The organism is Caulobacter sp. GW821-FHT11A05 (assembly GCF_058809015.1).
The window spans coordinates 57,672-114,566 of record NZ_JBXASF010000006.1 but is presented as its reverse complement, the minus strand read 5'-3'; the positions used below and the strand labels follow the sequence as shown (position 1 = coordinate 114,566).

Annotated in this window: 48 protein-coding genes (2 of these 48 running past the window's edge); 19 read left to right on the top strand and 29 right to left on the bottom strand. The window is 68.7% G+C overall.

Annotation, left to right across the window (positions count from 1 at the left end):
• A protein-coding gene (locus AC1RSK_RS10745; RefSeq protein ID WP_492907516.1) for a peptidoglycan-binding domain-containing protein crosses the window boundary here: on the bottom strand, window positions 1-899 show its 5' portion. Its footprint begins 238 nt before the window's first position; only the first 899 of its 1,137 coding nucleotides appear in the window; its start codon is at window positions 897-899; the stop codon falls past the left edge of the window.
• Between the two features lie 210 nt (window positions 900-1,109).
• The gene (locus tag AC1RSK_RS10740) at window positions 1,110-2,357 is read right to left on the bottom strand and encodes a tyrosinase family protein (RefSeq protein ID WP_492907515.1); all 1,248 of its coding nucleotides are present in this window, start codon (window positions 2,355-2,357) and stop codon (window positions 1,110-1,112) included.
• 255 nt (window positions 2,358-2,612) lie between these two features.
• Between AC1RSK_RS10740 and AC1RSK_RS10735 the strand changes: the two genes are divergently transcribed.
• On the top strand, window positions 2,613-4,445 hold the full coding sequence (locus AC1RSK_RS10735; RefSeq protein ID WP_492907514.1) for a DUF885 domain-containing protein: 1,833 nt from the start codon (window positions 2,613-2,615) through the stop codon (window positions 4,443-4,445).
• Window positions 4,446-4,963: 518 nt separating this feature from the next.
• Here the strand turns inward: AC1RSK_RS10735 and AC1RSK_RS10730 are convergent.
• On the bottom strand, window positions 4,964-6,124 hold the full coding sequence (locus tag AC1RSK_RS10730; RefSeq protein ID WP_492907513.1) for a thiolase family protein: 1,161 nt from the start codon (window positions 6,122-6,124) through the stop codon (window positions 4,964-4,966).
• Between the two features lie 10 nt (window positions 6,125-6,134).
• Window positions 6,135-6,932: an SDR family NAD(P)-dependent oxidoreductase gene (locus AC1RSK_RS10725; RefSeq protein WP_492907512.1), complete on the bottom strand. Its 798-nt coding sequence runs from the start codon at window positions 6,930-6,932 to the stop codon at window positions 6,135-6,137.
• A gap of 156 nt (window positions 6,933-7,088) precedes the next feature.
• On the opposite strand from AC1RSK_RS10725, the gene AC1RSK_RS10720 reads away from it, so the two are divergent.
• The 5 genes from AC1RSK_RS10720 to AC1RSK_RS10700 all read left to right on the top strand — a co-directional run bounded on the left by AC1RSK_RS10720 (window position 7,089) and on the right by AC1RSK_RS10700 (window position 11,285).
• Window positions 7,089-7,706 (top strand): response regulator transcription factor, encoded by a 618-nt coding sequence (locus tag AC1RSK_RS10720; protein WP_492907511.1) that lies wholly within the window; start codon window positions 7,089-7,091, stop codon window positions 7,704-7,706.
• Window positions 7,707-7,803: 97 nt separating this feature from the next.
• Window positions 7,804-8,169, top strand: a complete 366-nt coding sequence (locus AC1RSK_RS10715; protein WP_492907510.1) for a response regulator transcription factor — start codon at window positions 7,804-7,806, stop codon at window positions 8,167-8,169.
• A gap of 26 nt (window positions 8,170-8,195) precedes the next feature.
• Window positions 8,196-9,404, top strand: coding sequence for a sensor histidine kinase (locus AC1RSK_RS10710; protein WP_492907509.1), 1,209 nt, complete (start codon window positions 8,196-8,198; stop codon window positions 9,402-9,404).
• A 269-nt stretch (window positions 9,405-9,673) separates the two neighbouring features.
• A complete protein-coding gene (locus tag AC1RSK_RS10705) occupies window positions 9,674-10,483 on the top strand; it encodes an alpha/beta hydrolase (RefSeq protein WP_492907508.1) in 810 nt (269 codons plus the stop codon).
• A gap of 31 nt (window positions 10,484-10,514) precedes the next feature.
• On the top strand, window positions 10,515-11,285 hold the full coding sequence (locus AC1RSK_RS10700) for an alpha/beta hydrolase (RefSeq protein WP_492907507.1): 771 nt from the start codon (window positions 10,515-10,517) through the stop codon (window positions 11,283-11,285).
• Here the strand turns inward: AC1RSK_RS10700 and AC1RSK_RS10695 are convergent.
• From AC1RSK_RS10695 to AC1RSK_RS10670, 6 genes are all read right to left on the bottom strand, one after another.
• Window positions 11,282-12,370, bottom strand: a complete 1,089-nt coding sequence (locus tag AC1RSK_RS10695; RefSeq protein WP_492907506.1) for an HAAS signaling domain-containing protein — start codon at window positions 12,368-12,370, stop codon at window positions 11,282-11,284. The two genes, AC1RSK_RS10700 and AC1RSK_RS10695, sit on opposite strands and share 4 nt — an antisense overlap.
• Window positions 12,371-12,402: 32 nt before the next feature.
• Entirely contained in the window at window positions 12,403-12,729 is a 327-nt protein-coding gene (locus AC1RSK_RS10690; RefSeq protein ID WP_492907505.1) for a PadR family transcriptional regulator, read from the bottom strand.
• A 103-nt stretch (window positions 12,730-12,832) separates the two neighbouring features.
• Entirely contained in the window at window positions 12,833-15,913 is a 3,081-nt protein-coding gene (locus AC1RSK_RS10685) for a hypothetical protein (protein WP_492907504.1), read from the bottom strand.
• 76 nt (window positions 15,914-15,989) lie between these two features.
• Window positions 15,990-17,798, bottom strand: a complete 1,809-nt coding sequence (locus tag AC1RSK_RS10680; protein WP_492907503.1) for a flavin-containing monooxygenase — start codon at window positions 17,796-17,798, stop codon at window positions 15,990-15,992.
• Between the two features lie 57 nt (window positions 17,799-17,855).
• A complete protein-coding gene (locus tag AC1RSK_RS10675; protein ID WP_492907502.1) occupies window positions 17,856-18,722 on the bottom strand; it encodes an SDR family NAD(P)-dependent oxidoreductase in 867 nt (288 codons plus the stop codon).
• Between the two features lie 119 nt (window positions 18,723-18,841).
• The gene (locus tag AC1RSK_RS10670) at window positions 18,842-20,074 is read right to left on the bottom strand and encodes a TetR/AcrR family transcriptional regulator (RefSeq protein ID WP_492907501.1); all 1,233 of its coding nucleotides are present in this window, start codon (window positions 20,072-20,074) and stop codon (window positions 18,842-18,844) included.
• A gap of 131 nt (window positions 20,075-20,205) precedes the next feature.
• On the opposite strand from AC1RSK_RS10670, the gene AC1RSK_RS10665 reads away from it, so the two are divergent.
• Window positions 20,206-22,110, top strand: a complete 1,905-nt coding sequence (locus tag AC1RSK_RS10665) for a CocE/NonD family hydrolase (protein ID WP_492907500.1) — start codon at window positions 20,206-20,208, stop codon at window positions 22,108-22,110.
• Here AC1RSK_RS10665 and AC1RSK_RS10660 read toward each other — a convergent pair.
• Together AC1RSK_RS10660 and AC1RSK_RS10655 are read right to left on the bottom strand one after the other, a co-directional pair.
• Window positions 22,088-23,473: an MBL fold metallo-hydrolase gene (locus AC1RSK_RS10660; RefSeq protein WP_492907499.1), complete on the bottom strand. Its 1,386-nt coding sequence runs from the start codon at window positions 23,471-23,473 to the stop codon at window positions 22,088-22,090. The two genes, AC1RSK_RS10665 and AC1RSK_RS10660, sit on opposite strands and share 23 nt — an antisense overlap.
• A gap of 1 nt (window position 23,474) precedes the next feature.
• Window positions 23,475-25,226, bottom strand: coding sequence for a hypothetical protein (locus AC1RSK_RS10655; protein WP_492907498.1), 1,752 nt, complete (start codon window positions 25,224-25,226; stop codon window positions 23,475-23,477).
• Between the two features lie 111 nt (window positions 25,227-25,337).
• Between AC1RSK_RS10655 and AC1RSK_RS10650 the strand changes: the two genes are divergently transcribed.
• Window positions 25,338-25,937: a DUF1353 domain-containing protein gene (locus AC1RSK_RS10650; RefSeq protein ID WP_492907497.1), complete on the top strand. Its 600-nt coding sequence runs from the start codon at window positions 25,338-25,340 to the stop codon at window positions 25,935-25,937.
• A gap of 6 nt (window positions 25,938-25,943) precedes the next feature.
• Here AC1RSK_RS10650 and AC1RSK_RS10645 read toward each other — a convergent pair whose 3' ends face one another.
• Window positions 25,944-27,551, bottom strand: a complete 1,608-nt coding sequence (locus AC1RSK_RS10645; RefSeq protein WP_492907496.1) for a GMC family oxidoreductase — start codon at window positions 27,549-27,551, stop codon at window positions 25,944-25,946.
• A 106-nt stretch (window positions 27,552-27,657) separates the two neighbouring features.
• Here AC1RSK_RS10645 and AC1RSK_RS10640 point away from each other — a divergent pair, with 106 nt between their 5' ends.
• From AC1RSK_RS10640 to AC1RSK_RS10600, 9 genes are all read left to right on the top strand, one after another.
• Entirely contained in the window at window positions 27,658-28,830 is a 1,173-nt protein-coding gene (locus tag AC1RSK_RS10640; protein ID WP_492907495.1) for an acyl-CoA dehydrogenase family protein, read from the top strand.
• Between the two features lie 116 nt (window positions 28,831-28,946).
• Window positions 28,947-29,726: an SDR family NAD(P)-dependent oxidoreductase gene (locus AC1RSK_RS10635; RefSeq protein ID WP_492907494.1), complete on the top strand. Its 780-nt coding sequence runs from the start codon at window positions 28,947-28,949 to the stop codon at window positions 29,724-29,726.
• Between the two features lie 72 nt (window positions 29,727-29,798).
• Window positions 29,799-30,950, top strand: a complete 1,152-nt coding sequence (locus AC1RSK_RS10630; RefSeq protein WP_492907493.1) for an acyl-CoA dehydrogenase family protein — start codon at window positions 29,799-29,801, stop codon at window positions 30,948-30,950.
• Window positions 30,951-31,379: 429 nt separating this feature from the next.
• Complete coding sequence (locus AC1RSK_RS10625) at window positions 31,380-33,629, top strand: TonB-dependent receptor (protein ID WP_492907491.1); 2,250 nt, start codon at window positions 31,380-31,382, stop codon at window positions 33,627-33,629.
• Complete coding sequence (locus tag AC1RSK_RS10620; protein ID WP_492907490.1) at window positions 33,630-34,955, top strand: spinster family MFS transporter; 1,326 nt, start codon at window positions 33,630-33,632, stop codon at window positions 34,953-34,955.
• Between the two features lie 260 nt (window positions 34,956-35,215).
• Window positions 35,216-37,129 (top strand): carboxylesterase/lipase family protein, encoded by a 1,914-nt coding sequence (locus AC1RSK_RS10615; RefSeq protein ID WP_492907488.1) that lies wholly within the window; start codon window positions 35,216-35,218, stop codon window positions 37,127-37,129.
• Window positions 37,126-38,718 carry an AMP-binding protein gene (locus tag AC1RSK_RS10610; RefSeq protein ID WP_492907487.1) on the top strand — a complete coding sequence of 531 codons (1,593 nt, stop codon included), beginning with the start codon at window positions 37,126-37,128 and terminating at the stop codon, window positions 38,716-38,718. The genes AC1RSK_RS10615 and AC1RSK_RS10610 overlap by 4 nt, the downstream gene beginning before the upstream one ends.
• A gap of 92 nt (window positions 38,719-38,810) precedes the next feature.
• Window positions 38,811-39,434, top strand: a complete 624-nt coding sequence (locus AC1RSK_RS10605; RefSeq protein ID WP_492907651.1) for a TetR/AcrR family transcriptional regulator — start codon at window positions 38,811-38,813, stop codon at window positions 39,432-39,434.
• A gap of 296 nt (window positions 39,435-39,730) precedes the next feature.
• Entirely contained in the window at window positions 39,731-40,549 is an 819-nt protein-coding gene (locus AC1RSK_RS10600; RefSeq protein WP_492907486.1) for a phytanoyl-CoA dioxygenase family protein, read from the top strand.
• Here AC1RSK_RS10600 and AC1RSK_RS10595 read toward each other — a convergent pair.
• The gene (locus tag AC1RSK_RS10595; protein WP_492907485.1) at window positions 40,546-41,739 is read right to left on the bottom strand and encodes a carbohydrate porin; all 1,194 of its coding nucleotides are present in this window, start codon (window positions 41,737-41,739) and stop codon (window positions 40,546-40,548) included. The two genes, AC1RSK_RS10600 and AC1RSK_RS10595, sit on opposite strands and share 4 nt — an antisense overlap.
• A 319-nt stretch (window positions 41,740-42,058) precedes the next feature.
• On the opposite strand from AC1RSK_RS10595, the gene AC1RSK_RS10590 reads away from it, so the two are divergent.
• Window positions 42,059-43,975, top strand: coding sequence for a methyl-accepting chemotaxis protein (locus AC1RSK_RS10590; RefSeq protein ID WP_492907484.1), 1,917 nt, complete (start codon window positions 42,059-42,061; stop codon window positions 43,973-43,975).
• 53 nt (window positions 43,976-44,028) lie between these two features.
• Here the strand turns inward: AC1RSK_RS10590 and AC1RSK_RS10585 are convergent, their stop codons facing one another.
• From AC1RSK_RS10585 to AC1RSK_RS10520, 14 genes are all read right to left on the bottom strand, one after another.
• Window positions 44,029-44,499 (bottom strand): hypothetical protein, encoded by a 471-nt coding sequence (locus AC1RSK_RS10585; RefSeq protein WP_492907483.1) that lies wholly within the window; start codon window positions 44,497-44,499, stop codon window positions 44,029-44,031.
• Entirely contained in the window at window positions 44,496-45,107 is a 612-nt protein-coding gene (locus tag AC1RSK_RS10580; protein WP_492907482.1) for a response regulator, read from the bottom strand. Before AC1RSK_RS10580 ends, AC1RSK_RS10585 begins: the two co-directional genes overlap by 4 nt.
• Before the next feature lie 3 nt (window positions 45,108-45,110).
• Window positions 45,111-45,497, bottom strand: coding sequence for a DUF8776 family protein (locus AC1RSK_RS10575; RefSeq protein ID WP_492907481.1), 387 nt, complete (start codon window positions 45,495-45,497; stop codon window positions 45,111-45,113).
• Window positions 45,497-46,066, bottom strand: coding sequence for a chemotaxis protein CheD (locus AC1RSK_RS10570; RefSeq protein ID WP_492907480.1), 570 nt, complete (start codon window positions 46,064-46,066; stop codon window positions 45,497-45,499). Before AC1RSK_RS10570 ends, AC1RSK_RS10575 begins: the two co-directional genes overlap by 1 nt.
• A complete protein-coding gene (locus tag AC1RSK_RS10565) occupies window positions 46,063-46,452 on the bottom strand; it encodes a response regulator (RefSeq protein WP_492907479.1) in 390 nt (129 codons plus the stop codon). Before AC1RSK_RS10565 ends, AC1RSK_RS10570 begins: the two co-directional genes overlap by 4 nt.
• A 7-nt stretch (window positions 46,453-46,459) precedes the next feature.
• Window positions 46,460-47,497 carry a protein-glutamate methylesterase/protein-glutamine glutaminase gene (locus AC1RSK_RS10560; protein WP_492907478.1) on the bottom strand — a complete coding sequence of 346 codons (1,038 nt, stop codon included), beginning with the start codon at window positions 47,495-47,497 and terminating at the stop codon, window positions 46,460-46,462.
• Window positions 47,494-48,369 (bottom strand): CheR family methyltransferase, encoded by an 876-nt coding sequence (locus AC1RSK_RS10555; protein ID WP_492907477.1) that lies wholly within the window; start codon window positions 48,367-48,369, stop codon window positions 47,494-47,496. Before AC1RSK_RS10555 ends, AC1RSK_RS10560 begins: the two co-directional genes overlap by 4 nt.
• A gap of 5 nt (window positions 48,370-48,374) precedes the next feature.
• Window positions 48,375-48,839, bottom strand: coding sequence for a chemotaxis protein CheW (locus AC1RSK_RS10550; protein ID WP_492907475.1), 465 nt, complete (start codon window positions 48,837-48,839; stop codon window positions 48,375-48,377).
• 5 nt (window positions 48,840-48,844) lie between these two features.
• Window positions 48,845-51,250 carry a chemotaxis protein CheA gene (locus AC1RSK_RS10545; RefSeq protein WP_492907474.1) on the bottom strand — a complete coding sequence of 802 codons (2,406 nt, stop codon included), beginning with the start codon at window positions 51,248-51,250 and terminating at the stop codon, window positions 48,845-48,847.
• A complete protein-coding gene (locus tag AC1RSK_RS10540; RefSeq protein WP_492907473.1) occupies window positions 51,250-51,615 on the bottom strand; it encodes a response regulator in 366 nt (121 codons plus the stop codon). The genes AC1RSK_RS10545 and AC1RSK_RS10540 overlap by 1 nt, the downstream gene beginning before the upstream one ends.
• On the bottom strand, window positions 51,612-51,887 hold the full coding sequence (locus tag AC1RSK_RS10535; RefSeq protein ID WP_492907472.1) for an STAS domain-containing protein: 276 nt from the start codon (window positions 51,885-51,887) through the stop codon (window positions 51,612-51,614). Before AC1RSK_RS10535 ends, AC1RSK_RS10540 begins: the two co-directional genes overlap by 4 nt.
• Before the next feature lie 2 nt (window positions 51,888-51,889).
• Window positions 51,890-52,015, bottom strand: a complete 126-nt coding sequence (locus AC1RSK_RS10530) for a hypothetical protein (protein ID WP_492907471.1) — start codon at window positions 52,013-52,015, stop codon at window positions 51,890-51,892.
• A 275-nt stretch (window positions 52,016-52,290) separates the two neighbouring features.
• Window positions 52,291-53,145 carry an alpha/beta fold hydrolase gene (locus AC1RSK_RS10525; RefSeq protein ID WP_492907470.1) on the bottom strand — a complete coding sequence of 285 codons (855 nt, stop codon included), beginning with the start codon at window positions 53,143-53,145 and terminating at the stop codon, window positions 52,291-52,293.
• Between the two features lie 15 nt (window positions 53,146-53,160).
• Window positions 53,161-55,440, bottom strand: a complete 2,280-nt coding sequence (locus AC1RSK_RS10520; RefSeq protein WP_492907469.1) for a TonB-dependent receptor — start codon at window positions 55,438-55,440, stop codon at window positions 53,161-53,163.
• 197 nt (window positions 55,441-55,637) lie between these two features.
• Here AC1RSK_RS10520 and AC1RSK_RS10515 point away from each other — a divergent pair, with 197 nt between their 5' ends.
• Window positions 55,638-56,318, top strand: coding sequence for a TetR/AcrR family transcriptional regulator (locus AC1RSK_RS10515; RefSeq protein WP_492907468.1), 681 nt, complete (start codon window positions 55,638-55,640; stop codon window positions 56,316-56,318).
• Here the strand turns inward: AC1RSK_RS10515 and AC1RSK_RS10510 are convergent.
• Window positions 56,315-56,895: the final stretch of a type II secretion system F family protein gene (locus AC1RSK_RS10510; RefSeq protein WP_492907467.1), read on the bottom strand. The gene runs 619 nt beyond the window's last position; only the last 581 of its 1,200 coding nucleotides appear in the window; its start codon lies off the right edge, out of view; its stop codon occupies window positions 56,315-56,317. The genes AC1RSK_RS10515 and AC1RSK_RS10510 overlap by 4 nt on opposite strands.

Genomic DNA, 56,895 nt, shown 5'->3' with positions numbered 1-56,895 from the left:
TACATTCCGGCCGGGGCGGCGGGCCCCGAGCAGCTGTCGACGCAATCCTTGCCGTAGCCGCCGCCGGCCGGCGGCGGGGGAGGCGGCGGAGGCGTCGAATAGCTGGCCTTGTCGGCGCAGATGATCTCGCGCCACTGGAAGCTGGTGTCGGTCACCATCCGCGACTTGGTCACCGTCTTGTAGGTGGCCGGGATGGTGTAGGTCTCGACCCGCTCCTGGGTGATCACCACGCGGACACGGACCGAGCGATACTCGGCCGGGATGACGCGCTTTTCGACCCGGGCGGCCTGGTCGATGACCTGGCGGGTGACCACCTGGGTCTCGGCCGGGACCTGGATCTGCACCGTGCGTTCCGGGGTGCGCAGCACCTGGCGGGTGACGGTGGAATACTCGGCCGGCACCTCGACCAGACAGAGCACCTCGCCGGTCGACAACACCTTGTAGTGGTTGGGATCGGTCGGCTGCTGAGCCTTGGGTACGCCGCGGCGCCACTCATAGTGGGCCTCGCGAACCAGAACCCGCTCGGTGATGGTCTCATAGGTGGCCGGCACGGTTTCGGTGCGCACGCTGGCGGCCTTGAGGATCACCGTCTCGGTCACCGTGCGATAGGTGGCCGGCACGGTGATGTATTCGGTCCGCTCCTCGCGAACCAGCACCGACTGGACTTCCTCGCCATAGACGGCGGGGATGACGCGGGTTTCGACCCGGCCGGGCCGGTCGATGATCTGCTCGGTGTAGCTTTCGTAGGACGGCGGGATCAGCACCTTCTCATAGCACTTGCCCGGCACCGCGTTCGGCGGGAAGTCGCCGCCCGGCGCTCCGGCCAGCGCACTCCCGGCGGACATCGTCAGCAGCACCGCGCCCAGCGCCGCGCTTCCCCAAAGCTTCGATCTACTCATGGTGGTTCAACCCCGTTCCCTAGCCCGTATTAACCATATGCCGGCCGGGAACTTCGCCAAGAGGAAACAGCGTTATTCCCGTAGTGGGGGAGTATTCCGGGATTTAATTCTCGCGGATGGGGGCAAAGCCGGCATCGATGCTCGCCGAGGCTTCGACTTGGTTGAATTCAGGCAGGGTGGCGCCGCCCGATTTGGGGCGAATACAGCGGCCTACTCCAGCCAGGCCAGTTCGGCGTCGAGGATGAAGGACAGCAGCGCCGTCGTCGTCGCCGTCCCCCGGCCCTCCAGCGGTGTGACGGTGATCTCCAGGGTGCGGCTGGTTCGCGCCTCGCCGTTCCAGGCCCCGTCGAGATTGACCCGCAGCCCCTGGCGCGACTCGCAGGCCCCTGACGGCACCAGGAAGACCGACTCCTGGTGGACCTCCTGCCCGTCGGCCAGGGCGCGGATGCGGACGACGGAAGACGCGTCCGGATCGGGCTTGACCTCGAGGAAGCCGGTCGCCTCGGCCTTGCTGGCCCCCAGCGCCTCGGCCGGGACGGTGACCAGGGCCTTCTGGGGCGAGAGGATGTCGCCGGACAGGTTGACGGTCTTCAACTGCATCTTCCGCATCGGCCCGGCGGCGAAGACGATCGGCGGCGTCGTATCGAACGGATAGTCGTAGCCGAAGTTCGTGGTCCGCATCGTCGAGGCCGCGTCGACGGTCGGCGCCAGCCGTCCGCGGGTGTCGATAAAGCCGCTGAACAGCTCGTCGCGCCAGGGCTTGGGGTAGAGGCCGTCGCTGTTGCGAACGTGCCAGAGGGTCCAGATGCGGTCGATGTTGGCGTGGTGCATCCAGAACAAGGGATCGTTCGGCGAGCGGTCGAGGCGGCCCATGTCACCGCCGACGAAGCCGTGGATCATGTTGTGGCCGCTCCATTCGGCGGAGCCGGAATAGCCGCCCTGGGCCGGCGTGCCGACGTTGCGGGCCCGGCCGAAGAAGGTCGAGAAATCGTCGGTGATCCGGCCCCGGAAGGTCTGGCCGTTGCGGCGCATGAAGGCCTTCAGCGACTCCGAGGGGCTGGCCAGGCGATTGGGCATCGAGAACACCGGATCGCTCGACATGATGGCCGGGATACGGTCGTCGTCCCAATCCCAGTAGGGCAGGGCGAAATTGGCCCGGCCGCTGAACCGTGCCACCTGCCGCTCGAACCAGACCAGCTGCAGCCGGTGCCAGGGCAGGAAGCGCCAGGAGGAATGGTGGCGCTGGCGCATGTCGGCGTGCAGGGCGATCTGCTGCTCCCAGACCCCCGACGACTTCATCAGCGGAATGGCCCGGCGCAGGGCGACCAGGTCGGGGTCGCTGGCGGTCAGGCTGGAGACCGGCCGCCGCACGCGCGGAGTCTGGGCCATCGACAGGTCCACCCCGGCCAGGGCCGCCCCCGCGAGACCCGCCAAGGCGGCGCGCCGATGAATGGCCATGATGAAACGCCCCTGCAGATCCCCGCGGCGATTGGTTAACCTGAGGCCGCGGGAGTCAATCGCCATCGCCCGGCGAGGGAAGAGCGCAGCGGGGACACATTGGATTTGGCGTGCCAAATCCAATGTGTCCCCTCTTTCGACGGCGGAGCGTTCCCTTACAGAAAAGACACTCGACGCCTGTCCGGCCCCGGCCAATAGTCGCCGCCGATCGCGGACAGCCCGAAGAGGCGGCCGCCCTGCTCCTGGAGAGTCCCCATGCATGCCAATCGTCGCCAGCTTCTTCTGGGCGCCGCCGCCGTCGGCGCGGTCGCCGGTCTTCCGCTCGCCGCTTGCGCGCCGGCCGCCGCCAAAGGCCCGGTCGCCAACGCCAAGCTGGCCACGCTGCTCGACGCCTTCGTGAACGAGATGCTCGTCGCGTCGCCGGAGACGGCCACCTCGCTGGGCCTCGACAAGGACGCCCTGGCCGGCCTCAAGAGCAAGCTGTCCGACGCCTCCACCGCCGGCCGCCGCAAGACCCTCGAAGACTACAGGAGCCGGGCCGCGCGCCTGAAGGAGATCGACCGCAAGAGCCTCGATGAGCGCGACACCACCCTCTACGACACGGTGCTGACCGCCCAGGAGCTGGGCGCCGAGGGCGGCGCCTTCTCCTACGGCGGCGACGTCGCCAATCCCTATGTGATCAGCCAGCAGAACGGCGTGGTCGGCTTCATCCCGGAATTCCTCAATTCCCAGCACCTGATCAAGGCCAGGTCGGACGTCGACGCCTATATCGCCCGCGCCGAAGCCCTGGCCGGGGTCATCGACCAGGAGACCGAGCGCTTCAAGGCCGACGTCGCCGCCGGCGTCACGCCGCCCAACTTCATCCTCCCCAATCTGCTGGGCCAGCTGAAGGGCTTCCGCGCCCAGAAGGCCGGCGAGACGGGTCTGGTCAAATCGGTGGTCGACCGCGCCAAGGCCGCGGGCGTCGCCGGCGATTTCGCCGCCCCGGTCACCACCCTGGTCAGCGACAAGATCTTCCCGGCCATCGACCGCCAGATCGCCGCCGTCGAGGCGGCCCAGAAGACGGCCAATTCCGACGCCGGCGTCTGGAAGCTGCCGCAGGGCGAGGCCTATTACGCCTGGGGCCTGAAGGAGGGCACCACCACCACCATGACCGCCGAGGAGATCCACCAGATGGGTCTCGAACAGGGCAAGGCGATCGACGCGGCGATGGACGCTCTGCTGAAGGGCGAAGGCTACACCACCGGCACGGTCGGCGAGCGGGTCGGGGCCCTGACCAAGGACCCCAAGCAACTCTACGCCAACACCGACGCCGGCCGGGCCGAGCTGATCGCCTATCTGAACGACTGTATCGCCAAGATCCGGCCGCATATGGCCGAACTGTCCAAGCTCGGCCTCAAGGCGCCGGTCGAGGTCAAGGCGGTGCCCAAGGACATCCAGGACGGGGCCTCGCTGGGCTACATGAACTTCGCCTCGCTCGATGGTTCGCGGCCGGCCATCTACTATGTGAACCTCAAGGACACCGGCAACTGGCCGCGCTATTCCCTCAACAGCCTGACCATGCACGAAGCCCTCCCGGGGCACGCCTGGCAGGGCGCCTATCTCTCGGAGAAGCACGACCTGATCCACCCGATCAGCTCGCTCATCGGCTTCAACGCCTTCATCGAGGGCTGGGCCCTGTATGCCGAACAGCTGGCCGACGAGGTCGGGATGTACAAGGGCGATGCGCTCGGCCGCGTCGGCTACCTGCAGGCCCAGCGGTTCCGCGCCGCCCGGCTGGTGGTCGACACCGGCCTGCACGCCAAGCGCTGGACCCGGGAACAGGCCATCGCCTGGATGACCCAGGCCACCGGCCGCTCGACCGGGGCGATCACCAGCGAGGTCGACCGCTACTGCGCCAGCCCCGGCCAGGCCTGCGGCTACAAGGTCGGCCACACCGAGATCGTCCGCCTGCGCGAAAAGGCCAAGGCGGCCCTGGGCGCCAAGTTCGACCTGCGCGACTTCAACGACACGGTGGTCGCCACCGGCGGCACGCCGCTGACCGTGCTGGGAACGGTGATCGACCGCTACGTGGCGGGCGCGAAGTAGGGACGCGTCGCCTGAAGGCTTCGCCTCCGGTCTCCCTTCTCCCCTTGTGGGAGAAGGTGCCCCCGAAGGGGGCGGATGAGGGGTCGATAGGTCTGTCAGCTGCGATGAGGCGGTTGCGACCGGCTGTGTCGAAAGCCGGTGCGACCCCTCATCCGGCGCTTCGCGCCACCTTCTCCCACAAGGGGAGAAGGGCGCCCCGAGGCGAACCCACAAGCAGGGGCGTGACTGCCGACCGACCCGGCCGGCGGATACGTAGGTTCCCACATACCCCGTATTGGAAACGCATCCGCGCCGTCGAACCCTCTGACGAACAGCTCCAGCGTCCTGACCCCGACGTCCGGCGGCTACGGGGTGGTTCCCGGGTGGTTGCCCGGTAGGTCCGGACAGGGCGGAAAAGGCGCTTCAGGCGGACACCAGGGCGGTCTTATGGCGTTGAAAAATAACACGAAATAATCCGGACGGCGGTCGAGACCGTGCTACAATGGCATCGCTTCGACAAGCCGCCCGGACCGAAGCGGTCAGACCGCCTCCAGCACCGTCGCCACGCCCTGGCCGCCGCCGATGCACTGGGTCGAGAGGGCGTAGCGTTTGCCCTCCCGCTTCATGATCTGCGCCGCCTTGGCGGTGATCCGCGCGCCGGTGGCGCCCAACGGGTGGCCGATGGCGATGCCGCCGCCGTCGATGTTGACGGTGGCCTCGTCGATGCCCAGTTCGCGGATGCAGGCCACCGCCTGGCTGCCGAAGGCCTCGTTGATCTCGACGACGCCGATGTCCTCGATGCTCAGGCCGGCCCGGGCCAGGGCCTTGCGGGTCGCCGGCACGGGGCCGATGCCCATCAGTTCGGGCGGACAGCCGGCGGCCGAGACCGAGCGGATGGCGGCCAGGACCTCGAGGTTGTTGCGCAGGGCGTAGTCCTCGCTGACCACCAGCACCGCCGAGGCGCCGTCGGTCAGCGGCGAGGCCGTGCCGGCGGTGACCGAGCCGTCGGGCCGGAAGGCGGGCTTGAGGCCGGCCAGCCCTTCCAGCGTCGTCTGCGGGCGCAGGCAGCCGTCGGTGTCGATCACCGTGCCGTCGGCCAGGACAATGGGCACGATCTCGTCCTTCAGCCGGCCGGCGACTTGCGCCGCATACGCCTTCTGTTGCGAGGCGAAGGCCAGCTTCTCCTGGTCCTCGCGGCTGACATGGTAGAGCGCCGCCACGTTCTCGGCCGTCTCGCCCATGGTGATGTAGGCCTCGATGCCGATCTCTTCGCTGTCCGGGCTGACGCCCTTGAACTTTGGATTGGGCGAGAAGTTGAAACCGCCCTGCGGCACCATGGTCATCGACTCCACCCCGCCCACCAGGAAGGCCTCGCCGGCCCCCAGGGCGATCTGGCCGGCAGCGATGTGGATGGCCGACATCGACGAGCCGCAGAAGCGATTGACCGTCATGCCGGGGACCTCGATCGGCAGCCCGGCCAGCAGGCTGGCCAGCCGGGCGATGTTGTTACCCTGCGCGGCTTCCGGATAGGCGCAGCCGAGCAGCACATCGTCCAGCGTCGCCGGATCGATGCCGCTGCGCTCCACCACCGCCTTGATGGCGGCGGCGGCCAGATCGTCGGGCCGCACCCCGGCCAGCGCCCCCTTGCGGGCGAAGTGGAAGGGCGTGCGGGCGTAGGTGGCGAGAACGGCGCGGGTCATGAGGCGCTCCTTAGGCGGCGACGGCGGGACGGACGCCGTAGCGCGCCGCCGACCGGTCGAGGGACAGGTTAGGGGCGAGGCCCAGGCGAGCGGTTTCCAGCGCCTGCCAGTCGGCGGCGTCGGGCAGGGCGGGGATGGTCACCGTCTCGCCCTGGGCGAGGCCGGCCAGGGCCGCGTCGACCATGTCCTCGACGCCCATCACCATGCCGGCCGGCAGGCTGTCGACGTCGACGCCGCTCTTGGCCCAGATGTCGGTGCGGGTGGCGCCCGGCAGCACGGCCTGGACGCGGACGCCCTTGTCGGCCAGCTGGGCGCTGAGGGCTTGGCTCAAGGCCAGCACATAGGCCTTGCTGGCCAGGTAGGTGGGCTCGAACCGCTCAGGGATCAGGGCGGTGACCGAGCCGATATTGATGATGGTCCCGGCGCCCTTGGCGGAGAAGGCGGCGGCCGCGGCGGCGGCCAGGCGGGTGACGGCGGTGATGTTGAGATCGATCAGGTCCTCGATCCGCTCGGGGTCGTGGGTCTCGAAGCTCCCGCCGATCGAGATGCCGGCGTTGTTGATCAGGCCGTCGATGTCATGGTCGTTGTGGATGCGCCGCTCGACCGCATGCAGGTCGGCCGGCGAGCCGAGGTCGGCTGGAAACACCTGGACGGTCGTCCCGTCCCGGGCGCTCAGCTTCTCGGCCAGGGCCTCGAGCTTCTTCAGGTCGCGGGCCACCAGCACCAGGTCGTGGCCGGCGGCGCTCAGGCGGTCGGCATAGGTTGCGCCGATGCCGCTGGAGGCACCGGTGATCAGGGTCTTCGTCATAGTCAGTCTCCTTTGAAAACTGATATGGGAATACCTTGCCCCGGCGAAAGGGGCGGGGCGATCAGACAGGCGGTTTTCCGCGTCATATCTTCGTATGGTGGGCCTCCCCGTTTTGGTGTGGCATTCTGCCCGGATCGGCCGTTTCCTTGAGCGCCCATGCCCCAGGCCATCGTTCATATCGTCGATGACGACGCCTCCCTGGCGGCTTCGCTGGGCAGCCTGTTTCGCTCGGTCGGGCTGGAAAGCCGCACCTATGGTTCGGCCGCCGACTTCCTGGGCGCCGACCTTCCGGACGCCCCCGGCTGCCTGGTCCTCGACGTCCGCCTGCCGGGCCAGAGCGGCCTCGACTTCCAGGGCCAGCTTGCCGATCTTGGCGTCCGTCTGCCCGTCGTGCTGATGACCGGCCATGGCGATATCCCGATGAGCGTGCGCGGCATGAAGGCCGGGGCCATCGACTTCCTGCCCAAGCCCTTCCGCGACCAGGACATGCTCGACGCCGTCGCCGCCGGCATCGCCCGCGACGGTGCGCGCCGCGCCGCCGAGGGTGAAGTGGGCCGTGTCCGCGACCTCTTCGCCACCCTCTCGCCGCGCGAGCAGCAGGTCATGGCCCTGGTCACCGTCGGCAAGCTGAACAAGCAGGTGGCCGGCGACCTGAACCTCTCGGAGATCACCGTGAAGATCCACCGGGGCTCGGCCATGCGGAAGATGCAGGCCCGCTCCCTGGCCGATCTGGTGCGGATGGCGGAGACGCTGGGCCTGCGTCAAACCGCCTGACACCAAGGTATAATTTCTGACGCGGCCGCCAGATGCGACAACCCCCTGGCAGGGAACAGCAAAAGGCGCGTGAAGCGCCGTCGCAAAGGCCGCTTGAGTGAAACAGCCGCTGATCGCCATCGTCGAGGACGACGAGTCCCTGCGCGAGTCCCTGGTCGGGCTCGTCCGCTCGCTGGGCTACCGCGCCAGCAGCTTCGCCTCCGCCGACCTCTTCCTGGCGGCCGGCGAGGAGGCGGCCTGCGACTGCATCATCACCGACATCCAGATGCCGGGGACCAGCGGCATCGACCTGAAGCTCAAGCTCACCGCCGCCGGCAACAGCGCCCCGGTCATCATGATCACCGCCCGCACCGAAACCGCCCTGCACGACCGGGCCCGGGCCAGCGGCGCCGTCTGTCTTCTGCAAAAACCGTTCGCCGCCGAGGCCCTGGTCTCATGCCTGGAGACGGCGCTGGCCGCCTGAGCTAGCGTCAGCCGAACGGAGGGGCCATGGCCGACACCGAAGAGCTGGTCGAGGCGCTCAAGCGCAGCGAGCACCGCTACCGCAACATCTTCCAGGCCATGTCGGTGGCCTTCTGGGAGCTCGACTTCTTCCCGGTCGGCGACCTGCTGCGGACCCTGCGCAAACAGGGTGTCGCCGACTTCGCCGCCTACTTCCAGGAGCATCCGGCCTTCGTCCGCGAGATGATGCGCGCCACGCGCATCGTCGATATCAACGACCAGGTGATGGCCATGTTCGGCCGTGGCGACCGCGCCGAGATGCTGGTCAATCTCGAGGACTACTGGCCGCAGAGCAGCACGCCCGTCTATGCCGCCAGCGTCATCGCTGCTGTCACCGGCCAGCCCAACTATTCGACCGAGACCAGGGTCCGGGCCATGGATGGCCGTGAGATCGATGTCCTGTTCACGGCCTGCTTTCCGCCCGACACCATGAACAAGGGCACCCTGCTGGTCGGGGTGATCGACATCTCCGAGCGCAAGCGGGCCGAGGCCCTGCTGGCCCAGCTGCAGGCCGAGTTCGCCCATGCCGCCCGCATCTCCATGCTGGGCGAACTGACCGCCTCCATCGCCCATGAGGTCAACCAGCCCCTGGCCGCCATCGCCGCCAGCGCCGCCGCCGGCCAGCGCTGGCTGGACCGGCCCGAACCCGACCTCGAGGAGGTCAAGACCCTGGTGGCCCGCATCGCCCGCGACGCCGACCGCGCCGCCCAGATCATCGGCCGGGTCCGCAACATGGCCATGCGCCGCGCGCCCGAGCCCTCGCCCCTGTCGCTGAACGGCCTGGTCGAGGAGGCCATGGTCTTCCTGCGCCACGAGATCCAGAGCCATGAGGTGGCCCTGACCCTCGACCTCGCCAAAGACCTGCCGCCCGTTCTGGCCGACCGAACCCAGCTGCAGCAGGTGGTCGTCAACCTGGCGGTCAACGCCCTGCAGGCCATGGGACAGGGGGGCAAGCTCGTGCTGGCCACCGACCTGACCGGGGACGGCGTCCGCCTGACCGTCAGCGACACTGGCCCCGGCATCGCCCCGGACGACCTCGGCAAGCTGTTCGCCAGCTTCTACACCACCAAGGACGGCGGCATGGGCATGGGCCTGCCCATCTGCCAGACCATCGTCGAAAGCTATGGCGGCGGGATCTCGGCGGCCAACGGGGATGTGGGTGCGGTCTTCACCGTGACCTTGCCCATCTCCCCCTAGTTTCCGACCGCCCCGACGAAAGTCGGGGTCCAGCTGGCAAACCCGAAGACAGGCCGGCGCTGATCAGAGCTGTCGCTTCCCCGCTTGTGGACACTGGGCCCCGACTTTCGTCGGGGTGGTCGGAATGAGAGGGCTGAACTCGAGGCGGGGGAGACCGCATACCAAGGTGTGAGGCATCCAGCCGCACGTAGAATATCGCCGGTTCCCTGACCGGCGCATCGTCAATCCCAGGACATCACGGCGCTCAGCGCCCCACCGGAGAGACCACGATGACCAAGACCATCATGCTGATCCACGGCGCCTGGCTGACCCCCGCCTCCTGGGACCGCTTCCGCGGCCGCTACGAAGCCAAGGGCTTCACCGTCGTCACCCCGGCCTGGCCGACCCATGAGGGCGCGCCGGCGCAGATGCGGGCCAACCCGCCGAAGGCCATGGGCCAGCTCGGCGTCAAGGACATCGTCAACCACTATGAGCGCGAAATCCGCAAGCTGCCGGAAGCGCCGATCCTGATGGGCCACAGCTTCGGCGGCCTGTTCGTCCAGCTGCTGCTCGACCGGGGCCTGGGCGCCGTCGGCGTGGCCATCGACCCGGGCGCGCCGTTCGGGGTGCTGGTGCATCCGACCGCCGTCCTCACCAGCCTGCCGGTGTTCACCACCTGGAACGCCTGGAACAAGGCCCTGCCCTTCACCCGCAAGAGCTTCGCCAAGGGGTTCGCCAACACCCTGCCGGAGAACCAGCTGGCCGCCGAGTACGACGCCCAGATCGTGCCCTCGCCGGGTCGCATCTTCTACGATGTGGTGCTCGGCCGCGGCGCCCGGGTGAACTGGAAGAACCCGGGCCGCGCCCCGCTGCTGCTGATCGCCGCCGAGCACGACCGCACCGTGCCGACCCCGATGGTCAAGCAGAACTACGCCAAGCAGAAGCGCGCCCCCAGCGCCACCGCCTTCCACGAGTTCTACGGACGCAGCCACTACCTCTGCAACGAGAGCGGCTGGGAAGACGTCGCCGACTACTGCCTCGATTGGGCGGTGGAACAGCTGCCGGCAGCCGGCAAGCCCCGCCTGGTCGCCGTCGCTTGAGGCCCGCCCGGCCGGGATGATGGAGCGTGAAATGAGCAAGACCATCGTCCTGATCCACGGCGCCTGGGTGACCCCGGCCAGCTGGGCCCGGTTCCGCCAGCCCTTCGAGGCCGCCGGCTACACCGTCCACACCCCGACCTGGCCGCTGCTGGGCGGCTTCACCCCCGCCGAGATCAACGCCAGCCCGCCGGCCGGCTTTGGCGCCCTGACGGTCGGCAAGGTGGTCGACCACTTGCGGCGCTTCATCGAAAGCCTGCCGGAACAGCCCATCCTGATTGGCCACAGCTACGGCGGCCTCTACACCCAGCTGCTGCTCGACCGCGGGATCGGCGTCGCCGGCGTGGCGCTCAATCCGGTGCTGATTGGCGGCATCGTCCCGGGCCCCGTGACCCTGTCGGCGGCCCTGCCGATCCTGGCGCGGCCGAACGGCTGGAACCGTCCCTACGCCTTCACCCGCGAGCGCTGGTTCCGCCGTTTTGCGGGCAGCGCCCCCAGGGCCCTCTCCGACGAAGCCTACGACAGCTATGTGATCCCCGCCCCGGGCCGCATCTTCTATCAGGCCGCCAGCTGGCTCGGGACCTTCGTCGATCCCCGCCGCCGCACGGCCCCGCTCCTGATCACCGAAGGCTCGGCTGACCGGCTGGTGACGCCCTACCTCTCCCGCGCCGCCTGGCGCATACAGAAAGGCTCACCCGCCAGGACCGACTATGCGGCGTTCCCGGGGATGAGCCATTTCCTGATCGCCGAGCCCGGCTGGGAGCGGGTCGCCCAGACCGCGCTCGACTGGATCGAAGACCTCTAGGCGACGACCGCCTCTTCCCGGGCCGGGGTGATCAGCCGCCAGAGCGAGCCCAGGATGTTGCCCACCGTCTCGACCATCATGCCGATGGCGATCAGGGTCAGCAGGGCGGCCAGGTCGAAGTGGCCGTGGATGAGGTCCTGCGCCCGGTCGACCAGCTCCTGCATCGACCCGACGTGGATCACCGGCGACAGCGGCGAGACGTTCCACAGCCACAGCAGGCCCGCCAGCCGCACCCCGGCCAGAACCAGCTGGCCCAGGGCCGCCATGCGCCGCGCCCCCGGCCGCCAGGCCCGGAACAGCTCCAGGCCGATGCGGGCGGCCAGATAGGCCAGGATGGGCCAGAAGCCGATCTCGACGATGTCGGTCAGGATGGCGCCGTAGTCGACATCGCCCCAGACCCAGCTGCCCGCGCCGGGACGCAGGTCGGCGATCGGCAGCACGCCGGTCCACCACAGCAGCAGCACGGTCAGGCCCATGGCCGCGCCCAAGGCGTTGGCGGCCGGAGAACTCGATTTCCAGGTCAAGTCGTAGTGCCCCTTCTTCTTGGTCTTGAAGCTGCGCTCGATGGCCTCGGTGTCGAAGGCCGCCAGTTCGAACAGGTGCAGGTCCTTGACCCGCCATTCGCGCAGGAACTTCGGCTTCTCCGGCTGCCGCTCCATGATGAAGCCGGCGATGGCGGCGACGCCGATCAGGCTGATGCCGCCCTGTACCAGGTTGCCGATGGCCTTGCCGAAGGCCTGGCCAAAGCCGATCTCGCCGACCGCCAGCTGGACGAAGGTGGCGATCAGGGTGATGCAGACCAGCGCCGCCAGCCCGATCTTCACGGCGAACAGCCAGTAGGGGTAGAGCTCGGGCCCGACCACCTGGTTGGCCCCGGTGTGGTAGCGGCCGGCGACGGCCAGCGGGTGGCCGACCTCGCGCAGGATGGCTTCCTGCTCGGCTTCGGTCAGGGGGCGGCCAAGCTCGGCCTCCCTGGCTTCGAAGCGGTTGAGGATCATGTCCTTCAGCTCGGCGACGATGTCGTCGCGAACGTCCTTGGGCAGCTGTGCCGCCACGGCCTTGAGATACTGGTCCAGCAGGGTCATCGCCCCCTCCTTGAGAAATCTGTTGTCGGGTTTCAGAGCATCCGGTCCAGCGAGGCGGAGATGTTCCGCCACTCCGCCGCCAGGCGCTCAAGCATGGTCACGCCGGCCGCCGAGAGGCGGTAGAACCGCTTCTTCCGCCGGTCTTCCTCGCGCCACTCACTGTCGAGCAGGCCTTGGCTCTCCAGCCGCCGCAGCAGGGGATAGAGGGTGCTCTCCTCCATCTCCAGCCCGTCGCCGGCCAACGCGACGCGCAGGGAATAGCCGTATTGCTCGGTCTTCAGCCGGGCCATGACCGCCAGGATCAAGGACCCCCGGCGCAGCTCCAGCTTCAGGCTTTCGAACAGATCGGTCTCGGACATGACGGCTTCGCCCTGGCGTCACATAGTGTGTGACACACAGTGTATGGCGCATACTGTATGAGACTGTCAAGCGGGCGCTTGCACGACCAGGCCGGCTCGAACGCTAGACGTCGAAGCCGTAGGTCTCTTTGAGGTAGAGGCGGACCTCCTCTGTCGGCGTCTCGCCGTAGCAACTGGCGACAACTCGGCCGTAATCCTCCAGGTCGATCGTGCCGGCGCCTTCGATCGAGGCCAGGAAATCATCTTCCATATGCGCTGGGACATAGACGAAATAGTAGGCCCAGCGACCGGTCGTATCCTTGGCTTTGAGCTTGTGGATGAGGTGCCCGCTGCGGGCGATATGGGCTTGGAAGAAGGTGAACCGAGAACTTGGAACAATGGGTGTACCGGCCGCGCCCGACCAGCGATGCGCAGCCAATCTATAGGGCAGATCGTCCTGCTCGTCGGCGGCCCTCAGATCGGCGTCTGACAGCAGGCCGGAGGCCTGCAGTGTTCCGAGCGCGAGGAACACCGCCATTCTGACGGTCGTATCGGGCGCGCGGCGGAAGGCCTCGGCGAGGGCTTGGCCGGCGTTCTTGCCGCCAGCCTGCGCTAAGCGGATAACGATGAGGTCGCGTTGCGCGCCGGCGGCGGCCTGGACGATCGCCGTCGCCAGCCATGACGCTCCGTCGGCGGTGAGCCGCCCGTGACAGAGCAACAGCAGAGCCGCTCCTGTCCTGACGATTTCGCCCTGCGAAGCGTCGCCGACGAGCTGCTCGGCGTAGTCCAGCGCCTTTGCCTGATCGGTCGGTGGCGGCAGGAGCGGCGCCAACGGCGGCCTGGCGGCGACTTCGCCCTGGTCGGCCGCCGTCGCCCAACCGGTGAGGATGTCGGATAGCACCGGGCCCATGGTCCGTTTGACCTGGACATAGGCGGCGTAGGCCCAGACAATGGGAGGCTGACGGTCATCCGTCGCCAGATCGTCGATCGCCGCCAGCAGATCTGCGCCTGGCGAGATCAAAGGCCGTGTCGCTTCAGCGGCCCTCAGGAGCCATCGCAAGGCCCACGCCGCGCCGAGTCTTGCGCTGGTGGAGGTCGATCTCAACAAGGGTTCCAGACGTCCGGTTCGGGCGGCCAGCGCCTCGATCTCCTCCTGCGGTGGACGCTTCAGAAAGGCCTTGAAAGCGGCGTCCATGATCTGAAACGCTTCGACCGACGGCATGTCCGCCAGTCCGCCCGGAGGGGCGTCCAGCGGGGGCTCCGCCCGAAAGTGGGCGGCAAACCTTGACGCCAGGGGCTCGGTGTTGGTCGGCGTGAGACACGCCAGGACGGCCGCAAGCGCCTCGGGCGATCGGCAAGGGCCTTCCGGATCCGCAGCGATGGTTTTCAACTGCGCAGCCAGTCTGAAGTCTGGAGCAAGGTCGGCCAGATTCTCCACCAGCCGACGCGTATCGGGCGCCGTCAACCGTCGGGCCGCGATCGGCGCCACCGACGAGAAGACGTTACAGATGCCGTCCAGCGCGTCGCGATGGCCCGGCCACGACCGGGCGACGGCGGCCCGGCTCAAGGCCCGGATGACGACTTCACGTTCGCTGTCGGGACGCGCGCCGTGACTGTCGGCCTCGAAACGGGGCCGATCCTGGATCCCGTCCAAAAGGAGGTCGGCGACCACTCGCCTGCCTTCGGGATGGTCGCTCAGCAGCCCGGCTACGGTTCTCAGGCAACCTTCGGCGGCGCCTTTCGGTTCGACCTGAAGAATGGCGTCGATCAGTTTGTGCTGGTCGGGAGCCTGCATCCGGCTCAAGGCGATGAGGGCGATCTCGCGGGCTCGCAGCCGTTGACGATCCGTGCCGGACTCCAGCACCGGCGATCGGTCAAAGCTTGCCCGGCTGCCGCGGTGGCGGAACACCCGGTCCAGGGTCTGCCGGTCCTTCGCGGAGGGTGCGACGTTCGCCCGGGCTTCAGCGGAGGCCTCGGATGGACTGGCCAGCGCCGCCAGAGCGACGACGGCCAGACCATCGCCGCCGAAGGCTTGGATAGCGTCATTGATCAGTTCGCGGGCGATCTCACGCTCGACACGGCCCGGATCGACGCGACCGGTGCTGGCGGCCTCCATCGTCATCTGTTGCAGGTGGCGGGTCACGCCCCAGGACGCATCGCGGACCGCCTCGAGCTGCGCCGGCGACAGCGGCGCGCGGGGCGGCTTGGCTTGCAGATAGAACTGGCGGATCAGGGCGTCGAGCGTCGCCTGGTCTTCAAGCGGCTTGATCGAGAGAAACTTGTCTGGCGGCGCTTCCTTTTCGAGGGTCTCTCGGTCCCGCACCACCCGTCCAGCCTGCACAAACCTGCTTCCCGAGGCGACGGGCTCCGCCGTTGGTTTGGTGGGGCGTTCCCGCTTGAACAACACGGCATCGAGTCGCTCGATCTGCTGATCGCTCATGCCGGCGAACAGGTGGTCGAAATCGACGCCAGCCTCGACGAGGACCTTGACGCGCCCCTTGGCGGCGATCAGCCGTTCAAGCGCTTCGATGCGATCCGGTCGCCCGACAATGTCGCCGACCAGAATGGCCGCCGGCCTGGCGAACCTGTAGTCTAGGGGGACGTCGTCGGCGAGCACGCCGCGATGCCAGCCGCGGGGAAAGGACTTGAGCCAATCCACCGCCAGGCTGGTCTTGCCTACACCCGCTTCGCCAAAGACTCCGAACAGCCGGGCCGGGCTCCTGGAGAAGGCCTTCAGCGCCGATTGCTCCTCTGTCCGCCCTAGCGGAATCGAGGCGCCTCGCCGGAAGCGGATCAACGGCCTGCGACGCCACGGCGAACCCGGGTCCCTCGTCCGCGGCCAGGCGAGGAAGGTCGGCCTTTGCGGAAACAGCCAGTTGAGGGCGGCGCGGGCCATCGGCAGCGCCGGACCGCCGAACACAATCGCGAACAGAATGGCGAGGCCCCAGGTCGGATGGGCCTCCAGCCATCGGCAGGCCGCGTCGACGACGGGTATCGATTTCCTGAGCTTTCCATCCCGGGTGATTTCCTCGATGAGGAATTCCACGCAGGCGTCGACGAGGGCGTTCACCTCCAGGGACGGGATTACCCGGGATAGCACGGGCAGTTTAGCCTGACCCAGCCATGCAAACAGATTCAGACCCAGAAGGCCGACAGCCGGAGGCGTGGATACCGCTATGAGGCCTTCCGCGAACCGTCTGAACATCCTCTACCCCCCGGCGAACCAGACCCCAATGTAGCCTAGGGTACGTTCGGGGCCGGCGTCAAAGCGTCCGTGCCGGTCAGCTCAAGCTGAGCCCCTTCAGCTCCCCGTCCTCCCGCCACGCATCGAGCAGCGCGATGAAGGCCATCGAGCCCTTGCCGTATGGCCCGTTGCGCGCCGCCAGGGCGCTCGGCTGGCCCTCGTTGTTGTAGTAGCCCGGCGTACATTCCTCGGCGAACTTCTGGCGCTGGATGGCGCTGTCGATCACCTCCTGGACCCAGGCGTCCTCGGCCGGCTGCTCAGCCTCGACCACCGTCGCCTGCCGCGCCTGGGCCTGCGCGATGATGTAGGCCGCATGCTTGGACTGCTCGTTCAGCATGTGCGGGTAGTTGGCCGTGAAGCCCGACTGGCTGTTGGCGAAGATGTAGCAGTTGGGGAAACCCACCGAATGCATGCCGTGCAGGGTGCTCACCCCCTCGGCCCACTTCTGGCTCAGGGTCACCCCGTCCCGGCCGGTGATCTCATAGCCGGCCCGCCGCGCATAGGAGGTCCCGACCTCGAAGCCGGTGCCGTAGATCAGGCAGTCGAGCTCGTACTCGACGCCATCGACGACCACGCCCTTTTCGGTGATCCGGTCGACGCCCTTGCCGTCGGTGTCGACCAGATGGACGTTCGGCCGGTTGAAGGCGTCCAGGTATTCGTCGTGGAAACAGGGCCGCTTGCAGAACTGGTTGTACCAGGGCTTCAGCGCCTCGGCCTTGCGCTTGTCGGCCACCACCTGGTCGACCCGCGCCCGGATCGATTCCATCTTCTGGAAATCGGCCAGCTGTAGCAGCTCCATCGGATCGCCCGGGCCCATCTCGCCCTTGGCGGCGCGGCGCGCGGCGGCCAGGCCGAGGTTGCGGATGATGTCGGTCCAGCCGTCGTTGACCAGATCCTCCTTCTGCCAGCCGCCGCTGACCAGGATGTTGAAATTGTCCATCCGCTTCTGCTGCCAGCCGGGCTCGAGGCTGGAGGCCCATTCCGGATCGGTCGGCCGGTTGTTGCGCACGTCGATGGACGACGGCGTGCGCTGGAAGACGAACAGTTCCTTCGCATGCGCCCCCAGGTGCGGCACGCATTGGACGCTGGTCGCCCCGGTGCCGATGATGCCGACCCGCTTGTCGGCCAGGCCGGTCAGCCCGCCCATCGGATCGCCGCCCGTATAGTCATAGTCCCAGCGGCTGGTGTGGAAGGTGTGGCCCTTGAAGCTGTCGACGCCCGGAATGCCCGGCAGCTTGGGCCGATGCAGCGGGCCGTTGGCCATGATCACATGGCGGGCCTTCATGGCGTCGCCGCGGTTGGTGCGGATGATCCAGCGCCTGGCGTCCTCGTCCCAGGCCATGTCCTTGACCTCGGTCTGGAACAGGGCGTCGCGGTAGAGGTCGAAGTGGCGGGCGATGCGCTGGCAGTAGTCGAGGATTTCCGGCGCCCGGGTGTACTTCTCGACCGGCATGTAGCCGACCTCTTCCAGCAGCGGCAGGTAGACGTAGCTTTCGATATCGCAGGCCGCGCCAGGATAGCGGTTCCAGTACCAGGTGCCGCCGAAGTCGCCGCCCTTCTCGATCATCCGCACATCGTCGATGCCGGCTTCGCGCAGCCGCGCGCCGGCCAGCAGGCCGCCGAAGCCGCCGCCGATCACCACCACCTCGACCTCATCGGTCAGCGGCTCGCGGCTGAAGCCGGGCGCCACATAGGGATCGTCCAGGTAGCGGGAATAATCGCCAGCCACCTCGACATACTGCTGGTTGCCGTCGGCCCGCAGGCGCTTGTCGCGCTCGGCGCGGTACTTGGCCCGCAGGGCGACGGGGTCGATGTCGGTGACGATCGGTTCGGCGGAGTCGGCCATTGGGGGAGGTTCCTGGTCGTTTCGCTTCTGAGTGTCGGTGTCTGACCTTGGGTCAGGTCAAGCGTTGGTCGCCAGCTCGGCCGCGCCGGCCCACAGCTTCTCCCGCTCCGCCAGGCGCCGCGCCTGCTCCTCGGGGTCCCAGCTGTGGCGCGGGCCGACCGTCATGCCGCCGTCGACCACCAGATGCGTGCCGGTGACGAAGCCGCTGGCCGGGCTGGCCAGGTAGAGGGCCGCCTGGGCGATGTCGTCGGCCTCGCCGGGGCGCTTGATCGGCTGGGCCATGTGGGCGTGGCCGCGCATGGTCAGCTGCACCGCCGACTTGATCTGGCTGGGGATGTCGCCGGGGGTGAAGATGTTGGTCAGGATGAAGCCCGGGCAGATGGCGTTGACCCGGATGTTGTATTTGCTCAGCTCCGCCGCCGCGCAGCGGCTGAGGTGCAGCACCCCGGCCTTGGCCGCCGAATAGGCGATCGGCCCCATCCCCGACTGCAGGGCGGCGATGCTGGCGGTGTTGACGATGGCCCCGCCGCCGCGCTGCTTCATGAAGGGAATGGCGTAACGCATGCCCAGCGCCACCGAGCGCAGCAGCAGGTCCTGGCTGAAGTCCCACAGTTCGCCGGTCATCTCCTCGATGGGGGTGGGCGAGCCGCCGGCCCCGGCGTTGTTGAACAGGATGTCGAGGCCGCCGAAGGTCTGGCTGGCGACCTCCATGGTCACCGCGATGTCGTCCTCGCTCATCACGTCGCACTTGTGGAAGACGACCTGGCCGGGGAAGGCCGCCTCCAGCAGCCGGCCGCCAGCCTCGTCGATATCGGCCGCCAGCACCTTGGCCCCGGCCTCGACGAACCGCTCGACACTGGCCCGCCCGATCCCCGAGGCGGCCCCGGTGATCACCGCGACCTTGCCGTCCAGACTGATGCTCATGGCGATCCTGCTCCCTTATCAGCGATCATACAGGGCAAGTCCGGGCCGACAAACCCGAAATTCGAAAAATTGAAAATGTCGCGGTCAAGGGCGCGAAAAGCCCGTCCTCCGCGTAGGAATCAGGAGGCCAGCAGGCCCGTCAACGCCGGCCGGGCATAGATGTCGGTCACCAGTTCCGGCGTCAGGCCCTCGGTCCAGGCGATCAGGTCGGCGGCGGCGTTGACCGCGGCGCTGACCATCTGGGCGGCCAGGAAGGGATCGACCGGCCGGATCGAGCCGTCGGCCGCGCCGTCGGCGATCATCGAGGCGAACCGCTGGCTGACCCGGTCGGCCCGCCAGACGGCGCTGGCCCGCAGCGCCTCGGGCAGGGCCTGGAGGGCCGAGAACCGCAGCAGCAGGCCATCCGGCTGCGCCTGCCGCGCCACCAGCGCCGCCACCGAGCTGGACAGCGCCTGCCACTGGTCCGGCGCGGCGGCCAGGGCCGCCTCCTGGGTGGCGCGGATGACCTCGAAGGTGCGGTCGAAGCAGGCGACCACGATGTCGTCCTTGGCTTCCATGTGGTGGTAGAAACTGCCCTTGGTCAGATTCAGCCGCGCGGCGATGTCGCTGACCGAGGCCCCGCGATAGCTGCGCTCGTTGATCAGCGGGGTGGCGGCCCGCAGGAAGGTCTCCGTCGCCGCGTCGCCCTGGCGCGGGGCGATGTCGAGGGGCGTCGGGGCGAAGGCCCGGCCCGGCGCCGCCAGCCCCTTGCACAGGATGTCGAACATCCGCGCCCGCAGGCGGGGGAAGTCCTCGACGTCGTAGCGCGACAGCCAGGCCGACGACCAATAGAGCTGCTCCAGCAGCATATGGGCCCTGGCCGCCCGGGCGAGCCGGTCGAGGTGGAAATAGCCGGGCGCCGCGAACAGCGCCTGCACCTTGTCGAACAGGGCGCGATAGGCCTCGGCCACCGGGGCGCGGTGCTCGTCGCTCAAGGCCCGCACGTCACTGAAAATCGTCAGAGGCGGCTCGGTCCGGCTACGCACCCGGGTCTGCAGCGCCAAGTGCTCGTCGAGCAGGGCCCCGATCCGCCCGGCCAGCTCATCCTCGCGGCCGGCCGTCTCGACCATCGCCTCCAGCCGCCGCAGGCCGTGCAGGAAGCAGTCGACCGCCAGCAGCTCCTTGCGCCGGTAATAGTAGGTGACGCTGGTGGTGGTCAGGTCGACCTTGGCCGCGACCCCGGCCAGGGTCATGCCCTTGAGGCCCTCCTTGTTGAGCACCTCGATGGCAGCCGCCAGCACCGCCTCCTTGCGCCGCTCGAAGCGGGCGGTGGCGGGCCGGGGCGGGGCGGTGATGTCGGCGGAGTCGGCCATGGGCTTTGCTTAGACGATCCTTGAGCCTTGGGCCATCGGGCCGCCGGTCGCAGCGGGGCCGATGGTTGGAGTCGCTCCCGATCTGGGTCTAAACAGGGCTCATCGGCGCGCGCGGCGCCGGGAGTGCCCGCATGAAGTTCCCCTCGCTCCTCGGCCTCGTCGCCCTGCTCGCCCTCGGCCTCCCCGCCGCGGCCCAACCCCTGCCGGCCATCTCCCCTGACATCGCGCCGAAGTTCGCCGCCCCGACCGAGGGCTACGACTACATCAAGCGCGAGGTGATGATCCCCATGCGCGATGGCGTGAAACTTCACACCGTCATCGTCATCCCCAAGGGGGCGAAGGACGCGCCCATCCTCCTGACCCGCACGCCCTACAACGCCTCGGGCCGCGCCGCCCGCAGCCCCAGCGGCCGCATGTTGGGAACCCTGCCGCAGGGCGACGAGGTGTTCGTGGCCGATGGCTACATCCGCGTCTTCCAGGACATCCGCGGCAAGTACGGTTCCGAGGGCGAGTATGTCGTCACCCGGCCGGTGCGCGGCCCCCTCAACCCCACCGACGTCGACCACGTCACCGACGCCTGGGACACCATCGACTGGCTGGTCAAGAACACGCCGCAGAGCAACGGCCGGGTCGGCATGATGGGCTCCTCCTACGAGGGCTTCACCGTGGTCATGGCCCTCCTGGACCCGCATCCGGCGCTGAAGGTCGCCGCCCCGATGAGCGCCATGATCGACGGCTGGCGCGGCGACGACTGGTTCCACAACGGCGCCTTCCGTCAGGTGAACCTCGACTTCTTCGTCAGCCAGATGACCGCCAAGGGGGCCGGCGGCGACATCGTCCGCCCGGGCTACGACGACTACGAGACCTTTCGCCGGGCCGGCTCGACCGGGGCCTATGGCAAGGCCGCCGGCCTGGAGCAGATCCCCTACTATCTGAAGCTCACCCAGCACCCGGCCTACGACGCGTTCTGGAGCGAGCAGGCCCTCGACACCATCCTCAAGAGCAAGCCCCTCAAGACGCCGACCCTGTGGATCGGCAGTCTCTGGGACCAGGAGGACAGCTACGGCGCCATCCACGCCTACCGCGCCTGGGAGGCCAAGGACGCAACCAATGGCATGAACTACCTGGCGCTCGGCCCCTGGCGCCACAGCCAGGTCAACTACGACGGCTCCGGCCTCGGCCCCTTCAAGTGGGACGGCGACACCGCCCTGCAGTTCCGCCGCGATGTCCTCAAGCCCTTCTTCGACCAGTACCTGAAGACGAACGGCGCCAAGGCCGACACCCCGCCGGTGCTGATCTACGACACCGGCTCCAACCGCTGGGACCGGCTGCAATCCTTCCCCGGCGCCTGCGAGGGCTGCGCCAACCCCGGCAAGCCGATCTACCTGACCGATGGCTTCGGACTCTCCTTCGACAAGCCGGCGGGCAAGGGCTTCGACGAATACGTCTCGGATCCGGCCAAGCCGGTGCCCTACATTCCGCGCCCGGTGCGTTTCGACAACGACGAGGCCTGGCGCACCTGGCTGGTCGCCGACCAGCGCTTCGTCGCCGACCGGCCCGACGTGCTGGTCTATGTCACCGAGCCGCTGACCGCGCCCCTGAAGATCAGCGGCATTCCGACCGTCAACCTGTTCGCCTCGACCAGCGGCACGGACAGCGACTGGGTCGTCAAGCTGATCGACGTCTATCCCGACGAGGTCCCCTCGCACCCCGAGATGGGCGGCTATCAGCTGGGCATCGGCATCGACATCTTCCGCGGCCGCTATCGCGACAGCCTGTCCAAGCCCACCGCCATCCCGGCCGGCAAGGTCCAGCGCTACCGCTTCGATCTGCCGCCGGCCAACCACGTCTTCCAGCCCGGCCACCGCATCATGGTCCAGGTGCAGTCGAGCCTGTTCCCGCTCTACGACCGCAACCCGCAGACCTTCGTGGACAACATCTTTTTCGCGAAGCCGGAAGACTACAAAAAGGCGACGCAGCGGGTGTTCCGGGCCGGCGCGGACGCCAGCTTCATCACCCTGCCGGTGGTGGAGTAGGGGGCTTGCGCCGCCGGGAGGCGGGGGGCTTGGCGGCCGGCCGCAGGTCGATCTCGACGATGTGGTACATCGCCTTCGTCGGCAGGTCCTCGGTCGAGTAGAGCGTGGACTGGGTGCGCAGTTCGCTGACCAGGGTCCGTCGCGGGACCTCGGTGTTCTTCTCATCCTTGCCATGCTTGCCGTGCATGGTCGACAGCACCGAGGTCAGGCGGTTCGGCGTCCCGGCCTTGCCCTTCTTGGCGAACCGCTTCCACATGCTCTTTGGCGTGGCGTTCAGACTGCCGTGGTGGCCGACCTTGTAGAGGTCGACGTCCGCGAGCCGCTCGCCCAGTTCCGATTGCAGGGCGTATTGCCAGTTCTCGATCTGGGCGTCGCCGGGGAACAGCAGCGTCTTGTCGCCGGCCCGCAGCAGCAGGATGACGCTGGTGTTGTTCATCTGGTCGTCCAACGCCCGCACCAAGCCCAGCAGCATCTCGCCGTTGGCGTCGTCCAGCCGTTTGGCGAGCCACCGATGCTCGGTGTAGAGGTCGCCCTTCTTGACGATTTCCGCGTTCGGAAACAGCGATCCGCCATCGTCGGCAAAGTCGTTGACCGACTCGCTGAACCGCTTGGGCGCCAGCTGCCAGAACTCGTCCTTGTCGCGTGAGCGCTGCTTGCGGATGGTGTCGGTCTGGCGAAGCGTTGGCGGTCCCAGCACATCGACCGCGACGCCGGGCAGCGCCTCGCCCAGCCCCGCATCGCAGCCATGGAAGACATAGACATTGCGCTCGCCCATCGTCTGGAGGTTCTCCACGGCCGACAGGTTCGACAGGTTGTCCCGGCCGATGAATTCCAGTTGATCGACGACCGCATTGGGCCGGCTGTTGCTCCGCGCACTGGCCTTGCGCCTCTGGGCATAGGCCAACGCCTCGCCGGCCACCTTCTGCATGGCGCTCAGGGAGTTCAGGCGGGCGGTAAAGGCCTTGTGCGTGTCGGAGACCAGCGGCCCTAGCCAGTCGAGGGCCGCGTCCGGGGCCTCGGTCCAGGGCTGCACCACGACTCGCGGCTTCAGCTCACGGACCACGTCTCCGGAGCCGGATTTGTCGGCCCGGGTCGCAAAGCCGCTGATGTGGTCGGCGTGGCGGTGGGTCGCGACCACGACGTCCAGGCGGGCCTGCGGGTCAAGTTCCCGGACCTTTGCGCGGATATCGACGGCGACGTCGCGCATCTGCGAGCGTTCGACATCGTCGGGGAGGCCCGTCGTGCCGAAGTCGATCAGCATGTGGCGGCGGCTGTTGTCGGGATAGGTGAACCGCAGCAGGAAGCAGTCGCCGAAGCCGACCTGATAGGCGAACAGAGTCGCGGAAACCGGTGACTGGCTCATGTCACGCCCCCATCCGGTGTTGATGCGCCAGCCCAAAGCGGAGACGCTGGTCGCCCGGATCGAGCCTTCCGGTCTCGAAGAGATATTCGAGCCGCGCGATCTGCCGCTTCTTGTCATCGAGCGGGTTGGCGATGTGGTATTTTACCTGACCGTACTGGTCGAGGATAACGACGCCGCCGCCATAGGCGGTGAGGCTCGTCTTGCTGTCCATGCCCTCGGGACGTTCCACGCCGAAGTAATGCTCGAACTCGGCGCTGAAGAAATCGAGCCGCTCGACGTACTGGCAGACGGTCTCGTGCAGGGCGATGCCGTCCGGCCCAACCCGGCTGGACGGGTCGATCGACAGCACCTCCGAATAGGCCCGCTCGCTGATCCCCAGCGTCTCACGGTTCTCCCAGAGGAAGCGGAACAGCTCGTCGGGGCTGCGGGTCATCGCCGCATAGTTGGACCGCGCGTAAGCCAGAGGCTTGATGTCGGAATCGGGACCGAGATTGGAATAGGGATAGCGCTTCCAGCAGCCGTCTTCGTCGCAGTCCTCGCAGGAGGTCTCGATCCCGTAGGCCGCGAAGGACGCCCTGACCTTGGCCCGGTAGCCGCGGTCGTCATTGGGCACCAGCTCGCGGTCGGCGGTCAGCAGGGCGGCGACATACTGCTCGAAATCGATGTCGGTCGGTGGGCAGTAGTCGAGGGCGCGGATCGACATGTTCAGCAGCTGGCCGGCCAGTTTGGCGCCTTCCTCGACCACGCTGGCGAGGTTGTAGCGGTCCTTTTGGAACCGGCCGAGCCCGTCGATGCGGTCGGTCCACAGATCGACGAAGGCGTTCATCATCGCCGCCGCGAACACCTCGCCGCGATCGTGCTCGTCGTCGGCGTTGCGCATCTCGACCCCGTCGGCCGGCGTGATTTCCACCGAACGGCGCAGGGCCTTGCGCTCGCCGGCCTCGAGCTCCTCGCCGATTTCCTTGGCCATCCCCAGCAGGATCGAATTCTTGATGGCGGCCGGCGTCAGCTTGCGAGCGGCGACCAGCTTGATGGTCTTGTCGCGCACGGCCATGGCGCCATCCTCGCCGATGGCGGCGGCGACGACCTCCGGTATCGAGAAGATCGACAGCAGGGCGACGATGTCGGCGAAGCCTTCGTGGAAGGCCGCCTGGTCGGGTCCCGAGGGCTCGGTGAAGCGCGAGCGCAAGCCATCGAGGATCGCGTGGGTGGTCTCATGGGCGACGATGTCGTGCGACAGGCTGGTGAAGACCGGGCTGCCGTCCTCGCGCCGGAAATAGCCGAACATCAGGGCCCGGTCGGGCTCGGAATAGAAGGCGTTGGCCTGGGCGAAGGCGTGCGGCGCGATGTGCAGCTGGTGGCCGCCGGAACTCCAGCTGACCCGCCGGCCCAGCGCCCGCTCGAAGGCGCCCAGGGTGCGCATGGCGATGGCATAGGCGTTCTGAGCGTGGAAGTTGGGGTCTTCCAGCAGCCGCTGCTGATAGGCGGGATTCAGCAGGTCGCCGTCGGCCGGCGCAAAGGGATCGAGAAGCTCTCCGGTCGCGTCATTCTGGTAGGCCTGCTGGTCGAGATAGACCCGCCGTTCGGTGGCGTTGTAGTCGACGACCTTGATGCGATAGCCGGTCGGCCCCCTGGCGAGGATTTCGGCCGGCACCGACACCTGGACGAACGCCATCGGCCCCTTCGGTCCAAGGCGGAAACCCGGGTCCTTGGCGATGATGGTCAGCTTACGCGTGGGAGGCGGATCGATCACGGAACTCAGTGCTCCTGTGTTCAGAGACCATAGTTATGGCGATGGTCGAAATGCAATCCTTGATTGTTCGACCTCCCGGCGCGACGATGGGCCGTCACGCAGGGGAATGTCATGGCCAAGGGCGATACGAGCTACGGGGTCTTTTCCGGTGATCCCCAGGCGGTCTGGCTGACCGAGCCGCAGGCCGACCGGCGGATGGAACTGCTTGAGGCCATCACCTTCACCGACGCCGCCGGCCGGGTCTGGGATGCGCCCAAGGGTCATCGCGTCGATGGCGCCTCCATCCCCCGGGCCCTCTGGTCGCTGGTCGGCTCGCCCTACACCGGCGACTACCGGCGGGCCTCGATCATTCACGACGTGGCCTGCGATCGCCATCCCCATGACGGGCCCGAGCGCCGGGCCGGGGACGCGATGTTCTACGCCGCCTGCCGGGCCGGCGGCTGCGGTCGGCTGGAGGCCAAGCTGCTGTTCCTCGGCGTGCGTCTGGGTTCGACCTGGGCCGGCAAGGGGCTGAAGGCCGGGCCCGACAAGGTCAAGCTGCGCCTGTCGCCAGACGACCGCATGCTGCAGGAGGAGTTCACCCGCCTCGGCCAGGAGATCGCGGCCCAGGACGCCGCCTCGGCCGCCAACAAGGGGCTGGTGGCGGACAAGGAAGAGCCGGAGGAGGCCATCGCCGAGGTTGACGCCGTCCTGGCCGCCAACGGTCATTGACCGACCCTATCGGTCCGCGATCAGCATCCCGGCGCCCTTCTCGGCCATCATCAGGGTCGGTGAATTGGTGTTGCCCGAAACGATGCGCGGCATGGCCGAGGCGTCGATGACCCTCAGGCCCGCAACGCCACGCAGGCGCATCCGCGCGTCGAGCACCGCCATCGGATCGCCGTCCGGCCCCATGGCCGCCGTGCCGACCGGGTGGAAGATGGTCGTGCCGAGTTGCCGGGCCGCGTCCAGTAGCTCGGCGTCCGAAGTCAGGGCGGCGCCCGGCCGGTATTCCTCGGGCCGGTATCTGGCCAAGGGCTGCTGGCCGACAATGGTCCGGGTCAGCCGCAGGGCCTCGACGGCCACCTGCCGGTCCTCCTCGGTAGCGAGGTAGCCCGGGGCGATCCGCGGCGCGGTCTCGGGGTCCGGCGAGGTGACATGCACCTCGCCCCGGCTCGTGGGCCGCAGGTTGCAGACGCTGGCGGTGAAGGCCCCGAACGGGTGCATGCCGTCGCCCCATTTGTCGAGCGACAGCGGCTGGAAGTGGAACTGCAGGTTGGCCGTGGCGTAGCGGGGGCTGGACCTGGCGAACAGTCCAACCTGCGACGGCGCCATGGTCAGCGGCCCACGCCGGAACAGGGCGTAGTCCAGGCCCATCATTCCGCGCCGGAAGAGGTTGGCGTAGTCGGTGTTCAGGGTCCGCACGCCGCTGACCTTGAACACCGGCCGGATCTGCAGATGGTCCTGCAGGTTGGCCCCGACACCGAGCGAGGCGTGAACGACAGGAATGCCCGCCGCCGTCAGCCGGGCCGGATCGCCGATCCCCGACCGCTGCAGGATGGCCGGCGAGCCGATGGCCCCGGCGGCCAGCACCACCTCGCCCCGGGCCCGCGCCGTCACCGTCCGCCCATGCTGGCGGTAGACCACGCCGACCACCCGGCCGTTCTCGACTAGCACCCGGTCGACCGTCACCCCGGTCTCCAGCTTGAGGTTACGCCGCTTCAGCACCGGCTTGAGGAAGGCCGTCGCGGCGCTGACCCGCAGGCCCCGCCGCTGGTTGACCTGGAAGTAGGAGGAGCCCTCGTTATCGCCGGTGTTGAAGTCGTCGATCGCCGCGAACCCGGCCGCGGCCGCCGCCTCGCGGATGGCGTCGAGAATCTGCCAGCGGACGCGCGGATACTCGACCCGCCACTCGCCGCCCGACCGGTGGTGCTCGTTGGGTGGGGAGACATGGTCCTGATGCTTCAGGAAGGCCGGCAGCACCTCGTCCCAGCCCCAGCCCTCAAGCCCCAGCTGGCGCCAGCCGTCGTAGTCGGCCGCCTGGCCGCGCATGTAGATCATGGCGTTGATCGCCGAGCTGCCGCCCAGCACCTTGCCCCGCGCATAGGCCAGCACCCGGCCGCCGAGGCCCGGTTCGGCGGCGGTCTCGAACATCCAGTCGGAGCGCGGATTGCCGATGGCGAACAGGTAGCCGGCCGGGATGTGCAGCCAGACCCAGTCGTCCCTGCCCCCGGCCTCGAGGATCAGCACCTTGCGGCCCGGATCGGCCGACAGCCGGTTGGCCAGCAGGCAGCCGGCCGAACCCGCGCCCACGACGATGTCGTCCCAGAGGAGGTCCCCGCTCATGGCCGTGATCCTAGAGCGCCCGGCGCGGCGGCCCAAGCGGGGTCTGGCCTTCCGTTGGGGGACGGCTCCATAACCCGCCGTCTAGCAGACCGAAGGACCCGCAACGATGATCGACCTGACCCGAGGCCAACGCGAGACCGACCTGGCCGCCCGCGTCGAGGCCTTCATCCGCGACGAGGTCATCCCCTTCGAAAATGACCCCCGGGTCGAACACCACGGCCCGACCGACGAGCTCTGCAAGGAACTGAAGGCCAAGGCCAAGGCCGCCGGGCTGCTGTCGCCCCACGTCGGCGTCGAGTACGGCGGCCATGGGCTCAATCATCGCGAGATCGCCACCGTCTTCCGCGCCGCCGGCTACAGCCTGCTGGGTCCGGTGGCGCTCAACGTCATGGCCCCCGACGAGGGCAACATGGCCATGCTGGAGAAGATCGGCACGGCTGCCCAGAAGGACCGCTACCTGCGCCCGCTGGCCGCCGGCGACATCCGCTCGGCCTTCCTGATGACTGAGCCGGACGGTGGCGCCGGCTCCGACCCCGGCATGATGAAGACCACCGCCGTGCTCGACGGCAACCACTGGCGGATCAACGGCCGCAAGACCTTCATCACCGGCGCCGACGGGGCCAGCGTCGGCATCGTCATGGCTCGCACCGAGCATGGCGCCACCATGTTCCTGGCCGACATGAAGGACCCGGCCATCCGCATCGAGCGGGTGCTGGACACCATCGACCGCACCATGCCCGGCGGCCATTCGGTGGTCGCCATCGAGAACCTGAGGGTCAGCCCCGACAACATCCTGGGCCAGGTCGACGAGGGCTTCAAATACGCCCAGGTGCGGCTGGCGCCCGCCCGCCTGACCCACTGCATGCGCTGGTGGGGCGCGGCCAAGCGGGCCCACGACATCGCCATCCAGTACGCCATGCATCGCCACGCCTTCGGCAAGCCCCTGATCGACCATGAGGGCGTCGGCTTCATGCTGGCCGACAACGAGCTGGACCTGAAATCCTCGGAACTGATGATCGACTGGTGCGCCTTCGTGCTGGACAGCCACGGCCATGGCGGCGGCACGGCGGAGTCGAGCATGGCCAAGGTCGCCGTCTCCGAGGCCCTGTTCCGGGTCGCCGACCGCTGCGTCCAGATCCTCGGCGGCACGGGGGTGTCGGACGACACGCCGGTGCATCAGATCTTCCGCGATATCCGCGCCTTCCGCATCTACGACGGCCCCTCGGAGGTGCACCGCTGGTCGATCGCCAAGCGGCTGAAGCGCGAGAACCGCGCTTGAGCCGTCGGCGGACAAATCCGGGCAGGGCGCTTGCGCTCCCTTAGGGCGCCTCGGCACAAGGGCTGCGCAACCCCGCAGGCCGCGCTATGGCTGGCGCGACAACAGGAGGATGCCCGATGACGTTCAAACCCTTTGACCTGACCGGCAAGGTCGCCCTGATCACCGGCGGCAACGGCGGCATCGGGCTTGGCATGGCCGAAGGCCTGGCCGCGGCCGGGGCTGGCGTCGTCATCTGGGGCCAGAACCCCGACAAGAACGCCAAGGCCGAAGAGACCCTCAAGGCCTACGGCGGCAAGGTCATGGTCCGGCAGGTCGACGTCGGCGACGAGCAGGCGGTGGTCGACGGCGTCGCCGAGGCCATCGCCGAGATGGGCCGCCTCGACTTCGTGGCCGCCAACGCCGGCATCGGCGGCGGCGGCGACTTCACCAGCCTGACCACCGCCGACTGGCGACGGGTGACGGCGGTCAACCTCGACGCCGTCTTCTGGACCTTCCGCGAGGCCTGCAAGCACATGGTCGAACGGGCCGAGGCCGGCGATCCGGGCGGCAGCCTGCTGGCCACCTCCTCGACCTCGGCCATCCACGGGGCGCCGCGCAACCAGGCCTATGGCGCGGCCAAGGCGGCGGTGACCTCGATGGTCCGCGGCCTGGCGGTCGAGTTCGCCCGCTACGGCATCCGCGCCAACGCCATCCTGCCCGGCTGGATCCGCTCGGACATGACCGCCCGCCTGCAGGCCTGGGACAAGTTCAACGAAAAGGCCATCGGCCGGGTGCCCATGCGGCGCTGGGGCGAGCCGGAGGACTTCTCCGGCATCGCCGTCTACCTGGCCTCCGACGCCTCCCGCTTCCACACCGCCGACAGCATCGTCATCGATGGCGGCTACACCATTTTCTAGAGCCCGTCAGGCGGAAGTGGAGCCCGGTTCCGCCGCCCGGACGGGCTCGACAACTAAGAGAGACCACCAACCGTGAGCCAATCCCACCCCGAGATCCGCGAAGCCGTCGCCAAGCTCTGCGCCGGCTTCCCCGGTTCCTACTGGCAGGCGCTCGACCGCGACCGCACCTATCCGACCGAGTTTGTCCGCACCTTGACGGAGGCCGGCTTCCTGTCGGTGCTGATCCCTGAGGAGTACGGCGGCTCGGGCCTGGGCCTGGGGGCGGCGACGGCGGTGCTGGAGGAGATCCACCGCTCGGGCTGCAACGGCGGCGCCTGTCACGCCCAGATGTACACCATGGGCACCATCCTGCGGCACGGCACGCCTGCCCAGAAGGAGAAGTACCTGCCGGCCATCGCCTCGGGCGAGCTGCGCCTGCAGGCCTTCGGCGTCACCGAGCCGACCAGCGGCACCGACACCACGCGCCTGCGGACCTTCGCCAGGCGGGTAGGGGACAAGTACGTCGTCAACGGCCAGAAGATCTGGATCAGCCGCGCCGAACACAGCGACCTGATGGTCCTGCTGGTCCGCACCACGGCCCGCGAGGACGTGACCAAGCCGTCGGACGGCATGAGCGTCCTGCTCGTCGACATGCGGGAAGCCGTGAACAACGGCCTGACCATCCGGCCGATCCGCACCATGCTCAACCACGCCACCACCGAGCTGTTCTTCGACAACCTCGAGGTCCCGGCCGAGAACCTGGTCGGAGCCGAGGGCAAGGGCTTCAAATACATCCTCGACGGCATGAACGCCGAGCGCATCCTGATCGCCTCCGAGTGCATCGGCGACGGCCGGTTCTTCATCGACCGCGCATCCGCCTACGCTAAGGAACGCGAGGTGTTCGGCCGCCCGATCGGCCAGAACCAGGGCATCCAGTTCCCCATCGCCCGGGCCCACGTCCAGCTGACCGCCGCCTCGCTGATGGTCGACAAGGCCGCCGCCATGTTCGACGGCGGCGAGCCCTGCGGCACGGAAGCCAACATGGCCAAGATGCTGGCCAGCGAGGCCAGTTGGTACGCCGCCGACATGTGCGTTCAGACCCACGGCGGCTTCGGCTTCGCCGAGGAGTACGACATCGAGCGCAAGTTCCGCGAAACGCGGCTGTATCAAGTGGCCCCGATCTCGACGAACCTGATCCTCAGCCATGTCGGCACGCATGTGCTGGGGCTGCCGAAGAGCTTTTAGACAGCCGAGCCCCAAAAGGCCGCCGACCACCGCGGGACAATCACCTCCGAAATCCGGCGGCCAAGATCGCTCCAGCCGCCGTGAGAGGTTCCTTCTCCGTCGGCGGTGGGAGAAGGTGGCGCGAAGCGCCGGTTGAGGGGTCGATAGATCTTTCAGCTGCGCAAAGGCGGCGGCGACAAGCTGTGTCGTAGGCCGGGGAGCCCCCTCATCCGCCCCCTTCGGGGGCACCTTCTCCCACGAGGGGAGAAGGGCGCCCCGAGGCGAACTCACCAACCTCCGCTCACGGACCAAGCGGGGCGGCGCACCTTCCAAACGCTCGTTTCGAAAAACATTCACGCTCGTGAGAGTGAAGATTGACAGGTGAGCGACCCTCGTCGCATCGTCCACGCAACAGCCCGGCGAAAGATCGGCGCTGACAGGGAGGGAATGATGAAGGGTTATCTGCTCGCGACGGCCTGCGCCGTCGCTCTGGGCGCCGCCACGCCCGCGCTTTGCCAGACCGAGGGCCAGCCGGCCGCCCCCGCCGCCGACGTCGATGAGGTCATCGTCTCGGCCACCCGCCGCGACGAGAAGATCCAGGACGTTCCGCTCAGCATCACCGCCTATTCGCAGGAAGAGCTGACCGCCAAGGGCGCCGTCGGCTACGAGGGCCTGGCCGCCGAAACGCCCGGCGTCGTGCTCAACCGCCCGACCGCCAACTTCAACAACTTCACCGCCCGCGGCATCGCCACCAACGGCTACGGCGCCAACCTGCAGAGCACGGTGGCGGTCTACATCGACGAGCTGCCGATCTCGACGATCGGCAACACCACCGTGCTGGACCCCAACATCTACGACATCGAGCGGGTCGAGTTCCTGCGCGGGCCGCAGGGCACCCTGTTCGGCTCCGGCTCGCTGTCGGGCGCCCTGCGCATCCTGACCAGGAAGCCCGACCTCACCGAATTCGACGTCTCGGCCCTGGTCGACCTGGGCATCGCCGACGGCGACGCCCTGCGCCAGCGCTACAACGTCATGGTCAACGCCCCCATCGTGAAGGACACGCTCGGCGTCCGCCTCGTCGGCTTCTACCGCGATGAAGAGGGCTGGGTGGACAACCTCGGCACCGGCCAGAACAATTCCAACACCCTGATCGACTGGGGTGGCCGCTTCAATGTCCTGTGGGAGCCGACCGACCGGCTGTCGATCAAGCTCCTGGCCTCCTACGAGAAATCCAATCCGGAAGACTCCGGCCTGACCAACCCGGCGCTGGGCTGGGACAAGCGCAACTCCGACCGGCCCGACCAGTTCGTCGGCAAGCTGACCACCTTCAACGCCACCGTCGACTATCAGTTCGACGGCGCCCGCTTCACCTCGTCGACCACCCAGTCGAAGTTCGACCAGCTGTTCTTCGTCGACCTGGCCGGCACCTTCGGCGGCGCCATCCCCTTCGCCCTCGACGCGCTGGGCTTCCAGGACACCTTCGTCGAGGAGGCCCGGCTGGTCTCCGACCCGGGCGGCAAGTGGGACTGGTCGATCGGCGGCTTCTACCTCGATCGCCGGCTGGACGTGGACTACCAGTACCGCTCGACCCCCGAGTTCCTGGCGGCCCGCGGCATCACCGGCCTGACCGATGAGTACTACAATCGCCAGTACAGCCACTTCATCAGCCACGAGAAGGCGCTGTTCGGCGAGCTGACCTACCGCTTCACCGACGACCTGTGGGCGACCGGCGGCATGCGCTACGCCTCGGTCGACTCCCAGGGCTTCACCGAGGGCGGCTATAATTCCAACTACTTCGTCAAGGCGCTGTTCTTCATCCCCGGCCCGCTGACGATCACCCCGATCGCCAAGGCCAAGGGGGTCAAGGTCGAGGCCAGCGATCCCAGCTGGAAGTTCAGCCTGTCGTGGCGGCCGATGCCGAACATGACCACCTATTTCACCTACTCGACCGGCTTCCGCACCCCGGTGGTCAACGCCTTCGCCGGCCGCGCCAGCACCATCGATCCCACCGACCTGGTCATCCCCTACGGCGCCGATTCCGACGACCTGACCAACTATGAGCTGGGTCTCAAGGGCCGCTGGTTCGACGGCAGGCTGCACGCCAACCTGGCCCTCTATTACATCGACTGGCAGAACATCCAGGTCCAGGCCAACCGCGTCTCCGACAGCATCCAGTTCGCCACCAACATCGGCGGCGCGGTCTCCAAGGGCTTCGAGTTCGAGATCATGGTCCTGCCGACCGAAGGCCTGACGCTCGGCCTCAACGGCGGCTTCAACGAGTCCAAGGTCACCGACCTGACGGCGGCGGAAGCGGCCATCTCCGGGGCCGAAAAGGGCTCACGGCTGTCGTTCCCGAAATTCCAGGGTTCGGCCTACATCAACTACCGCTGGCCGCTGGGCGCCTGGGGCGAGGCCAACGCCTCGCTGGTCTATTCCCACATCGGGTCGTTCCCGGGCCAGTTCCCGAACACGCCCGGCCGGCCGGCCGTGGTCAGCCCGACCTACGACTACACCGACGCCTGGGACAACGTGAACGCCAACTTCGCCATCGCCTTCGACAGGTTCACGATCGGCGCCTACGTCGAGAACCTCTTCGACGAGCACAAGATCACCTACGTCCACCCCGAAGCCTTCGTGGCCAGCCGCTACGCGACCCAGCGGCCGCGCACCATCGGCATCCGCCTGGCTTACGACTTCTAGATGGCCGGGACTCTCTCCCAAACGGCGGGCGCGCACGCGTCTGCCGCCAAGCCGGCTGGCCGCGCCTGGTTCGTGCTGGTCGTCCTCTGCTTCGTCTATGTGCTGAACTTCCTGGACCGGCAGCTGCTGTCGATCCTGGCCAAGCCGATCCAGGATGACCTGCATATCTCCGACGGCCAGATCGGCCTGATCACCGGGCTCTACTTCGCCCTGTTCTACTGCACGATCTCGATCCCGGTCGGCTGGCTGGCCGACCGCACCAATCGGGTGAAGCTGGTGGCCGTCGCCTGCGGCCTGTGGAGCGCCGCCACCATCGCCTGTGGCGTGTCGTCGAGCTATCCGCAGCTGGTCGTCGCCCGCATGGCGGTGGGGGTGGGGGAGGCCGGCGGGGTGCCGCCCTCCTACGCCATCATCAGCGACTACTTCGGTCCCGGCACGCGGGGCACGGCGCTGGGCCTGTTCAACCTCGGCCCGGCCATCGGCCAGATGCTCGGCGTCGCCTTCGGAGCCTCTATCGCCGCCGCCTATGACTGGCGCAGCGCCTTCGTGGCCGTCGGCGCGGTCGGGGTGGCCACGGCGGCCCTGGTCTTCTTCACCCTGCGCGAACCGCCGCGCGGCGGCCTCGACCGCAAGGCGGGCGACACCGCGCTGCCGCAAGTCCGGGAATCTTTCTGGACGACCTGCGGCCTGTTCTTCGCCCGCCCGGTCCTGCGCCTCACCGCCCTGGCCGGCGGCGCCACCCAGTTCGTCACCTACGCCCTCCTCAACTTCGCCACCCTGTTCCTGATGCGGGAAAAGGGCATGACGCTGCAGCAGGTGGCCCTCTACTACGCCCTCGTCATCGGCCTCGCGGGCGGTGGCGGCATCTTCGTGGCCGGCCGGCTGGCCGACTGGCTCGTCCCGAAGACCAAGCGGGCCTACGCTTGGCTGCCTGCGGCTTCCCTCACCCTGGCAGTCCCTTTCTACATCGGCTTCGTCTGGGCCCCGACCTGGCAGGTGTCCTTGGCGTTCCTGACGGTCCCGATGTTCCTCAACTACTTCTACCTGTCGCCCTCGGTGGCGCTGGTGCAGGAGGAGGTGGCGCCGCACCAGCGGGTGCTGTCGGGCGCCCTGCTGCTGCTGGTCATGAACCTGATCGGCCTGGGTCTGGGGCCGACCTACCTCGGCGCGGTGAGCGACTGGTTCAAGGCCGTGTCGCCCGGCCACTCCCTGCAGCTGGCCCTCTACACCCTGGTCCCCTTCTACCTCCTGGCGGTGATCCTGTTCCTGTTCCTGGCCCGCGCGCTGGGTCGGGAAGAGCAGGCGGCAAAGGGAGCCGTGGCATGACCCATCCCCTTCGTTTCATGCGGACCAAAATTCGGTCAGCCGCCGTGAGTGTCCCTTCTCCCCTCGTGGGAGAAGGTGGCCCGAAGGGCCGGATGAGGGGGCTCCTTGTCCTTTCAACCGCGCAGAGGTGGTCGGGCCGGGCTGTGTCGGAGGCCGGTGAGCCCCCTCATCCGTCGGCTTCGCCGACACCTTCTCCCGCGAGGGGAGAAGGGAGACCAGAGGCGAACCCCCAAAGATCTGTTCGCATCCGTCTGCCCGCCTTGGCCCTCCTCGCCAGCCTCGTTCTGACAACCACCCCCGCCCTCGCCGCCACCGGCCCGGTCGTCCAATCCCCCGCCGGCTCCGTCCGCGGCCAAACCAGCAACGGCGTCGACACCTTCAAGAACCTCCCCTACGCTGGCCCGCCGACCGGTCAGAACCGCTGGAAACCCCCGACCCCGGCGCCGACCTGGTCCGGCGTTCGCGACGCCACCGCCTTTGGCCCCGCCTGCATCCAGCCGCCGTCGCGGCCGGGCAGCATCTATTCGGAAGACCTCGGCGCCTTCAGCGAGGACTGCCTGTCGCTGAACATCTGGCGGCCGGCAAGTACGACCAAGGCCCCGGTCATGGTCTGGATCCACGGCGGCTCGCTGGTCAGCGGCTCGGCCCGCTCCGGCCTCTACGACGGCGCGGCCATGGCCCGGCGCGGTGTCGTGGTGGTGTCGATCAACTACCGGCTCGGCGTCCTGGGCTACCTCGCCCATCCCGACCTCTCGGCCGAGTCGCCGGACGGCGTCTCCGGCAACTACGGCCTGCTCGACCAGATCGCCGCGCTGGAATGGGTCAGGCGCAACATCGCCGCCTTCGGGGGCGATCCCGCCAACGTCACCGTCGCCGGCGAGTCGGCCGGCGGCCTCTCCATCCTCTACCTGATGGCCGCGCCCAAGGCCCGGGGCCTGTTCCACAAGGCCATCGTCCAGAGCGCCTACATGATCTCGACCCCGTCGCTGCGCGAGCCGCGCTTCGGCGAGATTCCGGCCGAGACCATCGGCGAAACCCTGACCTCCAAGATCGGCGTGCGCGGCCTCGTCCGCCTGCGGGCCATGGACGCCACCGACCTGACCTGGAAGGCAGTGCTGGCCGGCTACCCGCCGTTCGGCAACATCGACGGCAAGGTGCTGCCGCGCCAACTGGTCGAGGTCCTCGACCGCGGCGAACAGGCGCCGGTCCCGGTGCTGGCCGGATTCAACAGCGGCGAGATCCGCTCCTTGCGCTTCCTCGCCCCCAAGCCGCCCGCCACCGCCGGGGCCTACGAGACCGCCATCCGCCAGCGCTACGGCCCGCTGGCCGATGAATTCCTGCGCCTCTACCCGGCCTCGAACATGCCCGAGAGCCTCCTCGCCTCGACCCGCGACGGCATCTACGGCTGGACCGCCGAACGGCTCGCCGCCAAGCAGACGGCGCTCGGCCAGCCGGCCTTCCTCTACCTGTTCGACCACGGCTATCCGGCCGCCGACCAGGCCGGGCTGCACGCCTTCCACGCCGCCGAGATTCCCTACGTCTTCGGCCTCTCCGACCGCTTCCCCGGGGCCTGGCCCAGGATGCCGACGACGCCGGAGGAGGCGGCCTTCGGCGAGTCTCTCGCGGGCCACTGGGCGGCTTTCGTCAAGACCGGCGCGCCGGGCGGCGGCTGGACCCCCTACGGCTCCAACCACGCCTACATGGCCTACGAGGACCAGCCGCGTCCCAAGGTCGGGCTGATGCCGGGCATGTACGCCCTGCATGAAGAGGTGGTCCTGCGCCGGCGGGCGATCGGTACCATCCCCTGGAACTGGAACCTCGGCATCGTCTCGCCGCCACTGCCGCTCAAGCCCGCTGCAATGGGCTCCGAGCCGACGTTCGTGAGTTCGCCTCGGGGCTCCCTTCTCCCCTCGTGGGAGAAGGTGCCCCCGAAGGGGGCGGATGAGGGGGCTCACCGGCTTCCGACACCGCCTGCGGCAACCCCCTCAGCGCGGCTTGAAGACCTATCGACCCCTCAACCGGCCCTTAGCCTGTCCTCGGGCCGGCCTTTGGCCGGACCCGGGGGGGCCACCTTCTCCCACAAGGGGAGAAGGGACCTCTCACGGCGGCTGACCCCGTCTTGGGCGCCTGTTCCTACAAGCCCTGGCCCCCCAAGTTCTCCGGAGACCCAATGATCGACGGGGCCATGCAGCCATTCGCGTTGACGCTCGACAAGGTCCTGACCCACGCCGCGAAGTGGCATCCGCGCGCCGAAGTCGTCACGGCCTGCGAAGATGGCCGCACCATCCGCATCGGCTATGCCGAGCTCGAGGACCGCAGCCGGCGCGTCTCCGGCGTGCTGCAAAACCTCGGCGCCGGCCTAGGCGATCGCGTCGCCACCCTGGCCTGGAACAGCCAGGCCCATGTCGAGGCCTGGTACGCCATCATGGGCATGGGGGCCGTCTGCCACACCCTCAATCCGCGCCTGCATGCCGACCAGATCGCCTGGATGCTCGACCGCTCCGGGGCCCGCACCCTGATCGTCAGCGCCGACCTGTTGCCCCTGGCCCGTCAGGTCGCCGAGCGCGCCACCGCTGTGGAACGGCTGCTGGTCATCGACGGCGAGGTCGCGGAAACCGCCGCCGGCCGGCCGGTGGTCGTGTCTCTCGAACCGCTGATCGAAGCCTGCCAGGACCGCCCCGCCTGGGGCCGGTTCGACGAGACCCACCCCTGCGGCCTCTGCTTCACCTCCGGCACGACGGGGGCGCCCAAAGGCGTCACCTTCACCCATCGCTCCAGCTTCCTGCACGCCCAGCGGCTGCTGCAGGTCGACGCCATGGCCGTGTCCTGCGCCGACAGCGTGCTGGCCGTGGTGCCGATGTTCCATGCCAACGCCTGGGGCCTGCCCTTCGCTGTCCCCGCCGCCGGCGGCAAGCTGGTGCTGCCCGGCCGCCACAATGACGGGGCCAGCCTGGCGCGGCTGATCCGCGCCGAGGGCGTCACCACCGCCGTCGGGGTGCCGGCGGTCTGGCTCGGCCTGCTGGAACATCTGGAAGCGACCGGGACCGAGGTCCCCAGCCTCAGGCGCATCGTCGTCGGCGGCGCGCCGATGCCGGCCGCCCTGATGGCGCGGCTCGAAACCCGCCTCGGGGTCAAGGTCCAGACCACCTGGGGCATGACCGAGCTCTCGCCCTCGGGCACGGTCACGCCGCTCAGCGATCCTGATCGCCCGGCCGCCCATTCCGGCCGCGTGGCGCTCGGCATCGACCTGTTGATCACCGATCCGCAAGGCCGGCCGCTGCCCCGGCAGCGCAACGCCGAGGGGAACCTCAAGGTGCGCGGCGTCGCCGTCGTCGAGCGCTACTTCGGCGAGACCGACACCGCGCTGGACGCCGACGGCTGGTTCGACACCGGCGATCTGGCCCGCATCGACGAGGCCGGCAACCTGATCATCACCGGCCGCGCCAAGGACCTGATCAAGTCCGGCGGCGAATGGATCAACCCGGTCGAGATCGAGGCCGTCGTCGGGGCCCTGCCACAGGTCTCCCTGGCCGCCGTCATCGGCCGCAGCGACGCCAAATGGGGCGAGCGGCCGATCCTGCTGGTCGAGCTGCGCGACACGGGCGAAGTCAGCGACGAGGCCCTGCTGGCCCCCCTGCGCGGCCGGGTGGCGCCCTGGTGGATCCCCGACGACATCGTCCGTCTGCCCAGCATGCCGCTGGCCGCCACGGGCAAGATCGACAAGATCCGGCTGCGGGCCGAATACGGCGGGCCGGCGACTTGACGCTGCCCTTGCCAGCCCTGAAAGAGTACCGCGTGCCCCAAGCCCAGACATCCCGGCGCCGCTCCACCAAGGCCGAACAGCGCGCCGAGTCGATGGAGCAGATCCTCGACGCCGCCGAGCTGCTGTTTTCCAAGCATGGCCTGTACGGCGTCACCCTCAAGGACGTGGCCAAGGCCGTCGGCGTCCACCACACGCTGCTGAACTACTATTTCGAGGACAAGAAGAAGCTGTTCGACGCGGTGTTCGCCCGCCGCGCCGGGGTGACCATCGACCTGCGCATGAAGGCGCTGAACGACTACGAGGCCTCCGCCGCCGGCAAGCCGACCGTCGAGGGCGCCCTGCACGCCTTCCTCGACACCGACCTGGACCTCTACATCCGGGGCGGCGAGGGCTGGCGCAACTACGGCGCCCTGGGGGCCCAGGTCTCCAACACCCCAGAGGGCTCGGTGCTGATGGACACCCACTTCGATCCGGTCGTGCTGCGCTTGGTCGACATCCTCGAGAAGGCGCTGCCGGACTGCTCCCGCGAGGACCTGTTCTGGGGCTACCACTTCGTCACCGGCGCCCTGATGCTGACCCTGGCCCGCACCGGCCGCATCGACCGGCTGTCCGGCGGCCTCTGTCAGTCGGAGGACTTCGAGGCCATCAAGCTGCGCATCGCCACCTTCATGGCCGCCGGCTTCCACGCCATCTGCAAGTCGCGCCCGGCCCTCTGAGTAATATGTCTAGACATATTCATCGGGGTGAAGCGGGGACACATTGAATTGCCGCTGGCGCCAGCGCCAACACCGCACCAGCGATGCACGGCAATTCAATGCGTCCCCTCTGCTCGTCTGCTCCAGGGTGGATGGCGGTAGGTCGATCCGAGCCTGCGCGCCGTCTGCCGGGCGGTGATGAGTAGGCTGCTTCAACCCTTTAGGTGGTTGATTTAACAAGAGAAATTTTTCCAACCTCCGGCGATTTCCTGCTATAATCGCTTCAGAGGCCGCAAGAGCCTTCCGGGGTGGTTCCAATGTTCGACCAGCATGTCGCGCGGCTGAAGACCGACGGCTACACCATCGTCGAGGACGCCATTGCGCCCGACCTCGTGGATGAGCTTCTCGAAACCGTCGAGCGGCTGGAGCGCGAGCTCGGGGCCCGGCCGGCGATGAACCCCTTCGAGGGCGACAACACCGTCCGCATCTACAACCTGCTGGCCCTGGGCGAGGTGTTCGCCAAGGTGCCGGTCCATCCCGCCGTCCTGCCGCTGATCGATGCGGTGCTCGGCCCCGAATGCCTGATCTCCTCCCTGGCCTCGATCGCCATCGACCCCGGCCAGATCGCCCAGCCGATCCATGCCGACGACCAGATCATCCCCATCCCCAAGCCGCACCCGGCGGTGGTCTGCAACTCGATGTGGGCGCTGACCGACTTCACCGACGAGAACGGCGCCACCCGCCTGGTCCCCGGCAGCCACCTGGCCCCCAATCCGGAGTACGGCGGCGACTATGAAACCATCCCGGCGGTGATGAAGCGGGGCTCGGTGCTCATCTGGGATGGCTCGCTGTGGCATGGCGGCGGCGCCAACCGCAGTCAGGGGCGGCGGACCGGCATCGCCATGAACTACTGCGCCGGCTACATCCGCCAGCAGGAGAACCAGCAGCTGGGCCTGCCCGTGGCGCTGGTGAAGACCTTCGAACCGCGCCTGCAGGAACTGGTCGGCTATGGCGTCTATCGCGGCCTGATCGGCCAGATCGAAAAACAGAGCCCCGCCCAGCGGCTGCTGGACGGGGCTCCGTACAAGGTGATGTGGGACCGCGAGGCGGACGCGGCGGCCCGGAAACAGGTCTAGAGCAGGTCGATGGTCAGCCGCAGCCCGAGCACCACCACCGGATCGGCCCCGGACTCGCCGCCCGGGTCGAGGATGACCTGCAGGTCGGGCTGGAGGGTGACGCGGTCGTTCAGGCGGTCGGACCAGGTCAGCTCGACGCCGGTCTCGGCCTGGGAAGCATCGACTCCGCCGCCGGCCATGTTGGCGCGCATCTTGGAGGACAGGTAGCCCTGCTGCACGCCGACCGAGAAGGCGCTGTCGGGGCGGCTCGCCAAGACCCGCTCGACCAGCACCCCGGCCTGCCAGCCGCCCTTGAAGGGGCTGGTGTCGCCGTCCGAGACCCCGGCCCGGAAGAAGCCGGTGACCAGCTGGCCCTCGCCGTCCGCATCGCCGGCCAGCACCCGCTCGCCGGAGACGTAGAGGCCCTGGGCGGTGCGCTGCACGGGATCGCCGCCGGGGGTGAGGTCGCGGATGTCGTCCTGGTCGTCGCTGTAGCGCCAGACGCCGACCGACAGGCGCAGGTTGCCGGTCAGGCCGGCCTCGGCGATGACCAGGGCGCCGCTGTCGAACTCCAGGTCGACGCCGTCCGGGTCGCCGGGCACGCCGGCATGGGCATTGAGCACCGCGCCGCGCACATAGCCGCCGTCCCACTCGTGGCTCAGGCGCACGGCCAGGGCGGTCGAGGGGAAGATCGAGGGGCCGTTGGGACCGGTGGCGGCCAGCTCCGAGCCGATGCCGAAGGAGGGGTTGATCAGCAGGCCGGCGGAATCGTTGGCGTAGAACTCGCTGTTGAGGTCGTAGAGGCCGGCCCGCACGCTGGTCTTCTCGCCGAGCGGCGCTTCCAGCCACAGCTCGTACAGCCGGGCCCCCTGGCGGGCGACCTCGATGTTGTCGATGCCCTGCAGCGTGCCGGCGTTGTCGTTGGGGATGCCGCCGTTGTTGGACAGCAGGTAGCCGTGCAGGCTGGCGCCGTCCCAGCCCATGGCCTTGCCCAGGTCGAGGTCGGCGATGACGTCGATGTTGTCGAGCACCTCGGCCCTGTGGTTCAGGCCGCCGGCGACGGGGCCGATGACGTCGGCCGTGTAGGTCGCCTCGACGGTCCAGGGGCCATCCTCGGTCTTGTCCTGCGCCAGGGCCGGAGCGGCCGCGGTCATGGCCAGCACCGCGAAAAGCACAGCCGCGCGGTTCTGCGCGGCCCGATAAGCAGACATTCCGTCCTCCCGAGTCTTCGAGCGTAAGAATTGACGGAACTGTCTAAATCCCGGTTAATTTTGAGAATTTCGCCGATGATGCAGGTATCCGGCAAGGACCTCTCGCCGATATTCAGTGCCGAGTTTTGAAAACGAGAGAGCGTGGCGGGGTTTGTCTTTGGCGTAGAATACAAGAATTCAACTGTTCATGACGCGATGAAGAAACCGCTTCGAATTGCCACACCGGTCGCGGAAGGGGCGCGATTCTAAGGGTTAATTGTCGAGCAAGGTTCTGACATTACTTCGTCTACCATCCCCAGGGGAGGGGTCGGAGAGCGCAATGAACTTCTCGTCGATCAACGGCAAGGTGATGGCAGCCGGTCTCGCCGTCCTGATCCTGGCCGGCGTCACCGCCGGGGGCGGCATCTGGGCCGCGTTCAGCCTCACCGCCCACCTCAACGACTCGACGCGATCGGCTTCGGTGCTGCGCAACCACCTGTACGCCGACATGATGCACGACGCCCTGCGGGCCGATGTGCTGTCGGCCCTGCGCGCCGCCGACCCGGCCACGGGCGTGTCGTTCGCCGAGGTGAAGGCCGAGGTCGCCGAGCACACCAAGAATTTCCGCGACGCGGTCGCGCAGAACAAGACCCTGGCCACCGACCCCGCCGCCAAGGCGGCGCTGGAGGCCCTTGAGGCGCCCCTGGCTGCCTACATCGCCTCGGCCGAGAGCACCGTCGCCGCCGCCGAACAGAGCCTGGAGGCCGGAACCGTCGCCACCCCCGACTTCATGACCCAGTTCCAGGCCCTGGAAGGCAAGATGGAGGAGGCCACCGACAAGATCGAGGCCGCCGCCAAGGCCCAGGCCAAGGTCGCCACCACCGAGGCCGGGCTGGCGCAGATCCTGATGCTGGTCATGCTGGGCTTCGGCGTGGTGTTCGCCGGCCTCTTGATCCTGGTCGCCCGCAAGGCGCTGGTGCGGCCGCTGAGCGACATCACCGTCGCCCTGACCCGCCTGTCGAAGGGCGACATGTCGGTCGAGCCGCCGCATACCGGCCGCAAGGACGAGATCGGCGTCATGGCCAAGGCCCTGCTCGCCTTCCGCCAGGCCGTCGCCGACCGCCAGGTGGAGCTGGAAGCCGCCGACGAGCGCGAGAAGATCGAGGAAGAGCGCCGCGACAACGAAACCCGCCGCGCCGCCGCCGAACAGACTCAGCGCCAGGTCGTCGCCTCCCTCGCCCAGGGCCTGTCCAGCCTGGCCGAAGGCGACCTGACCTATCGCCTCAACCAGCCCTTCGGGTCCGAGTACGAGCGCCTGCGGGCCGACTTCAACGCCGCCGTCGACCGGCTGCAGGCGACCATGCGCACCGTCCGCACCTCGACCGACAGCATCCACACGGGCGCCGACGAGATCTCGCAGGCCTCTGACGACCTGTCGCGCCGCACCGAGCAGCAGGCCGCCAGCCTGGAGGAGACCGCCGCCGCCCTGGACGAGGTCACCGCCACCGTCCGCCGCGCCGCCGAAAGCGCCACCCAGGCCCGCCAGGCCGCCGAGGCCGCCTCCAGCGAGGCCGAGCAGAGCGGCGCCATCGTCCGCGACGCCACCTCGGCGATGAGCGCCATCGAGGAGTCCTCGCGCGAGATCGGCCAGATCATCGGGGTCATCGACGAGATCGCCTTCCAGACCAACCTGCTGGCCCTCAACGCCGGCGTCGAGGCGGCCCGGGCCGGCGACTCCGGCAAGGGCTTCGCGGTCGTCGCCCAGGAGGTCCGGGCCCTGGCCCAGCGGTCCGCAGAGGCGGCCCGCGAGATCAAGGGCCTGATCTCGACCAGCGGCCAGCATGTCGGTCGCGGCGTCTCCCTGGTCGGCCAGACCGGCGAGACTCTGCTGCGGATCGTCGAGAAGGTCGGGGGCGTCAACGCCCTGGTCTCCGAGATCGCCGCCTCGGCGCGGGAACAGGCCACGGCGCTGGCGGAGGTCAACACCGCCGTCAACCAGATGGACCAGGTCACCCAGCAGAACGCGGCCATGGTCGAGGAGACCACCGCCGCCAGCCACGCCCTGGCCCAGCAGGCCGAGAGCCTGGCCGCCCTGATCGGCCACTTCCAGGTCGGCGACACGGCGGCCCGCCGCGTGGTCTCCACCCCGACCCAGGCCCCGGCCCCGGCCCCGGCCCCGGTCCGCACCCAGACCGCCATGAAGGTGATGGGTCAGGGTGGGGCCCAGCGCAAAACCGACGAGTGGGAAGAGTTCTAGCGCCGGTCCCGGCGCGTAGGGCTTCGAGCCTTTCGGCCCGCACCCGGAAAGCGTCAGCCCGCGGCTGACGCGCCGGTTTCCGCGATCCGGCGGTTGAGGGCTTCCAGTGAGGTCAGCACGGCGTCCACTTCGGGCTTCTGCGCATTGCCTTCCAGCAGCCTGACCAGCGACGCGGCATAGAGGCGGGCCGCGTCGGCGCGCCAGCCGCACCCTTCTTGGCCCATGACCTCGATGCCGCGGCCAAACAGAGCCCCGCAACGGGCCAGGCCCTCCAGCCCACAGGCGCCGGCGACGCCGAGCACGCCATTGGCCAACCAGGCTAGGCGGGCCAGGTCCGGCGTCGGCTCGGCCGACAGGGCGACGATCTCCGTGATCCACTGGCGCAGGGATTCCCGCATGGGGTCCTGCATCCGTTGGAGTTGTTCGCCAGCGCTCTTGACCGCGGTGTCGACACGCAAGCCGCTGTCACCCTTGACCGCGGCGGCCAGCGGGTTGTGCGCCTTGAAGGTGCGGACGACGCTCACAGCACCACCCGGGAGGGTTTGACCAGCATATCGATCTCGTTCTGGGACATGTTCGGCTCGGAAGCGAGCCCGATCTTGGCGTTGAGGTCGTCCTTGCGGCGGCCCTTCATGCCAAGGGGCGGCCCATACGCCTTGAAGCGGCGGTCGGGCCCTACGTAGCTCTCGGCTTCAACGAACATTCGCGCGTCGCGGCCGAGCCAGACGATGCGCTGCAGAAGGATGATCGGCGTCACCGGCTTGGCGACCACGAAGTTGGCGCCGGAGTCGCGGGCCATGGCCACTTCGTCGGCGCGGGTGGCCCCGGTGACGACCAGGACCGGGGCGGTGCGATTGTTCTCCGGCCCGCTGCGCCGTAGCCAGCGGATGAATTCGAAGCCGTCCTCCTTGGCCATGGCCGCCTCGACCATGACCAGGTCGAACTGGGCGCCATAGAGGGCGTCCTGGGCGTGGAGCACGGTCTCACACTTGTTCTGCTTGCGCAGGTCGAATCCGTTCAGCACCCCGCCCAGCATGTCCAGGTGGGCCCGGTTGTCGTCCAGCAGCAGGGCGCGGCTGCGCGACAGGTCGATCCGGGTGTTGGACGAGAGGAGAGGGGGGAGGGTCGTCATCGGTCAGAACAGATCGAAGTCGCCGGCTTCGCGATCCTCGACGGTCTGTGTCGGGATCCCGGCGGCTCGGGCGCTCAGGCGGTCGGCGAGGTCCTGCAGCGGAACGGCCCGCAACAGGCCGGTGAGGTCCAGCATCGGATCTTCCGGCAGCACCACGATCAGTTCACGGACGAACAGCGACAGGGCCGACAGCTTCTGGGTCATCAGGTCGAGAACCTGAAGCTCGAGCACCATGGCCGGATCGGGATCGGGGCCGTTGCAGACCTCCTGCAGGCGCAGAACCTTGTGCTCCAGCCGTTCCAGTTCGTGCGCCACGCCGTCGAGCACACCGCTCAGCCGGTGCGGCGCGAACTCGGCGGCGATCAGGGCCAGGGACGCGGCTGGGTTCATCAGAACAGCTCCAGATCGCCACTGTCGGCGGCCGGCGCTGGCGGCGCGACGGCCACGGCGCGTTCGCGGACGAACACCGTCGGGTCGGCGTCGGTCAGCAGCCGCTGCATCGCCTGGCCGGTGGCCGGCCAGTAGCGAACCCGGCGGGCCTTGTCCCCGCCGGTGTCGCCGCCGACCACGACGATGCCTTCGGCGTTGAGGAAGCGGTGGGCGAAGGCGGCGTTCTCGCCCCCGATGTTGCGCAGCCGGTCGAACATGCTGGCGCCCCCGAACAGCTTGGCTTCCAGCCGCTCGCGCCGGGCGCCGGCGGCCAGCAGGCTGTTGATCAGCCGCTCCATGGCGTTGACCCCATAGCGGCGGCCGGCCTCGCTGTCGGCGGCGGCGTCGCCTTCCGGCAGCAGGAAGTGGTTCATGCCGCCCAGCCCGGCCTGCGGGTCGCGGATACAGGCGGCAATGCAGGAGCCGAGGATGGTGGTGATGACCACGCCGGGCTCGGACGAGATCTGATGCTCGCCTTGGCCGATATGCAGGGTACGGCCGACAGTGGCCTCGAGGACGCCCTGCTTCATGTCAGAGCGCCGAAAACAGCTTCGATCTTTTCCTTCAGCACCTGAACCGTGAACGGCTTGACCAGGTAGTTGTTGACCCCGAACTGCACCGCCCGCTGCACCAGGTCGGTGTCGGCGCGGCCGGTCAGCATGATGAAGGCCGTGGTCCGGAAGGGTGGGTGGGCCCGCACCGCGCGCAGCAGGCCCAGGCCGTCCAGCTTGGGCATGTTGTAGTCGGAGATGATCAGGTGGGCCGGCTTGGCCAGCAGGACGCGCAGGGCGGCCTCGCCGTCGGCGGCCTCGCGGACGTCCTTGAAGCCGAGCTGAGTTAGGCCCGATCGGACCAGCGACCGGATGGTCATCTGGTCGTCGACGACGAGCACGGAGATGGCGGAAGCGGCTGGCATTTTTGCTCTAACCCTCGGGCGACTGGACACAGGCGGCGAGGATCTGCGCGCCCATGCGGGAAAGGGGGAATTGGCGCTCGACGGCGCCGATTTCGAAAGCCGCGCGCGGCATGCCGTAGACGACACAGGACGCCTCGTCCTGGCCCAGGGTCCTGCCCCCCGCTTGGCGCATGGCCAGGAGGCCCTTGGCGCCGTCGCGGCCCATGCCGGTGAGGATGGCCCCGACCGCCTTCTTGCCGACCGCCTCGGCCACCGAGTGGAACAGCATGTCGACCGACGGCGAGTGGCCGTTGACCGGTTCGCCCGCCCGCAGGCGGCAGCGCAGCTGTCCGCCGGACCGCTCGACGGTCAGGTGACGATCGCCGCCGGGGGCCAGGAAGGCCCGGCCCGGCTCCAGCAGGTCGCCGTCCTCGGCCTCGGTGACGGTGACCGCCGAAGAGGAGTCCAGCCGCTTTGCGAAGCTCTTGGTGAAGGTGCCCGGCATGTGCTGGGTGATGACGGTGGGCGGGCCGTTGGCCGGCAGGGTGGGGATGACGGTCAGCAGGGCCTCGACCCCGCCGGTCGAGGAGCCGATGGCGATGACCGAACCGTTCGGCCGGAAGACCGCCGCGCTGGCCGTCGGCCGCACCGCGTCGCCGAACGGCCGCAGCCGCGAGCGGGCGGCGGCCTTCACCTTGTCGGTCAGGCCGGCGAAGGCGTCGGCGGCGGTGACGCCGTGCCCGGGCTTGCCGACGCAGTCGACGGCGCCCAGGGCCAGGGCCTCGATGGTGATGTCGGCCCCGGCCTGGGTCAGGGTGGAGATCATGATCACCGGCGTCGGGCGCAGGCGCATGATCTTCTCGAGGAACTCGATGCCGCTCATGTTCGGCATCTCGATGTCGAGGGTGATGACGTCCGGGTTCAGCCGCTTGATGGCCTCGCGGGCCTCCAGCGGATCGCCGGCGGCGCCGATCACCTCGATGTCGGGATCGCGGCGCAGCACGGCGCTGATCAGGCTGCGCATGGTCGGGGAGTCGTCGACGACCAGGACGGTGATACGGCTCATCGGGCGCCCCCGAGCCGGTAGGCCGTCAGGCCGTCGCTGATCAGCCGGCCGCCGTCGCCGCTGACCCGTTCGGAATGGCCGATGTAGAGGCGGGCGCCGGGGTTCATCACATCGATGAACTTTTTCCAGACCTGCTCCTGGGTGGCGTCGTCGAAGTAGATGACCACGTTGCGGCAGAAGATGACGTCGAACCTGCCGCTCATCGGCCAGGGGCGGATGAGGTTGAGTTCGCGGAAGGCGATCAGGTCGCGGGCCTCGTCGGACAGCCGCCACATGTCGGGGCCGGCGGCGTTGTCGCGGACCAGATGCTTGCGGTCGCCGGCCGGCACCGACTCCAGGGCTTCGCGGCTGTAGACCCCGGCGCGGGCGGTTTCGACGACGTTGGGGTCGATGTCGGTGGCCAGGATCTTGATGTCGTGGCGCGCCGCGTCGGGCAGCACCGACAGCAGGGTCATGGCCATGGAGTAGGGCTCAGGCCCGGTCGAGCAGCCGGCCGACCACAGCCGCACCCGGCCGCCGGAACGGGCCTTGGCGGCGAGGCCGGGCATCACGTTCTGGCGCAGGTCGTCGAAGTGGTGCGGTTCGCGGAAGAAGCGGGTGACGTTGGTGGTCAGGGCGGCCAGCATGGCCTGACGCTCGTCGAGACCGTCGTTGCCCTGGATCAGAGCGCAGTATTCCCGGAAGCTGGAAAGACCGAGGACGCGCAGCCGCTTGGCCAGCCGCGAATAGACCAGGGTGGCCTTGGTGTCCGGCAGATAGATGCCGGCGTCGCCGTGCAGCACGGCGGCGATCGTGCGGAAGTCCTCGCCTGTGAAGGCGAACTCCCGGGCGCCGCCCGAAGCCTGAAGAGATGAAGCGTCCGTCGCGGCCATGGAGATCAGGCGGCCTCCGCCTGCGGGTGGTCGAGGATCAGGTCCAGGTCGATGAGGCTGATCATCCGGCCCTCCAGGGCGATCAGGCCGCGGACGAAGTTCTGCATCTGGTCGCCGGCCAGGTCCGGCGTGCGCTGGACCTTGTGTTCGGCGGTCGAGAGGATGTCGCAGACCGCGTCGACCAGCAGGCCGACGATACGCTTGCGGATCTGCACGACGATGATCACGTGGCGGGCCGATTCCTCGGCGACGCCCAGGCCCAGCCGGTCGGCCAGATCGATGACCGGCAGCACCGCGCCGCGCAGGTTGATGACGCCGCGGACGAAGCCGGGCGAGTGGGGCACGGGCGTGGCCGGGGTCCAGCCACGGATTTCGCGCACCGCCATGATGTCGACGCAGAACTCCTGCTCGCCGATGCGGAAGGAGATCAGTTCACTGCCCTCGCGGGCGCTGTCAGCGGCTTCGCTCATGGGGATCATCCAGTCAGGGCCATTGAAGTTGGGGCCGCCGGGGTCGGGGCCGTTGCCGTCGAAGATTGGGCTTCAGGACGCGGGGCGGCCCGGCGGTGGGACGCGACCAGGCCGTCGATATCGAGGATCAGGGCGACGCGGCCGTCGCCCAGGATGGTGGCGGCGGCGACGCCATCGGTGGAGCGGTAGTTGGTCTCCAGGCTCTTGATGACCACCTGGCGCTGGCCCTGGATGTGATCGACCATCAGGGCCACGCGGCCCACTTCGCTCTCGACCAGCAGGGCGACGCCCTCGGTCGGCTGCAGCAGCGAGGCGCCGAAGCCCAGCGCCGCGCCGGTGTCGATCAGCGGCACATACTCGTCGCGGATCTGCAGCACCCGGTGGCTGGGGCCGAGCGGGCGGACCTCGCCGGCCCGGGGGCGCAGGCTCTCGATGATGGCGGTCAGCGGCGCGACCAGGGTCTGGTCGCCGACCGTCACCACCATGCCGTCGAGCACGGCCAGGGTCAGGGGCAGGCTGAGCGAGAAGCGCGAGCCCTGGCCCGGGGTGGAGATGATGGCGATGCGGCCGCCCAGCGCCTGCACCGAGCGCTTGACCACATCCATGCCGACGCCGCGGCCGGAGATGTCCGACACCGCCGAGGCGGTCGAAAAGCCGGGCAGGAAGATCAGGTTGTCGATCTCTTCGTCCGACAGCTGGGCGTCGGGGGCGATCAGGCCCTTTTCGATGGCCTTGGCCTTGACCCGGGGGCGGTCGACGCCCCGGCCGTCGTCGGCGACCTCGATGACGATCCGGCCCGAGCGGTGGGCGGCGGTCAGGCGCACGACGCCCTCGCCGGGCTTGCCGTTCGCCTCGCGCTCGGCCGGGGTTTCCAGCCCGTGGTCGATGGCGTTGCGGATCATGTGGGTGATCGGGTCGGACAGGCGTTCGACGACGGTCTTGTCGACCTCGGTGCCCTCGCCCTCGGTGACCAGGCGGACGCGCTTGCCGGTGGCCTCGGCCACTTCGCGGACCAGCCGCGGCATGCGTTGGAAGACGGACTTCACCGGCTGGGCGCGGATGGCCATGACGCTGTCCTGGATGCCGCGGGTCAGCAGCTCCAGCTCGGTCAGCGCCAGGTTGACGTCGGCGGCCTTGCCGGCCCCGGACTCCATCACCCGCTGGGCCAGCATGGCCTGGTTGATGACCATCTCGCCGACCAGGTTGATCAGCCGGTCGACCCGGTCGAGATCGACGCGGATGGTCTGGGGGATGATGGCCTGCGGCGCGGCCGCGGCGGCCTCCGCCCTTGGGGCGGCCTCGGGCTTCGGAGCGGCCTCGACCACCGCCGCGAGGGGCGGCGGCGGGGCTTGGGGAGGCGCCGGCGCCGGTGCGGGTGCGGGGGCCGGCATAGCGGCCGGCGCATCCTGAACCTGGGCCAACAGGCTGTTGAGCAGGTCCACGGGTGGCGCTTCCTCTTCGATCGGCGGTTGGATCAGGGCCGAGATGTCGAAGTCGGCGAGGTCTTCGGAAGCGGGAAGGTCGCCGGAGGAGGAAAGACCGCCGAAAGAGGGAAGGATCTCAGGAAGGGCTGGAGCGCCGTCGCGGCCGATCTCCAGGTCGCAGTCCTCGTCGACGAAGGCGAAGGCCTCGCGGATGTCGGCCTCTTCGACGTGGAACGGCAGGCGGACGGTCCAGGCCAGGTAGGCCAGGCTCGGGTCCATGTCCTCGAGCGCCGGCAGGTCGCTGTCGTCGAGGGTGATGATGGCGCTGCCCAGCCCGGCCAGCTCGCGCAGCACCAGGGCGGCGTCGTTGGCCTTGGCGTAGAGGGCGACGTGGGGGCGGAAGCGGACGATCCAGTCGGTTTCGTCGAGGTCGGCTTCGCCGAGCGGCGCATCGGCGGCCAGCTCGGGCGTGAAATCGGCGGCCAGCGGGGCGCCGAAGTCGGGCAAGTCCGCGGGGCCGTCCAGCGAAATGGTCAGCGGCTGAAAGGCCAGCCCTTCGATCTCGGGCGGCTCCGGTTCGAAGGCTTGCGCCGAACCGCCGACGGTCAGGGCCATCAGGGCGGCGGCGATCTGTTCGGAACGGGTCTCGTCGGCCGGCGCGCCGCCGCGGGCGGCGCCGACGTGGTCGGCCAGCATGTCGGCGGCCCGCAGCAGGGCGACGACGACGGTCTCGGTGGGCTCGACCTTGGACGAGCGGATCTGGTCGAGCAGGGTCTCGAAGACGTGGCTGAAGCGGACCAGCGGATCGAGGCCGAACGCCCCGGCCCCGCCCTTGACCGAGTGCACGGCCCGGAAGACCGAATTGATGGTCTCCGAGTCGGCCTCGCCCTGCTCCATGGCCATCAGGCCTTCTTCGAGCTGGGCGAGCAGCTCGTCACATTCAATAAAGAAGGTGGCCCGGATGGCCTCCATCGGATCGACGGCCATCAGGCGGCCACGCGCCGGATGGCGTCGACCAGCTTGACCGGGTCGAAGGGCTTGACGATCCAGCCGGTGGCGCCGGCGGCCCGGGCGCGAGCCTTCTTCTCCGGCTCCGCCTCGGTGGTCAGCACCAGGATCGGCTTGCTCATCGCCGCGCCGCCGGCCCGCACCGCCTCGATGAAGCCGAAGCCGTCGAGACGGGGCATGTTGATGTCGGTGACGATGACGTCGGGCGTCTCGAGCTCCAGGGCTTCGAGGCCGGCGACGCCGTCCTCGGCCATGACCACCCGATAGCCGGCGGCGCGCAGGGTGTGGCCGAGCATCTCGCGAATGGTGCGGGAGTCGTCGACGGCGAGAATGGTCAGGCTCATGAGGCAATGTCCTCTTGCGGCATCCAGTCGGTCGCGCCCATCACGGCGAGACCGGTGGCGAAGGCGGGCGAAGGTTGGGTGAAGGTCAGGGTCTGGCCGTCGGCGGCCCAGGTCTTGCGAGCCGCGGCCAGCACCTGGAAGCAGGGGCCGCCGAGGCGTTCGACCTCGCTGGCGTCCAGGGTCAGGGGGCCGCCGCGATGGGCCAGCAGGCCGTCGCGCAGCGGGCCAGCCTGGTCGACGGTCAGGCGCTGGTCGAGCTTAAGGATGTTCATGGTCAGAAGGCCTCCCGGCCGGCTTCGGCGGGCTGGAGCGAGGCGCGACAGGCGCAGGTCGGCGGGACGGCCATCGGGCCGATGGCCACCTTGGCGCGCAGTCCAGGCGAAGACAGAGAGAAACTCATCGAAGGCAGCCCCGGAGCGATGTTCATTCGCTGAGATCATCGTTTCCCAGGGGCGGGAAAACATTTGGTTAAACTTGAGAAAGCTGACCCAAAACAAAGAACATCGCCGGGCCGGCATTTCGACGAATACGCCGCCTGGGCCGGGGGGCGCCCGCGAAGACGATCAGGGCGCGGCACGGCGCCGCACCGTCCCTGATTTGGGGGTATCCGGCCCGGGCGCCGAAAGGAATTCCGTCACCGGTTTTCGGCCGCAGTGGGAGCCTGTCGCGGCCGGCTCAGCGGTTCCGGGCCAGGAAGTCCTGGATGGCGTCGACGGCCTGGGGCTCGGTCAGGTCGGGGGCGTGGCCACGATCGGGGATCGTGATGAGCTCCGTCTTCGGAAACCGCCGCGTCATCTCGGCCGCGGTGTCGTCCGCCAGGATGTCGGAGTGGGCGCCGCGGACGACCAGGGCGGGGATGGTGCGCAGCACCTCGAACGCGGGCCACAGGTCGCCGGCCTCGGGGCTGTCGACGGCCAGCGCCCGCGCCAAGGCCGGGTCGTAGTCGAGGCTCAGCCCCGCGCCGTCCTGGCGATAGGTGGCCCGGGCCATCCGCAGCCAGTCCCCGGGGGCGTAGGTCGGGTAGGCGGCCCCGTGCACGGCTTTCAGGGCCTCGGCGGCCTCTTCCCATGTGCTGACCACGCCGCCCTGGCCGACGTAGGCGCGAATCCGGGCGACGCCGGCCGGGTCGATGACCGGACCGGCGTCGTTCAGCACCAGGGCGGCGATCCGGCCGGGCTGAGTATTGGCCATGACGATGGCCATCAGGGCGCCCATCGACGTACCGACGACGGCGAACCGCTCGACGCCCAGATCGTCCAGCAGTCCCCAGGTGTCGAGGCACTGGATGGGGATGGCGTAGTTCAGTGGCTCGGGGTCGTAGCCCGACTGGCCACGCCCCCTCTGGTCCGGGGCCAGCACCCGCCAGTCGGCCTGCAGGACCCCGGCCAGGCCGGCGAAGTCGCGGCTGTTGCGGGTCAGGCCATGCAGGCAGAGAACGGTCCCCGCTCCGGCCGGACCGGGATAGTCCCGGGCGGCGAGGGTCAGGCCGTCGGCGGTCCTGACCTGGACCAGATGTTCGTCGTTTGTCACCGCTGAGCCCGGCGATCAGAAGCGGAAGTCGACGGTCAGCGACACGGTCCGGGGCGGGCCGTAGAAGCCGATCACCGAGTCGCCGAAGATGATTGTCGAGGGGGTGGTGAAGGCGAAATTGTAGCCGCCGGTGCGGTAACGCTCGTCGGTCAGGTTGCGGCCGTGCAGCCCGACTCGCCACTGTTCATTGGCCGAAGTGAAGACGGCGCTGAGGTCATAGAGTTCGTAACCAGGCTGGTCGATCTCGGGGAAGGGAACCTCGAACATCGAGGTGTCCGACCGGAAGGACACCGAACCCAGCACCTTCAGGCTGCCCAGCTCGCCGAGCGGCTGGTCGTAGGCGAGGCTGACGTTGCCCGTCCACTCGGGCGTGTTCTGGAACTGGCGCTGGTCCGACACGTCGGCCTGGACGAAGACCGGCGGCGGCGCGGCGTTGGGCACATAGGCCAGGAACTCGTCGAACTCGGCATGGACGTAGCCCAGCGCCAGGTTGGCGGTCAGCCGGTCGGTGATGCGCGCCTGGCCCTCGAACTCCCAGCCCCAGATGGTTGAGGCGCCGACGTTGTCGACGAAGCTGACCACCCCGGTGCCGGCCGGATTGACCTGCTGGGTGGTGATCTGCTGGCCCTGGTAGTCGGTGTAGAAGAGGGCGGTCGAGACCCGCAGACGGCGGTCGAAGCCGACGCCCTTCAGGCCCAGCTCATAGGAATCGACCACTTCCGGATCGTAGCCGTTCTGGGTCGCGGGGGTGGCGGTGGCGTCGCCGCGCATGTCGAAGCCGCCGGATTTGAAGCCGCGTCCATAGGCGACATAGAGGTTGAGGTCCTCGGCCAGTTCGTAGGAGACGCTGACCCGCGGGGTAAACTCCTCGAAGGTCGCCGAGGCCGAATAGTTGGTCAGGGTGGCGAAGGGCAGGACGTTGCGGCCGGTGATCGGACTGCCCAGCCCCAGGTAGTTGGCCTTGAAGACCACCGCGTCCTTCTCGTCCCGGGTCCAGCGCCCGCCGAGCGACACCGACAGCCGGTCGGTGAAATCGTACGAGAAGTCGCCGAACAGGGCGATGCTCTTGGTCGTCACCGCCCCGGAGGTGCCCTGGGTGAAGCCGGCCGCCTGCAGGATGGTGTCGAACTGGCCGCTGGCGTTGGCGTCGAGGTAGTAGACCCCTGCCACGCCCTGCAGCTTCTCCGACTCGTAGAGCAGCTGGAATTCCTGCGAGAACTGGTCGTCCTCGTAGACGGTGTCCTCGACGGCGACGTCGAGAATCCGGGCCGGCGTGCCGTCGAAGTCGATGCCGCGGCTGTGGGTGACGCCGTCGCGGTAGGCGGTGACCGACTTCAGGGTGATGGCGTCGCTGACCGACCATTCGGCCAGCAGGGAGGCGCCCTGTGTGATCACCTGGTTGTCGTCGCCGAGGCCGGCGCAGGTGTCGTATTCGTTGCTCAGCACCACCCGGCATTCGGCCGGGGTGACCAGGCCGGCCAGGGCGGCGGGGATGGGCCGTTCGCGGTGGCCGTGGTTGGCGTTGGAGTTGTCTTCCAGATAGTCGCCGCTGAGGCGCAGGAAGAGGCCGTCGGTCGGCTGGGCCTCCAGGGTCAGGCGGCCGGCGATGACGTCCTTGTTGTACTGGTCGGCGCCGGTGAAGTGGTTGCGGCCGAAGCCGGCCCGGTCGTAGCTGGCGATGGCGCCGCCGACCACCAGCCCCTCGGTGATCGGAACCGAGCCGGAGAGGATCAGGTCGCGCTGCTCGTAGCTGCCCAGCGCCCCGCGCACCCGCAGGTGGGCCTGATCGTCGGCTAGGCGCGAGGTGACGTATTTGATGGCCCCGCCGATGGTGTTGCGGCCGTACAGCGTGCCCTGCGGCCCGCGCAGCACCTCGATGCGCTCGACGTCGAAGATGTCCAGCACCGCGCCCTGCGGCCGGGCGATGTAGACGTCGTCGACATAGAGACCGACGCCCGGCTCGAAGCCCCACAGCGGGTCCTGCTGGCCGACGCCGCGGATGAAGGCGGTGAGGGTGGAGTTGGTGCCGCGCGACACCTGCAGGGTGAGGTTGGGGGTCACGCGCTGCAGGGCGGTGATGTCGACCGCGCCGCGCGCCTCCATCTGCTCGCCCGACTGGGCGGTGATCGAGATCGGCACATCGACAAGCGTCTCCTCGCGCCGCCGGGCGGTGACGACCAGTTCATCGACATCAGCCGTTTCGCCGGCGGCCGGAGCCTGAGCATTGGCGGGCAGGGCCATGCAGAGGCAGACGACCGAAGCGCCGGCCACCAGCAGTTGCTTAAGCGCGCGCATGGTCCGCGCGGATTCCGAAGACGCCATCTTGCCCTCCCCAGGCTTCTCTCTTGTTGCGGCGGAACGTGTCAGTCGTGGAGAGGGTCGTCAATTTACTTCTTGGTTGACCAATTAATTTATGATCCGCAGCATGACGGCGTGGTCGCGCCCGGGCGCCTTGGCTATCATGGGATCGCCCGCCCCCTTTGTGAGTCGAGATGACCAAGACGACCGTCAGACGCACCAACGCCGACCGGCGCGGCGAGGCCCAGGACAAGATCCTCAACGCGGCCGAGGCGCTGTTCGCGCGGCACGGCTACAACGGCGTCAGCCTCAAGGAGATCGCCAAGGAGGCCGAGGTCGACACCGGCCTGCTGCACTACTATTTCGCCGCCAAGTCCGGGCTGTTCAACGCCGTCCTGGCGCGGCGGGCCGACGCCATCAACGAGGCCCGCTTCGCCTCGATGCAGCGCTACGCCGAGGCGGCGGGCGACGAGCTTACGGTCGAAGGCGTGCTGCGGGCCTATCTGGCGCCGACTTTCGCCTTCGTCAGGAGCGGCGGCGCGGGCCTCCTGAGCTACCTCACCGTGGTGTCGCAGCTGGCCGTGTCGCCGGTCGGGACCATCACCGGGGCGGACGCCTCACCCTTCGACCCGGCGATCCTGGCCTTCATCGCGCTGTTGCAACGGGCCAGGCCGCAGGCGTCCCGGGCCGAGGTCTTCTGGTTCTATCACCTGCTGTCCGGCGCGATCAGCGTGACCTGGGCCCGCACGGGGCGGATCGATCGGCTTTCGGACGGTCTGTGCCGGTCCGAGGACTTCGACACCATCGCCGAGCAGATGATCCAGGTGTTCGCCCATGGCCTGGAGCGGGGCCAGACGGCAACCGGTCAAGTTTAGGCCGGAGCGGAGGCGGAGATGCCGGACAGCAGACCGGCCATCAGCAGGCCGACCATGCCGCCCAGCACGACAATCAGCGCCGGGCCCAGCAGGCGGCCGATCTGCTCGATCCGCTTGAGGGCGCGGGCCTCCTCCAGCTGACCGGCCTGCTCGAGCAAGGTTCCCAGCTGACCGGTTTCCTCGCCGATCTCGGCCAGGGCGACGACCCCTTCGGGCATGCCGGAGGTGCGCGCCAGGGCGGCCGACAGCCGTTCGCCTTCGCGGACCAGACCCGGCATGCCCGAGAGCCGTTCCCGCGCCAGGTTCAGGCTGACGGTGCGGGTGGCGAGACGCAGGGCCTCGCCGATCGCCGCGCCGGAGGCCAGCACGCCGCCCAGGTTGGTCGCGAAGCCGCCGAACACCAGGGCCCGGGCGGTCTGGCGCAGCGGTCCGTCCAGCAGCAGCCGCTCGAACGGCGCGCGCAACAGGCCGGCGATGCCGGCGGCGACGATCGAAGCGCCGCCGACGCCGAGGACGACGATGAGAAGCCAGCGGTTGACGATCAGGAAGCGGCTGATGGCGTCGAGGAACACCAGGG

Excerpts from the sequence above, each read along its gene's own strand:
- AC1RSK_RS10740 (WP_492907515.1), bottom strand. The coding sequence starts at position 2,357 with ATGGCCATTCATCGGCGCGCCGCCTTGGCGGGTCTCGCGGGGGCGGCC.
- AC1RSK_RS10735 (WP_492907514.1), top strand. The coding sequence starts at position 2,613 with ATGCATGCCAATCGTCGCCAGCTTCTTCTGGGCGCCGCCGCCGTCGGC.
- AC1RSK_RS10730 (WP_492907513.1), bottom strand. The coding sequence starts at position 6,124 with ATGACCCGCGCCGTTCTCGCCACCTACGCCCGCACGCCCTTCCACTTC.
- AC1RSK_RS10725 (WP_492907512.1), bottom strand. The coding sequence starts at position 6,932 with ATGACGAAGACCCTGATCACCGGTGCCTCCAGCGGCATCGGCGCAACC.
- AC1RSK_RS10720 (WP_492907511.1), top strand. The coding sequence starts at position 7,089 with ATGCCCCAGGCCATCGTTCATATCGTCGATGACGACGCCTCCCTGGCG.
- AC1RSK_RS10710 (WP_492907509.1), top strand. The coding sequence starts at position 8,196 with ATGGCCGACACCGAAGAGCTGGTCGAGGCGCTCAAGCGCAGCGAGCAC.
- AC1RSK_RS10705 (WP_492907508.1), top strand. The coding sequence starts at position 9,674 with ATGACCAAGACCATCATGCTGATCCACGGCGCCTGGCTGACCCCCGCC.
- AC1RSK_RS10700 (WP_492907507.1), top strand. The coding sequence starts at position 10,515 with ATGAGCAAGACCATCGTCCTGATCCACGGCGCCTGGGTGACCCCGGCC.
- AC1RSK_RS10695 (WP_492907506.1), bottom strand. The coding sequence starts at position 12,370 with ATGACCCTGCTGGACCAGTATCTCAAGGCCGTGGCGGCACAGCTGCCC.
- AC1RSK_RS10690 (WP_492907505.1), bottom strand. The coding sequence starts at position 12,729 with ATGTCCGAGACCGATCTGTTCGAAAGCCTGAAGCTGGAGCTGCGCCGG.
- AC1RSK_RS10685 (WP_492907504.1), bottom strand. The coding sequence starts at position 15,913 with ATGTTCAGACGGTTCGCGGAAGGCCTCATAGCGGTATCCACGCCTCCG.
- AC1RSK_RS10680 (WP_492907503.1), bottom strand. The coding sequence starts at position 17,798 with ATGGCCGACTCCGCCGAACCGATCGTCACCGACATCGACCCCGTCGCC.
- AC1RSK_RS10675 (WP_492907502.1), bottom strand. The coding sequence starts at position 18,722 with ATGAGCATCAGTCTGGACGGCAAGGTCGCGGTGATCACCGGGGCCGCC.
- AC1RSK_RS10670 (WP_492907501.1), bottom strand. The coding sequence starts at position 20,074 with ATGGCCGACTCCGCCGACATCACCGCCCCGCCCCGGCCCGCCACCGCC.
- AC1RSK_RS10665 (WP_492907500.1), top strand. The coding sequence starts at position 20,206 with ATGAAGTTCCCCTCGCTCCTCGGCCTCGTCGCCCTGCTCGCCCTCGGC.
- AC1RSK_RS10660 (WP_492907499.1), bottom strand. The coding sequence starts at position 23,473 with ATGAGCCAGTCACCGGTTTCCGCGACTCTGTTCGCCTATCAGGTCGGC.
- AC1RSK_RS10650 (WP_492907497.1), top strand. The coding sequence starts at position 25,338 with ATGGCCAAGGGCGATACGAGCTACGGGGTCTTTTCCGGTGATCCCCAG.
- AC1RSK_RS10645 (WP_492907496.1), bottom strand. The coding sequence starts at position 27,551 with ATGAGCGGGGACCTCCTCTGGGACGACATCGTCGTGGGCGCGGGTTCG.
- AC1RSK_RS10640 (WP_492907495.1), top strand. The coding sequence starts at position 27,658 with ATGATCGACCTGACCCGAGGCCAACGCGAGACCGACCTGGCCGCCCGC.
- AC1RSK_RS10635 (WP_492907494.1), top strand. The coding sequence starts at position 28,947 with ATGACGTTCAAACCCTTTGACCTGACCGGCAAGGTCGCCCTGATCACC.
- AC1RSK_RS10625 (WP_492907491.1), top strand. The coding sequence starts at position 31,380 with ATGAAGGGTTATCTGCTCGCGACGGCCTGCGCCGTCGCTCTGGGCGCC.
- AC1RSK_RS10620 (WP_492907490.1), top strand. The coding sequence starts at position 33,630 with ATGGCCGGGACTCTCTCCCAAACGGCGGGCGCGCACGCGTCTGCCGCC.
- AC1RSK_RS10610 (WP_492907487.1), top strand. The coding sequence starts at position 37,126 with ATGATCGACGGGGCCATGCAGCCATTCGCGTTGACGCTCGACAAGGTC.
- AC1RSK_RS10605 (WP_492907651.1), top strand. The coding sequence starts at position 38,811 with ATGGAGCAGATCCTCGACGCCGCCGAGCTGCTGTTTTCCAAGCATGGC.
- AC1RSK_RS10600 (WP_492907486.1), top strand. The coding sequence starts at position 39,731 with ATGTTCGACCAGCATGTCGCGCGGCTGAAGACCGACGGCTACACCATC.
- AC1RSK_RS10595 (WP_492907485.1), bottom strand. The coding sequence starts at position 41,739 with ATGTCTGCTTATCGGGCCGCGCAGAACCGCGCGGCTGTGCTTTTCGCG.
- AC1RSK_RS10590 (WP_492907484.1), top strand. The coding sequence starts at position 42,059 with ATGAACTTCTCGTCGATCAACGGCAAGGTGATGGCAGCCGGTCTCGCC.
- AC1RSK_RS10580 (WP_492907482.1), bottom strand. The coding sequence starts at position 45,107 with ATGACGACCCTCCCCCCTCTCCTCTCGTCCAACACCCGGATCGACCTG.
- AC1RSK_RS10575 (WP_492907481.1), bottom strand. The coding sequence starts at position 45,497 with ATGAACCCAGCCGCGTCCCTGGCCCTGATCGCCGCCGAGTTCGCGCCG.
- AC1RSK_RS10570 (WP_492907480.1), bottom strand. The coding sequence starts at position 46,066 with ATGAAGCAGGGCGTCCTCGAGGCCACTGTCGGCCGTACCCTGCATATC.
- AC1RSK_RS10565 (WP_492907479.1), bottom strand. The coding sequence starts at position 46,452 with ATGCCAGCCGCTTCCGCCATCTCCGTGCTCGTCGTCGACGACCAGATG.
- AC1RSK_RS10560 (WP_492907478.1), bottom strand. The coding sequence starts at position 47,497 with ATGAGCCGTATCACCGTCCTGGTCGTCGACGACTCCCCGACCATGCGC.
- AC1RSK_RS10555 (WP_492907477.1), bottom strand. The coding sequence starts at position 48,369 with ATGGCCGCGACGGACGCTTCATCTCTTCAGGCTTCGGGCGGCGCCCGG.
- AC1RSK_RS10550 (WP_492907475.1), bottom strand. The coding sequence starts at position 48,839 with ATGAGCGAAGCCGCTGACAGCGCCCGCGAGGGCAGTGAACTGATCTCC.
- AC1RSK_RS10545 (WP_492907474.1), bottom strand. The coding sequence starts at position 51,250 with ATGGCCGTCGATCCGATGGAGGCCATCCGGGCCACCTTCTTTATTGAA.
- AC1RSK_RS10540 (WP_492907473.1), bottom strand. The coding sequence starts at position 51,615 with ATGAGCCTGACCATTCTCGCCGTCGACGACTCCCGCACCATTCGCGAG.
- AC1RSK_RS10535 (WP_492907472.1), bottom strand. The coding sequence starts at position 51,887 with ATGAACATCCTTAAGCTCGACCAGCGCCTGACCGTCGACCAGGCTGGC.
- AC1RSK_RS10530 (WP_492907471.1), bottom strand. The coding sequence starts at position 52,015 with ATGAGTTTCTCTCTGTCTTCGCCTGGACTGCGCGCCAAGGTGGCCATC.
- AC1RSK_RS10520 (WP_492907469.1), bottom strand. The coding sequence starts at position 55,440 with ATGCGCGCGCTTAAGCAACTGCTGGTGGCCGGCGCTTCGGTCGTCTGC.
- AC1RSK_RS10515 (WP_492907468.1), top strand. The coding sequence starts at position 55,638 with ATGACCAAGACGACCGTCAGACGCACCAACGCCGACCGGCGCGGCGAG.